The 57,671-nt window shown below is 45.8% G+C and carries 54 protein-coding genes (2 of these 54 cut by a window edge); 23 read left to right on the plus strand and 31 right to left on the minus strand.

Annotated elements, in window-relative coordinates; genetic code table 11:
* On the minus strand, positions 1-939 hold the 5' end (the start) of the coding sequence (locus ACFPFU_RS06860) for a glycoside hydrolase family 31 protein (RefSeq protein ID WP_377062826.1). Its footprint begins 1,215 nt before the window's first position; only the first 939 of its 2,154 coding nucleotides appear in the window; the start codon lies at positions 937-939; its stop codon lies off the left edge, out of view.
* A 146-nt stretch (positions 940-1,085) separates the two neighbouring features.
* On the opposite strand from ACFPFU_RS06860, the gene ACFPFU_RS06865 reads away from it, so the two are divergent.
* Entirely contained in the window at positions 1,086-2,474 is a 1,389-nt protein-coding gene (locus tag ACFPFU_RS06865; RefSeq protein WP_377062828.1) for a DUF3748 domain-containing protein, read from the plus strand.
* A gap of 4 nt (positions 2,475-2,478) precedes the next feature.
* Here the strand turns inward: ACFPFU_RS06865 and ACFPFU_RS06870 are convergent, their stop codons facing one another.
* The 4 genes from ACFPFU_RS06870 to ACFPFU_RS06885 all read right to left on the minus strand — a co-directional run bounded on the left by ACFPFU_RS06870 (position 2,479) and on the right by ACFPFU_RS06885 (position 6,449).
* A complete protein-coding gene (locus tag ACFPFU_RS06870; protein WP_377062830.1) occupies positions 2,479-2,943 on the minus strand; it encodes a hypothetical protein in 465 nt (154 codons plus the stop codon).
* 2 nt (positions 2,944-2,945) lie between these two features.
* The gene (locus tag ACFPFU_RS06875; protein WP_377062832.1) at positions 2,946-4,181 is read right to left on the minus strand and encodes a sulfite oxidase; all 1,236 of its coding nucleotides are present in this window, start codon (positions 4,179-4,181) and stop codon (positions 2,946-2,948) included.
* Between the two features lie 85 nt (positions 4,182-4,266).
* Complete coding sequence (locus ACFPFU_RS06880; RefSeq protein WP_377062834.1) at positions 4,267-4,965, minus strand: ABC transporter ATP-binding protein; 699 nt, start codon at positions 4,963-4,965, stop codon at positions 4,267-4,269.
* A complete protein-coding gene (locus tag ACFPFU_RS06885) occupies positions 4,962-6,449 on the minus strand; it encodes a DUF5687 family protein (RefSeq protein ID WP_377062836.1) in 1,488 nt (495 codons plus the stop codon). The genes ACFPFU_RS06880 and ACFPFU_RS06885 overlap by 4 nt, the downstream gene beginning before the upstream one ends.
* 138 nt (positions 6,450-6,587) lie before the next feature.
* Between ACFPFU_RS06885 and ACFPFU_RS06890 the strand changes: the two genes are divergently transcribed.
* From ACFPFU_RS06890 to ACFPFU_RS06905, 4 genes are all read left to right on the plus strand, one after another.
* Positions 6,588-7,448, plus strand: coding sequence for a GNAT family N-acetyltransferase (locus ACFPFU_RS06890; RefSeq protein WP_377062838.1), 861 nt, complete (start codon positions 6,588-6,590; stop codon positions 7,446-7,448).
* Positions 7,449-7,515: 67 nt separating this feature from the next.
* Complete coding sequence (locus tag ACFPFU_RS06895) at positions 7,516-8,313, plus strand: DUF481 domain-containing protein (protein ID WP_377062840.1); 798 nt, start codon at positions 7,516-7,518, stop codon at positions 8,311-8,313.
* Between the two features lie 90 nt (positions 8,314-8,403).
* The gene (locus tag ACFPFU_RS06900) at positions 8,404-9,549 is read left to right on the plus strand and encodes a DNA polymerase III subunit gamma/tau (protein ID WP_377062842.1); all 1,146 of its coding nucleotides are present in this window, start codon (positions 8,404-8,406) and stop codon (positions 9,547-9,549) included.
* 59 nt (positions 9,550-9,608) lie between these two features.
* On the plus strand, positions 9,609-10,133 hold the full coding sequence (locus tag ACFPFU_RS06905) for a DNA polymerase III subunit gamma/tau (RefSeq protein ID WP_377062844.1): 525 nt from the start codon (positions 9,609-9,611) through the stop codon (positions 10,131-10,133).
* Here ACFPFU_RS06905 and ACFPFU_RS06910 read toward each other — a convergent pair.
* The 4 genes from ACFPFU_RS06910 to ACFPFU_RS06925 all read right to left on the minus strand — a co-directional run bounded on the left by ACFPFU_RS06910 (position 10,130) and on the right by ACFPFU_RS06925 (position 14,651).
* On the minus strand, positions 10,130-11,122 hold the full coding sequence (locus tag ACFPFU_RS06910; RefSeq protein ID WP_377062846.1) for a DUF3078 domain-containing protein: 993 nt from the start codon (positions 11,120-11,122) through the stop codon (positions 10,130-10,132). The two genes, ACFPFU_RS06905 and ACFPFU_RS06910, sit on opposite strands and share 4 nt — an antisense overlap.
* Positions 11,123-11,184: 62 nt before the next feature.
* Entirely contained in the window at positions 11,185-12,768 is a 1,584-nt protein-coding gene (locus tag ACFPFU_RS06915) for a LysM peptidoglycan-binding domain-containing protein (RefSeq protein ID WP_377062848.1), read from the minus strand.
* A gap of 13 nt (positions 12,769-12,781) precedes the next feature.
* A complete protein-coding gene (locus tag ACFPFU_RS06920) occupies positions 12,782-13,420 on the minus strand; it encodes an O-methyltransferase (RefSeq protein WP_377062850.1) in 639 nt (212 codons plus the stop codon).
* A 1-nt stretch (position 13,421) separates the two neighbouring features.
* Positions 13,422-14,651 (minus strand): M16 family metallopeptidase, encoded by a 1,230-nt coding sequence (locus ACFPFU_RS06925; protein ID WP_377062852.1) that lies wholly within the window; start codon positions 14,649-14,651, stop codon positions 13,422-13,424.
* A gap of 244 nt (positions 14,652-14,895) precedes the next feature.
* Between ACFPFU_RS06925 and ACFPFU_RS06930 the strand changes: the two genes are divergently transcribed.
* Positions 14,896-16,194 (plus strand): aminopeptidase P family protein, encoded by a 1,299-nt coding sequence (locus tag ACFPFU_RS06930; protein WP_377062854.1) that lies wholly within the window; start codon positions 14,896-14,898, stop codon positions 16,192-16,194.
* Positions 16,195-16,360: 166 nt separating this feature from the next.
* Positions 16,361-16,792 carry an NUDIX domain-containing protein gene (locus ACFPFU_RS06935; RefSeq protein ID WP_377062856.1) on the plus strand — a complete coding sequence of 144 codons (432 nt, stop codon included), beginning with the start codon at positions 16,361-16,363 and terminating at the stop codon, positions 16,790-16,792.
* Between the two features lie 144 nt (positions 16,793-16,936).
* On the opposite strand, the gene tsf is transcribed toward ACFPFU_RS06935, so the two are convergent.
* The 8 genes from tsf to ACFPFU_RS06975 form a co-directional block, all read right to left on the minus strand.
* Entirely contained in the window at positions 16,937-17,767 is an 831-nt protein-coding gene (gene tsf, locus ACFPFU_RS06940; RefSeq protein WP_377062858.1) for a translation elongation factor Ts, read from the minus strand.
* 118 nt (positions 17,768-17,885) lie between these two features.
* Positions 17,886-18,647 carry a 30S ribosomal protein S2 gene (gene rpsB / locus ACFPFU_RS06945; protein ID WP_377062860.1) on the minus strand — a complete coding sequence of 254 codons (762 nt, stop codon included), beginning with the start codon at positions 18,645-18,647 and terminating at the stop codon, positions 17,886-17,888.
* Positions 18,648-18,688: 41 nt separating this feature from the next.
* Complete coding sequence (gene rpsI / locus ACFPFU_RS06950; RefSeq protein ID WP_377062862.1) at positions 18,689-19,075, minus strand: 30S ribosomal protein S9; 387 nt, start codon at positions 19,073-19,075, stop codon at positions 18,689-18,691.
* Between the two features lie 12 nt (positions 19,076-19,087).
* On the minus strand, positions 19,088-19,531 hold the full coding sequence (gene rplM / locus ACFPFU_RS06955; protein WP_377062864.1) for a 50S ribosomal protein L13: 444 nt from the start codon (positions 19,529-19,531) through the stop codon (positions 19,088-19,090).
* A gap of 208 nt (positions 19,532-19,739) precedes the next feature.
* Positions 19,740-20,450, minus strand: coding sequence for an RluA family pseudouridine synthase (locus ACFPFU_RS06960; RefSeq protein WP_377062866.1), 711 nt, complete (start codon positions 20,448-20,450; stop codon positions 19,740-19,742).
* 102 nt (positions 20,451-20,552) lie between these two features.
* On the minus strand, positions 20,553-21,623 hold the full coding sequence (locus tag ACFPFU_RS06965) for a sensor histidine kinase (RefSeq protein ID WP_377062868.1): 1,071 nt from the start codon (positions 21,621-21,623) through the stop codon (positions 20,553-20,555).
* Between the two features lie 5 nt (positions 21,624-21,628).
* Positions 21,629-22,318 carry a response regulator transcription factor gene (locus ACFPFU_RS06970; protein WP_377062870.1) on the minus strand — a complete coding sequence of 230 codons (690 nt, stop codon included), beginning with the start codon at positions 22,316-22,318 and terminating at the stop codon, positions 21,629-21,631.
* Between the two features lie 156 nt (positions 22,319-22,474).
* Positions 22,475-23,236 carry a DUF3108 domain-containing protein gene (locus ACFPFU_RS06975; RefSeq protein ID WP_377062872.1) on the minus strand — a complete coding sequence of 254 codons (762 nt, stop codon included), beginning with the start codon at positions 23,234-23,236 and terminating at the stop codon, positions 22,475-22,477.
* Between the two features lie 212 nt (positions 23,237-23,448).
* On the opposite strand from ACFPFU_RS06975, the gene recA reads away from it, so the two are divergent.
* Positions 23,449-24,477, plus strand: coding sequence for a recombinase RecA (gene recA, locus ACFPFU_RS06980; RefSeq protein WP_377062874.1), 1,029 nt, complete (start codon positions 23,449-23,451; stop codon positions 24,475-24,477).
* A 99-nt stretch (positions 24,478-24,576) separates the two neighbouring features.
* Here recA and ACFPFU_RS06985 read toward each other — a convergent pair whose 3' ends face one another.
* Positions 24,577-25,824 (minus strand): ABC transporter permease, encoded by a 1,248-nt coding sequence (locus ACFPFU_RS06985; protein ID WP_377062876.1) that lies wholly within the window; start codon positions 25,822-25,824, stop codon positions 24,577-24,579.
* Positions 25,825-25,947: 123 nt separating this feature from the next.
* Here ACFPFU_RS06985 and queA point away from each other — a divergent pair, with 123 nt between their 5' ends.
* From queA to ACFPFU_RS07015, 6 genes are all read left to right on the plus strand, one after another.
* Positions 25,948-26,997 (plus strand): tRNA preQ1(34) S-adenosylmethionine ribosyltransferase-isomerase QueA, encoded by a 1,050-nt coding sequence (queA, locus tag ACFPFU_RS06990; protein WP_377062878.1) that lies wholly within the window; start codon positions 25,948-25,950, stop codon positions 26,995-26,997.
* A 233-nt stretch (positions 26,998-27,230) separates the two neighbouring features.
* Positions 27,231-27,449 (plus strand): FeoA family protein, encoded by a 219-nt coding sequence (locus ACFPFU_RS06995; RefSeq protein WP_377062880.1) that lies wholly within the window; start codon positions 27,231-27,233, stop codon positions 27,447-27,449.
* 6 nt (positions 27,450-27,455) lie between these two features.
* Entirely contained in the window at positions 27,456-29,576 is a 2,121-nt protein-coding gene (feoB, locus tag ACFPFU_RS07000; protein WP_377062882.1) for a ferrous iron transport protein B, read from the plus strand.
* Between the two features lie 322 nt (positions 29,577-29,898).
* The gene (locus tag ACFPFU_RS07005) at positions 29,899-32,352 is read left to right on the plus strand and encodes a TonB-dependent siderophore receptor (protein ID WP_377062884.1); all 2,454 of its coding nucleotides are present in this window, start codon (positions 29,899-29,901) and stop codon (positions 32,350-32,352) included.
* Positions 32,353-32,357: 5 nt separating this feature from the next.
* The gene (locus tag ACFPFU_RS07010) at positions 32,358-33,698 is read left to right on the plus strand and encodes a PepSY-associated TM helix domain-containing protein (protein WP_377062886.1); all 1,341 of its coding nucleotides are present in this window, start codon (positions 32,358-32,360) and stop codon (positions 33,696-33,698) included.
* Positions 33,695-33,940, plus strand: coding sequence for a hypothetical protein (locus tag ACFPFU_RS07015; protein ID WP_377062888.1), 246 nt, complete (start codon positions 33,695-33,697; stop codon positions 33,938-33,940). Before ACFPFU_RS07010 ends, ACFPFU_RS07015 begins: the two co-directional genes overlap by 4 nt.
* A 31-nt stretch (positions 33,941-33,971) precedes the next feature.
* Here the strand turns inward: ACFPFU_RS07015 and ACFPFU_RS07020 are convergent, their stop codons facing one another.
* Positions 33,972-35,441: a pyruvate kinase gene (locus tag ACFPFU_RS07020; RefSeq protein ID WP_377062890.1), complete on the minus strand. Its 1,470-nt coding sequence runs from the start codon at positions 35,439-35,441 to the stop codon at positions 33,972-33,974.
* 205 nt (positions 35,442-35,646) lie between these two features.
* On the opposite strand from ACFPFU_RS07020, the gene ACFPFU_RS07025 reads away from it, so the two are divergent.
* The gene (locus tag ACFPFU_RS07025) at positions 35,647-36,078 is read left to right on the plus strand and encodes an RrF2 family transcriptional regulator (RefSeq protein ID WP_377062892.1); all 432 of its coding nucleotides are present in this window, start codon (positions 35,647-35,649) and stop codon (positions 36,076-36,078) included.
* A gap of 173 nt (positions 36,079-36,251) precedes the next feature.
* Entirely contained in the window at positions 36,252-38,588 is a 2,337-nt protein-coding gene (locus ACFPFU_RS07030) for a nitric-oxide reductase large subunit (RefSeq protein ID WP_377062894.1), read from the plus strand.
* A gap of 139 nt (positions 38,589-38,727) precedes the next feature.
* Here the strand turns inward: ACFPFU_RS07030 and ACFPFU_RS07035 are convergent, their stop codons facing one another.
* The 5 genes from ACFPFU_RS07035 to ACFPFU_RS07055 all read right to left on the minus strand — a co-directional run bounded on the left by ACFPFU_RS07035 (position 38,728) and on the right by ACFPFU_RS07055 (position 42,967).
* Positions 38,728-39,354, minus strand: coding sequence for a class I SAM-dependent methyltransferase (locus ACFPFU_RS07035; protein WP_377062896.1), 627 nt, complete (start codon positions 39,352-39,354; stop codon positions 38,728-38,730).
* An 82-nt stretch (positions 39,355-39,436) separates the two neighbouring features.
* Positions 39,437-39,868 carry an OsmC family protein gene (locus tag ACFPFU_RS07040; RefSeq protein ID WP_377062898.1) on the minus strand — a complete coding sequence of 144 codons (432 nt, stop codon included), beginning with the start codon at positions 39,866-39,868 and terminating at the stop codon, positions 39,437-39,439.
* Between the two features lie 148 nt (positions 39,869-40,016).
* The gene (locus ACFPFU_RS07045; protein ID WP_377062900.1) at positions 40,017-40,736 is read right to left on the minus strand and encodes an anaerobic ribonucleoside-triphosphate reductase activating protein; all 720 of its coding nucleotides are present in this window, start codon (positions 40,734-40,736) and stop codon (positions 40,017-40,019) included.
* Complete coding sequence (gene nrdD / locus ACFPFU_RS07050) at positions 40,687-40,869, minus strand: anaerobic ribonucleoside-triphosphate reductase (RefSeq protein ID WP_377062902.1); 183 nt, start codon at positions 40,867-40,869, stop codon at positions 40,687-40,689. Before nrdD ends, ACFPFU_RS07045 begins: the two co-directional genes overlap by 50 nt.
* A complete protein-coding gene (locus tag ACFPFU_RS07055; RefSeq protein ID WP_377062904.1) occupies positions 40,847-42,967 on the minus strand; it encodes a ribonucleoside triphosphate reductase in 2,121 nt (706 codons plus the stop codon). The genes nrdD and ACFPFU_RS07055 overlap by 23 nt, the downstream gene beginning before the upstream one ends.
* A gap of 337 nt (positions 42,968-43,304) precedes the next feature.
* Between ACFPFU_RS07055 and ACFPFU_RS07060 the strand changes: the two genes are divergently transcribed.
* Positions 43,305-43,907 carry a uracil-DNA glycosylase family protein gene (locus ACFPFU_RS07060; RefSeq protein ID WP_377062906.1) on the plus strand — a complete coding sequence of 201 codons (603 nt, stop codon included), beginning with the start codon at positions 43,305-43,307 and terminating at the stop codon, positions 43,905-43,907.
* A 46-nt stretch (positions 43,908-43,953) separates the two neighbouring features.
* On the opposite strand, the gene ACFPFU_RS07065 is transcribed toward ACFPFU_RS07060, so the two are convergent.
* On the minus strand, positions 43,954-44,634 hold the full coding sequence (locus ACFPFU_RS07065) for a protein-L-isoaspartate(D-aspartate) O-methyltransferase (protein WP_377062908.1): 681 nt from the start codon (positions 44,632-44,634) through the stop codon (positions 43,954-43,956).
* A gap of 209 nt (positions 44,635-44,843) precedes the next feature.
* On the opposite strand from ACFPFU_RS07065, the gene ACFPFU_RS07070 reads away from it, so the two are divergent.
* From ACFPFU_RS07070 to ACFPFU_RS07095, 6 genes are all read left to right on the plus strand, one after another.
* Entirely contained in the window at positions 44,844-46,631 is a 1,788-nt protein-coding gene (locus ACFPFU_RS07070) for a hypothetical protein (RefSeq protein WP_377062910.1), read from the plus strand.
* Positions 46,632-46,723: 92 nt separating this feature from the next.
* On the plus strand, positions 46,724-47,656 hold the full coding sequence (gene nadA / locus ACFPFU_RS07075; RefSeq protein WP_377062912.1) for a quinolinate synthase NadA: 933 nt from the start codon (positions 46,724-46,726) through the stop codon (positions 47,654-47,656).
* Positions 47,563-49,206 (plus strand): L-aspartate oxidase, encoded by a 1,644-nt coding sequence (locus ACFPFU_RS07080; RefSeq protein ID WP_377062913.1) that lies wholly within the window; start codon positions 47,563-47,565, stop codon positions 49,204-49,206. The genes nadA and ACFPFU_RS07080 overlap by 94 nt, the downstream gene beginning before the upstream one ends.
* Positions 49,175-49,591, plus strand: coding sequence for a 6-carboxytetrahydropterin synthase QueD (gene queD / locus ACFPFU_RS07085; protein WP_377062915.1), 417 nt, complete (start codon positions 49,175-49,177; stop codon positions 49,589-49,591). Before ACFPFU_RS07080 ends, queD begins: the two co-directional genes overlap by 32 nt.
* 182 nt (positions 49,592-49,773) lie before the next feature.
* Positions 49,774-50,526, plus strand: a complete 753-nt coding sequence (locus ACFPFU_RS07090; RefSeq protein WP_377062917.1) for a DUF542 domain-containing protein — start codon at positions 49,774-49,776, stop codon at positions 50,524-50,526.
* Between the two features lie 89 nt (positions 50,527-50,615).
* Positions 50,616-51,719 (plus strand): hypothetical protein, encoded by a 1,104-nt coding sequence (locus ACFPFU_RS07095; protein ID WP_377062919.1) that lies wholly within the window; start codon positions 50,616-50,618, stop codon positions 51,717-51,719.
* Between the two features lie 87 nt (positions 51,720-51,806).
* On the opposite strand, the gene ACFPFU_RS07100 is transcribed toward ACFPFU_RS07095, so the two are convergent.
* The 6 genes in view from ACFPFU_RS07100 to ACFPFU_RS07125 are tightly spaced (at most 26 nt apart) and all read right to left on the minus strand, a layout consistent with a single transcriptional unit that may run on beyond the window.
* Entirely contained in the window at positions 51,807-53,306 is a 1,500-nt protein-coding gene (locus tag ACFPFU_RS07100) for an MFS transporter (protein WP_377062921.1), read from the minus strand.
* Between the two features lie 3 nt (positions 53,307-53,309).
* A complete protein-coding gene (locus ACFPFU_RS07105; protein ID WP_377062923.1) occupies positions 53,310-53,570 on the minus strand; it encodes a DUF6755 family protein in 261 nt (86 codons plus the stop codon).
* Positions 53,567-54,091 carry a QcrA and Rieske domain-containing protein gene (locus ACFPFU_RS07110; protein WP_377062925.1) on the minus strand — a complete coding sequence of 175 codons (525 nt, stop codon included), beginning with the start codon at positions 54,089-54,091 and terminating at the stop codon, positions 53,567-53,569. The genes ACFPFU_RS07105 and ACFPFU_RS07110 overlap by 4 nt, the downstream gene beginning before the upstream one ends.
* An 11-nt stretch (positions 54,092-54,102) precedes the next feature.
* Positions 54,103-54,672 carry a 4Fe-4S dicluster domain-containing protein gene (locus ACFPFU_RS07115; protein WP_377062927.1) on the minus strand — a complete coding sequence of 190 codons (570 nt, stop codon included), beginning with the start codon at positions 54,670-54,672 and terminating at the stop codon, positions 54,103-54,105.
* 26 nt (positions 54,673-54,698) lie between these two features.
* Positions 54,699-56,915: a molybdopterin oxidoreductase family protein gene (locus tag ACFPFU_RS07120; RefSeq protein ID WP_377062929.1), complete on the minus strand. Its 2,217-nt coding sequence runs from the start codon at positions 56,913-56,915 to the stop codon at positions 54,699-54,701.
* Between the two features lie 20 nt (positions 56,916-56,935).
* Positions 56,936-57,671, minus strand: partial view of an MFS transporter gene (locus ACFPFU_RS07125; RefSeq protein ID WP_377062930.1) — the 3' portion only. The gene runs 320 nt beyond the window's last position; only the last 736 of its 1,056 coding nucleotides appear in the window; its start codon lies off the right edge, out of view; it ends in the stop codon at positions 56,936-56,938.

Genomic DNA, 57,671 nt, shown 5'->3' on the forward strand with positions numbered 1-57,671 from the left:
GTAAATTCCGGCATCAGGAGACACATACGGGTTAACCCAAAGATTGATCCGGACACCCTTTTCCAAAAGTTCCTTTGTAAACTGCAAAGGATCAGGGAACCTGCCCAGGTCCCATTCAAAGGTATTTGGGTAGGATTTACTTTGCCATCCGGGTTCGAGACCTATGAAGTCCAGAGGAAATCCCCGCTCTTCAAACGCGGCCACCTCGCTCAGAACATCCTCGCTGGTATAGAGCCTGTGGACCCTCTGGGTAAAACCCAATCCCCACCGGGGTGGCAACGGTCCTCCACCCTGAAAAAGGTTATAGCGTCTCACAGCTTCCAATGGCGTGGGACCTGCGAAGAGGTATATTTCCACCCCTTCAGCGGGAACCAGTATTTCAACAGCATCTGAATAGGGGCTGGAAGTCCAGTTTTCATCGGTATTCCGGTCCAGGGCTTCCGGGGCATCGGGACTGTCTTTGCGGGCTGAACTGCCGGCATACACATCAAGATAGCGTGCTGAATTGATCAATACGCCATAACCCAAAGAGGAAAGGTAAAAAGGCACAGGTGCATGAGTCCGCCCGTTGTCGCTGCCTCCATAATGGTCTACATGAAGTCTTTTGATGCTTCCCCTTTGGTACACCGTTTTAAAGTTCAGCCCGAAGCCAAAAAGCTGCTCTCCCCTTTCCAAGGGGAACCGCAGATAAGTCTTGCGGTCATTAAGTATGGCTACGATTTGTTCCTGATCAAGGGGGAAATTTACAGGAGTCATTTTTGCCAGTGCTCCGGATCTGGGCGTAACGTCAGCGGCCTTTAGTAGGTCAAATTCCTCAGGGGTTCCCACTGTGCCCTTCCAGATGCCCGGTTCAACCATTTCCCAGGTGATCTGCTGAGAGTGGCTATAAGTTGTCCAACAAAAAATACATACTAAAAGCAACAGTGGTCTTTTGCCCATTATAATACCATTTTGAATTTCGGATAAAGCTAATAAAATTGTATAATTAAACCGGCAAGCTTTTCTGTAATTGCAATGGATGGCATTTTCTCCGCCATGGCAGTATCATTTACTGAAGAAGGTTTCCACTAAATCAGGAATAGGATATGATACCGGTTTTCTTTTATTTGTTTTGGATATCGATGATGGCAAAATCAGACACAGTGAGGGATGTTTTTTGGGAAGAAAGGCAACTGACTTTTGGTTCCCAAAATCACGAGTTGGACCATAATGAAAATTTTTCCTTTGATGATGAATGGATAGTTTACGATACCCGACCGGATCCAGACGGTATCGCACAAAATGCGAAAATTGAAAAGGTACATGCCAAAACCGGGGAAACCCATGTAATCTATGAAGCGCCAACTCCTTCCGAATTTGGTCCGGGGATAGGTGCTGTGAGCTATCATCCCAGTGAATCTAAAGTTATATTTATCCACGGCTTACCCTACTCGGATGCATCCCGGCCTTACGCAGGCCACAGAAGGACCGGAGTCATTATCGATGAAAGCCGGCCGGATAAAGTCAGTTTTATGGATTCAAGAGACATTTATCCGCCTTTCACGTCTGGGGCACTGAGAGGTGGAACCCATCGTCATCAATGGAGCACTGATGGAGAATGGATAGGATTTACCTATAATGATGCGCTCATGGTGGATTTAGAAAGAAAAACCGGGAGAAAGCATGACCTGAGGACGGTAGGTGTGGCAAAAGAAAAAGGACCGGATGTGAGTATACAACCGGATGAGGAAGCGGAAAACATACAGGGGGAGTGGTTCTCAGCACTGGTGGTAAAAGTGGTGCCAGACCCTGTTCCGGGATCTGATGAAATCAGCAGGGCTTATGGCGACTGGTGGGTGGGAAACCATGGCTACCTCAAAGCACCTGGGAAACACCAGCGGGCCCGGGCCTATATGGGCGATCTGCTTACTTCGGAAGGAAAAGCCATAACCGAGGTATTTGTAGTGGATATTCCCGATGAGCTTCATCAGGAAGGGGATTCGGGACCCTTGGAGGGAACGGCGTCCACCATGCCCATGCCGCCCAAAGGAGCGGTCAGCAGGCGGCTTACTTATACAGAAAACAGGAGGTTTCCCGGCGTGGCCACCACACCCCGCCATTGGCTCAGTTCGGCCTCGGATGGCTCCTTTATCAGTTACCTGGCTAAGGATGACAATGGAACAGTTCAGGTATTTTTGATTTCGCCTCTGGGTGGAGAGCCTATTCAGGCAACTTTTCACTCCTTTCCGGTTCAGAGTATGGTTCGCTGGCATCCCCAAAACCCTGAGTTTACGTATGTGTGTGACAACAGTATCTTTATGGTATCTTTAGCCGGGGAGGATGAAATAAAGGGGCCGGTCAGGCTTACTGCGCGTTCAGATGAGCAGCCTTTTGCCCATTGCTTTTCGAGAAAAGGAGACAAGATAGCTTTTAACAGGTATGTGGAAAAGGAAGGGAAGCGGTTTATTCAGGTGTTTTTAGCGGAAAGCCCCTGAGGTGTTACTTCAGTTCATACCATTCAATGTCAGTAAGCGGAGCCCTCCGTCCCCTTTTTTTAGGGGCATAGTTTTGGGACAGATAATTCAGGATGATTTCTTCATTAGCTCCCAAATCCCAGAGATTTTGGGTTTCCTGCATCCAGCGGATCATCTTTTTCCAGCCGTCTCTGTCTGCCCGGTTTTGGGTGATCAGCATGGCCGAATGACAGGCGGTGCAGTTGGCTATGACGAGATGCAACCCTTCATCAGCCACCAGGCCCGTCTGAACATGGATACCATCTTCAATACGGTCTTCAATCTCATCCAAGGGTATAGGGGATTCCTGTTTTTCTTCTTTATAAAAAGAACTGAAATCAGGGTCTGTCTGAAGATAGATGACAAACCCGATAAGCGCCAATACCAAGACAACGAGCGCTATCAGGATTCCCCAGGAGGTTTTAAGGTTATTTCTTCGAAAAAAAGGCATACTCAAGTAACTTTGATGGCTATTCTATGACAGGCGTTGTTCACGTAACCTTTTGGATTCCAACTGGGGCTTAGCATAGGCTGGCTTACCCCGGTATTGTCTTTTGCCTTTGCCCATACCTCATAGTATCCTTTCTTTGGGAAGTTTATCTTGGCGCTGAACCGCTGCCAGGCATATTTATTTTTCCCTTTTTGCAGGGAACAAGGATGCCAGGTAGCACCGAAGTCGATGGAATATTCCATCATTTCAATATAATCTTCTCCGGTCCAGGCATGCCCACGGATATCCAATACCGTATTTTCCTTGATCATGGCGCCGCTTTTGGGATAGGTGATCAAGGATTTGACGGGCATTTTTTCTATCACACACATGCTTTCATTGGGGACTTCTGCTCCAGGTTCCACCGGATCGCAGGGAATGGAATAAGATGGGGGTGCCATTTTTTCTCCGTCATGGACCTTGTCCCGAACCGAAAGGGCTTTTAGCCATTTGCCCGAGACCGAGGCAGGGAAACCGGATGCAATCATTCTGAGTGGATACCCGTGCTCAAGGGGAATATCCTTGCCATTCATCTGAAATGCAATCAGTGTTTCATCCTCCATTGCCTTTGCTATGGGCACTCCCCTTGAGATGGATTCCTTGTTGGGATCCCGGCTTAGATGAGTATCTGTCGCATGATATCCTACATAGACAGCGTTGTTTTTGATTCCTACGTCATCCAAAATATCTCTCAGTCTCACACCCGTCCATTCAGCACAGGAAACGGCTCCCACCGTCCACTGGTTACCCTCCGCAGGGGGGTAAAACTCACTGCGGCCGTTCCCCCCGCATTCCAGCACCAGGTGATAGGTATGTTTAGGGAATTTGGTCTTCAATTCCTGAAGGGTGTAGGTTTTTTCCGCGGTAACGGACTCTCCCTTAACGGTCAGGGTCCATCCCTCCACATCTGTTTTTTCAGGTATGTGTCCGTTGTTCCGGATAAACATTTTGTCAGCAGGAGTGACATAGTCATCAAGGATGTGGGCCTGAGACTCCACATTCCAGGGCTGGTCGTTTAGAACGACCATGTCCTTGTGTTTTCCGAATAGCCGGTAGGGATCATTGACTTCCTGTAGGGCCAAGGGGATGTATCCTTTTGGCATTGCAAAAACCACTTCTGCGCCCAAAAGCGTGGCGAATGATCCCAAGGCTGTTTTTTTGAGAAATTTTCTTCTGGTTTGGAAAGGTTCTTTGGCCATAATTTTTACCGTAGTATAAAAGGCAAATTATGACATTTTGAAAAAAATACCAATTGAATTGCTATGGAGGGCTGCTTTGTGTGAGCTAAGTCACATTGAAATACTCGTTCAGAATCGCGGACATATCATCCCTTTCCTGTAAATCCTTCACGATCCTTCCCTTTTCAAGAAGAACTATCCGGTCACACAGCTCGGTGACATGGTTCAGGTCGTGGCTTGAAATAAGAAAGGTGACCAAATTGGTCTCCCTTTCATTAAGTATAAGTCTCTTAAGCCGGTTTTGGGAGCTTGGATCCAGATTTTCAAAAGGTTCGTCCAGCAGAACGGCTTCGGGATGTCCGAGCATGGCCGCCGCGATGCCTACTTTTTTGATGTTACCCTTGGACAGGTCCCTGATGTATTTGTTTTTGCCCAAAACCTCATCGTTGAAGAAATCCTTGAATTTTTCAAGATGAAGCATCAGGTCCTGTTCCGAAAGCCGGTAAATCTTTCTCAAGGCCGCAAAATATTCCTCCGGGGTAAGATAAGATAAAAGCATATGCTCGTCCAGAAAAGCCCCCACTTTGGTTTTCCATTGCTCTCCTTTGCTTACATCTTCCTCATCCACCAAGACCCTGCCTTTCGTCGCCCTCACTAAATCCAGCAGAATACGGAACATAGTGGTCTTTCCAGCTCCGTTGTTGCCCACAAGCCCGAAACATTGCGATTTAGGGATGGAAAGTTCGGGAATGTCCAAAGCCGTATTGTCCCGGTATTTCTTTTTCAGTTTTTCGATTCTTATCATAGTTCTTGCCGGAATGAAGATGATATTTCATACCTTTTTTTCGCCACTGCGGTTTGGATTCTTGTTAAAATAAGAGGAAACGCCAGAATACCGAAGAGGCCTGCAATACCCAGTGCCACCAACCCTGCATAGTCGCCGATCCATAGCGCAAATGGAAGAAATATCAAGTAGGGGCCCATTAGCAGTGGAATAATCATCAAAAACTGAGACATGCCCATACCTTCATAATTGAACATGGCGCCTTTATTAAGATCCATAGGCTTGGGTTTCCACAGTGAAAGATAAACGACCAGGTGCATGGTTACTCCCATATTAAACAAAAAAGTGGCGAGGTGTATCCACAAAATTTCCCATCCAAAATAAGCATACGGAAGAGAAAGCAAAAAACAAAGGCACGAAATACCCCCAAATATCAGGTATTTTCCCTTGACCAATGCTTTGAGGCCATTTCTTTGATAAATATAAAAATCAAATGCGGGAGAATTCCAACTCAGAAACAACTGCCCGTATTGTAACATGAAAATCCCGGTGATGAATGTGCCCACGAAAATAAAAATATAGCTGAAACCATGTTCGGAAAGGTAGAGGGGGTTGTTATAAAAGATCAGGCCATATAATAGGAAAATCAGACAGAACGTAAGGTAAGTCCGGCTTTTTTTATGCCTTAAGATCAGCTTCCACTCCAGATTGGCCATCTCTCCGGCCAACCCGAACTTGGAGAGAAAACCGAAGCTGTGATTGGCAAAACTTAAATTTTCCTCTTCACTTAACTCTTCCAAATAGGCGTTTTGCTTGTAAAAGGCAAAGCAGAGAAAGTAGCTGCAAACCAAAATGATAATTAGCAGAAAGATGGGAACAGGGCTTTCAAGGGCAAACGTAAAAACGGGTTCGAAAAACGCACCCAAATCATAATAACCATAGTAACTGGCTCCTATACTCAGCAATAATCCGGTAAAAACAAGAAGCATGGCCGGGATATTGTCTTCAAACCGCTGCTTGAACCATAGCATGAACCAATGTATTGACCAGCTTGTAAGCATGATTGATCCTAGCCAGATGTAAGCAGGGACAGGCCCGAACGTGTATTTGATTTCGGTCATAGCAAAGGGCCCGAACAATAGCAAGCCCACTATGGACAGGGGGGATATAAATGACCCCAGCAACAAAAAATGGATGATTCCCGATTTAGGAATGGGCAGGTGCAGGAAATTTTCGAGGGTGATGACCGGGAGCTGCTGTATGAAATAGCGGTATATCAGTTCCAGAAGAAAAAAATACAATAGACAACTGTTGATGAAAAAAACAGTGTCATCCTGTCCGAGGATATTTTTTACAATATGATTAAGGCTTAAACCAAATAAAAACAAGTAGCTCAGAAGCAAAAAAGCCAAAAAGAAAATGAAAATCCCAATGGTCAGACTTCTCGCAAATGATGTGGACCTGATCCTTTTTAACAATTCAAGTTTTATTAAAGTCGCGACCATTTTGGGTTTTGAATTAGATTTTTTTTGCCACAGAATGGGTATATTGATTGTCTAAAATAGAAAAAAAATCCCAACAGGTGTAAAAAATTTTATGTTAGGGCTTAAACGCCGATCTTTGGGAGGGAAAAACTGATGATTATGGATATTGACTTTGGGATTAAAAATCTGGAATTCAAGGATCTGGAAGTGGCCATGCGTTTAAAAGACGAAGAGGGCTGGAACCAAACGGTTGAGGATTGGAAATTATTTTATGAGCAGAACCCCCATCTGTGTTTGAAAGCAGAGGTGGATGGAGAGACAGTTGCCACCGTCACGGCTATCAACTACCAGAACCGGCTTTCGTGGATAGGAATGATGCTGGTCGATAAGCGCTACCGTGGCAGGGGGATCAGCCAATCCCTGATGGGGGCAATTATTGACCGGCTGCAGGATTGCAGCTCTGTCAAGTTGGATGCTACCCCCGCGGGTTTTCATGTGTATAAGAAACTGGGATTTGAGAAAGAATATTCCCTGAACAGAATGGTCAGGGTTGATCAGAGCAAGATGATTCCGGATGAAGCGATGGTCCACATGCGGCCTATTGAAGAAAAAGACATGACAACTATTTTAAAGCTCGATATCCCGGTTTTTGGAGCCGACCGGCAGGCTGTTCTGAGACATCTGCGCCGTACTTTTCCCGAAGGGGCGATGGGCATCTGGGAGGAAGAAGAATTGAAAGGTTTTCTGTTTTGCCGTAAAGGTTCCCGGTATATACAGCTAGGACCCATGGTGGCATATGAGGATGCGTTTGCCCTCCGCTTGTTAAAAAGCGCCATCCATAAGTTTTCTGGGGAAAGGCTCGTGTTGGACATTGCCATGGACAAAAAAAACCTGATTGAAGGGCTGAAGGAAGCGGGGTTTGAGGTACAGCGGGAACTGATCCGCATGTACCTAAAAAGCAATTTGTACAAAGGAGATCCTCATCGGTATTATCTCATCTGCGGTCCTGAACTTGGCTGAACTGGCATTTTGTTTAATCTTCTCTATTTTTGTAAAAAAATCCCTGAATTAATTAACTACAGAAATTTTGGTTGTTAAACAAATTCTGACGCTTCTTGCGTTTTTGGTGGTCTCCTTTTCAACACACGCCCAAATATTGAACATAGAAAGGCTCCGGATGGAGAAAGACACGGCAAAAACTTTTATGTTCAAGACTACTTTTGGCCTGAATATCTACAATAGAAGTGCTGCGGCAGATGCACCTGTCAACCTGTTTGGGTATAACCTGGACATCAACAGCATGTATTATCCAAAACGCCATGCTTATATTCTGGTATCCAAATTTGATTATCTGCGGATCAATGAGAGTGACTTTCTGAATTTTGGTTTTATCCACGGCAGGGCAAATTTCTTGCGGGAGAACAACATCAATTACGAAACTTATGTGCAATACTCATTTGATAATTTCCGGGGTCTTGATCCAAGATGGCTCGGGGGAGGATCTGTAAGGCTCAGGATGATCAAAAATGAAAAGGTAACCTTTATTTTGGGAGTTGGGGGATTTTATGAATGGGAACGGTGGTTTCATCCCTATACAGAAGAGTTTGTGGAGGTGGATTTTGTAAAAAGCTCCAATTACCTCTCCCTAAGGGCCACGCTCAACCAGTATGTGGACATCAATACCGTCAGCTATTATCAAACGGGATATGATGCGAGCATAAATGACTTTCGTCACCGGATCAGTACTTCGATCGTGCTGAATACCAAATTCACTGACAGGTTGTCGTTTACCAATTCCTTTGATCTGGGATATGAAGACAAGCCGATCGTACCGATTACCAATCTGATATTTTCATTCAAGACGGGGTTGTCATTGGATTTTTAAATGCTTTACGTGGAAGTTATTGAAAAAGTCATGTGTTTAAAATGTCAGGATTTGGAATCTTAAATTCGATTAATTTTATAACTTGCGGTGATGGAAAATTTTGTTGTTTCAGCCAGGAAATATAGACCTTCGGATTTCAAAAGTGTGGTGGGACAAAAGCACATTACGACCACACTGAAGAATGCCATAAAAAACAGCCACCTTGCACAGGCATTTTTGTTTTGTGGGCCAAGGGGGGTAGGGAAAACCACCTGTGCCCGGATTTTGGCTAAAACCATCAACTGTGAAAACCTGAAAGAAGAAGGCGAGGCCTGCAATCAATGTGATTCCTGCCTGGCTTTCAACAGCAACAGTTCTTTCAATGTCCATGAACTGGATGCCGCGTCCAACAATTCGGTGGATGATATACGGAGCCTGGTAGATCAGGTGAGGTATCCCCCCCAAAAAGGTAAATACAAGATATACATCATTGATGAGGTGCACATGCTCTCTAACCAGGCGTTCAATGCCTTTTTGAAAACCCTGGAAGAACCTCCCAAATACGCGATCTTCATCCTTGCCACCACCGAGAAACATAAGATTATCCCCACCATCCTTTCCAGATGTCAGATTTTTGATTTCAATAGGATACAGATCAAAGACATTGCAGATCACCTTGCTTATATTGCCCGTACCGAAGAAATCGATTATGAGGAGGAGGCTTTGAGGCTGATAGCTACCAAGGCAGATGGCGCTTTGCGGGATGCCTTATCCATATTTGATCTCATCGTGACTTTTTCGGCAGGCAAAAAGGTGACCTATCAGGAAACCATCAGCAATCTTCACATACTGGATTACGATTATTATTTTAAAGTGACCGAAGCGTTGTTGGACGAAAGTATTTCATCGGCCTTGCTGGTTTTTGATGAAATTCTAAAAAAGGGGTTTGACGGACATAATTTCCTGGTTGGGTTGAGCGAGCATTTCAGGGAACTGCTGGTTTGTAAAGATCCGGACATGGCCACACTCCTTCAGGTTTCAGAAACGGCAAGATCCAGGTACGTAGAGCAAGCGGGTAAAGCCTCAGTCTCCTTTTTGCTTTCGTCACTGAATATCTGTAACCAAGCTGACCTGAGCTATAAGAGCAGCAAAAACCAGCGGCTGCATGTAGAATTGGTGTTGATGAAGCTGGCCAAATTACCCCATGCCTTGTCGCTGGCTGCCGTTGCCGGGAATGGGGCAAAAAAAAAAGCCTAACGCCTGAACTGACGGATGATAACGCTCCCGTTCAAGGCCCTGCTGTGGGGGCTAAAGACATGGGTGCGGTCAAATCCGAGGTTAAAAAGACGCTGTCCATCCCCTCCAGTATCACGGCTGTAAGGAAACAAATGGCGGCCAAGCCCAAACTGACCGAGGAGGCCCTGCCGGAGGCTCCTGCGGAGGAAACTGAACCTATAAAGGAAAGCAAAACCCTTCCATTGACGGAAGATAGCCTGAAGAATGCTTTGGAAGAGGTGATACTTGCTTTTAAAGCAAATCACAAAAACCTTGAGGTTGCGGTTCTAAAACAGCCCTACGAAATCCATGAATCACAGGTTGTTTTTATCCTTAGCGGGGGACTTCAGGAGGATATTTTTATCAAAGTGAAGCCCGAGTTGACCGGGATGCTGCGGAAAAAACTTCAGCATGCAGCGTTGGAAGTGGCATTTGAAATCCGAGAGGAGGAAGTAGATCCTGCCAAAAACCTGTATACTTCGAGGGAGAAACTCACCTATTTACTGGATAAATCACCTGCGTTGAAAGAGCTCCAAAGAAGATTTGGTCTTGAAACCGATTTTTAAAAATCCACCCCGATACCAAAATTGATAAGGTTCTGTAACTGGATTGCTCTGGAGGAGGTGCCGTCATCCTGTTCTATGAATACGCTTTCGTCATAGATCATGACGGTCTCTATCCGGGTGGTAATATACCTGTTGACCTTCATACTGATCACGGAGTTGAAGTTGATCACCATATTTCCCAGTTTTTCATAGTTGGAGAAGATATTCAGGTCAGCTTTCCACCGTATATTTTCCATCAACTGTGTGTCAATGGATGAAGTCATCGACATCCCCGCTTCCGGCCGGACCTGTTCTCCGGGAATCACACCAAATGCCCCGGCCCGGCTCAGGGAGTCATCCAGCACGATGGTGAACCTTCCCGTAAAGGGAGAGACAATGGTGGAGAACCTGTTGCCATTGTATTCTTTCTGATAGTTCAGACCGGTAGAGGATTGGATATAACCCGGGCTCAGAAAATCTGATATTCGATTGCGGCTTTCCTGTTCCGCTCCTGCAGGTCTAAAATACCGGTAACCGTGCAAGAGTTGGGTTCTTGCATCTAACTGGGTAGAAAGGTAGATTTTGTCACTTAGCTGACGGCCGTATTTGCTGGTGAATATAAAGTTATCATTGGTTTTTCTGGTCGCAAAAGCCCTTCCCGTCTGCCGGTTAAGGCCATAATTGACCGTTAATTTGGTGTCCCAAATGATGTTGTCTTTTTTATAATTAGCAAACAGCTGTAAACCCGAATTGAGAGCAAAAGAACTGGCACCGCCCGCCGCCCAGTTACTGAGACTTACCTGCTGCAAGCCCAAATTGAAGTTACCACCGTGCCTCCAGTAGATTTCTTTGGATTTTGGTGTGAAGATCAGGGAGTCCCCAAGCATGATCAAGGTGTCCCCGCTGATAATCACCGTATCCGCTTTGCTAAGAATGTCAGTGTCCTGTGCTTTAACACCCTGAATTGCAAATAGCAAACAAAATAAAACGGCTAACCTTATGAAATGCATAAATCTGAAAGCTGGGGCTGGATAAAAAGCAAATATAAGTTGATTTTAAGAAATTCTTCGACTTATTTATGAATGATTAACTTCTGTCCGACTTTGATAATGTGATCATCCCCCAGATTGTTCCACGTTTTTAACTGGTCAATGGTAATACCGTGTTTTCTTGAAATCGCATAAAGGGTATCACCCGGCTGCACCAAATATTCTTCGCTGTTTTGCCGGGGAGGGGGCGATGCCGCCGGCCCGGAACTTTGGCTTCCGCTGTTGGTCGATGTGGTAACGGTTGGCGTTTTGTTTTCTGCCACCTCCCTGTTTTGCGGAGGAGCAGGGTTTTGAGCCATCGGCAGCTGTCTGGCCATGGGGATTTCTTCGTTTCTCTTGAGGTATCCCCTCAATTTCAACACCATACCCGGCTGAAGGTCTTTGTCTTTGTAAATCCGGTTTTTGGCCTTTAGCGAATGCAGCCTGATTCCGTATAGCTGTGAGATCTGCCAAAGGGTTTCACCCGGTTGAACGATATGTTCCTCCACTTCAGCCTTTGCCTTTTTTTTCTTTGTGTAGTAATACTGTCCGGCCTGAATCGGATCGGATTTTTTCAGGTCGTTTGCCTTTCTGATTCTTCTTTCGCTGACCCTTGCCTGGTTGGCCAGGTAAGTCTGGCTGCCGTCTTTAAGCGCCAAAATCCCTTTGATGTTGTTTACCCTTATCTCGTTGGGTTGCACCGCCTTGTTTTGGTTGCCGGTAACCCGCGGGAATCCCTGGGCGTTTCTCCGGGCAGGCTGGACACGGGCATCCGGAGTCGGGCTTTGGCTACTGGCAATCGCAGGCCGTACTGGAGCGATGTCTTTTAGGATGTAAGTAACCACGTAGGTTCGGTCTCCAGGTATTTGGCCGTTGGTCCATTTGTTATATTCTTTCAGATGGGATTCACTTACTCCCAGGGTTTTTGCTACAGCCGAAAGGGTTGTCGGCCCTTTGACCGGGTATTCATGTAAAAAATTTCCATTGCTCACAAGCCTGCCCGTCTGCCCGTCAAATGCGATTTTATGAGCGAGGAATTTCTTCAGGTACCAATGGCTGTTCCGGTCAATGTCCATGGTTCTTTTGCCCTTGAACTGGTCCTTGAAATATCCTCTGGCTCCACCCAGGCCCATCTGATAGGAGACCAGGGCACAGGCCCAATTGTCCAAGTGATTTTGATGTTTTTTCAGATATGCGGCGGCGCCTCTCGTAGAAGAAACGATATTTTTGCGTTCATCCACCTGATTGTCTACCCGCATAAAGACCTCTTCGGCAGTACCCTTCTTAAACTGCCAAAAACCCACGGCATTGGACGTGGATACCGCATCGGGGATAAGGCTGCTTTCCTGTATTACCAGGTATTTGAAATCCTCCGGCACACCTTGTTCTCTGAGTACCCTTTCCACAATGGGCATATAGAGATTTACCCGGTCAAGTTTTGTCTGGAAATAGGTGGCGTTTCTATAGAGTGCGTTCACATCCGCCTGGATTTCCCGCCTGGCCTGCTCATTGAGTCTTAAAGACATGTCGGCAAAATAGATTACCTGGGGTACCTGGGGTACCTGGCCCATCACCTGAATGTTTGTCAGAGTAAAGAATAAGAAAACAACAAAAATCTTTCTTTGCATAGATTACCAGCTTTTAAATTTTTTTGGCCATCATGATCCCATCCCTGATGGGCAATATAACATTTTCCACTCTAGGATCATTTAAAACTTTTTCATTGAAATCCAGGATAGCTTTGGTGTCCTTATCCAGTTTCTTCCGGTATTTTGCCAATACTTTCCCTGACCAAAGTATGTTATCAGCCAGAATGATGCCTCCATCATTCATTCTTTCAACGACCATATCGTAATATTCCGCATAATTGGTTTTGTCAGCATCGATAAAGACAAGGTCGAAATTCCCCTCAATTTCAGGGATCAATTCCAAGGCATTGCCTATGCGGTAATCAATACAGTCCTGAAGACCGGATTTCCGGAAAAAGCCGCTGACCATGTTTTCCAGTTCCTCATTGATGTCCAAGGTAACTATTTTCCCTCCTTTTCCCAGTCCCCGGGCCATGCAGATGGTTGCATAACCCGTGTAGGTGCCTATTTCAAGTGCCAGTTGGGGGCGGTGCAGTTTAGAGATCAGTTCCAAAAATTTGCCTTGGACCGGTCCGGAGAGCATGCGAGGCTTTAATACCTTCAAATGGGTTTGCCTGTTGATGTACGCCAGGATATCATCTTCCGGGCTGCTGTAGTCTACGCAGTATTGAAATAAGGCTTCGTCTATCATGTTATTTTGGCAGATAAGTCAGAAAACTGAAACGTTCCGCATCAAAGACCGATTGAGCCAGATCCTGCAGCTCGACGGCAGTAGTGCTTTTGATCGTGTCGAAAATGCTGTCCAGTGGCTCAATATAATCTTTATCCAAAAGGTTTTTGCCGTAGATCATCATCAATCCGGAATAATTCTCTTCAGCCATGGCCAGCTGGCCTATGGTCTGTTCTTTGGCCATGTGTAGTTGCAAAGTTCCCAAGGGCTTTTCCCTCAGCTTTTGTATCTCTTTTAATACGATTTTTCTTGCTCTGGGAGCAGTCTTCTCCTCTGTTCCATAGAAAATCCCTATAAATCCTGTGTCAGTAAAAGCCTGGTAAACCGACTCCACGCTGTACACCAGCCCATGCTTTTCCCTTAACGCAAGATTCAACCTTGAGTTCATGCTGGGACCTCCCAGTACATTGTTCAGAAGAAAAAGCTTGAACCGGTTGGCGTGATGTATGGACAAGGCAGGTTTGCCCATGGCACAATGTGCCTGGGTGATTTCTTTATATATGATGGCTGTTTTAGGTTGGTATGGCGTTATTTTGGAACGAACGTGATCACTCCTTTTGGATGGGATGCTTTCCAAAAAAGGGACGAGTTGTCTCAATATTTTAGTAAAGCTGATGTTACCTACTACCGAAAAGACAATCTTTGAGGTGTCCATTTTGGACGCAATGAAATCCAGGAAATCCTGCTGCTGAAAGCTGGAAACCGTTTTTTCCGTTCCCAAAATATTTCTGCCCAATGCATGATCCGGGAAAAGCAGTTCGTCAAACTCATCCTGGATAGCATCATCCGGGGAATCCCTGTACATGGCCATTTCTTCCAGAATAACCTGCCGCTCCTTTTCGATTTGTTTTTTTGGGAAAATGCTGTTGAAAGTGATGTCACACAGCAATTCGGTGGCTTTCTTCCAATGCTCTTTCAAGACCGTACTATGAAAGCAGATTTTTTCTTTGGTGGTATAGGCGTTCAGTTCCCCCCCGACGGAGTCCAGCCGGTTAAGAATGTGAAAGGCCTTTCTTTTTTTTGTTCCCTTGAAAGCCATGTGTTCCCAAAAGTGGGCCAAACCCTCCTGTTCGGGTTGCTCATCCCTGCTGCCAATATCCAGCACGAATCCGCAATGTACCATCCGTGTATGCGTGATTTCATGATGAACGATTCTGATCCCGTTGGTCAGTTCTTTTATCTGATAAGACATTTATCTATTTCTTCCCTTAAATTATTTACAAAAATAACAGACTTTATTGTGAATCAAGTGCCTAACCTGAAATAAGTCATCCGCGCTTATGATGTTGACGCCATGAACTTACCCATAAGAAGCCCTTGCCGGAGATGTATTCGGAGAAAGCTTTTTAGGAGGGTCATAATCCGCCGGTTAATTGTTACGTTTAGTGTAATAAAGCTTTAACTTTGTATTCTTTTAGATCAAAATATAGTTTTCTATGCGTTACCAACCCATTGATTCATCTTTTTATATCAATAACCGGAAAAAACTGAAGGACAAGCTGTCTTCTAAATCCATCGCGGTATTCCATTCCAATGACATCATGCCCACCAATGCGGATGGGACCATGCGTTTCCGGCAGAACAATGACCTCTTCTATCTCACCGGGATTGACCAGGAGGAAACCATATTGGTTGTTTGTCCGGATTTTCCGGACCCGGCTATGCAGGAGATTTTGTTTGTGAAAAAAACCAATGAGAAAATAGCTACTTGGGAAGGCCATAAGCTGACTCCTGAGGAAGCCACTGCACTGTCAGGGATCAAGAACGTCCAATGGGTGTCATCATTTGACGGCCTGTTCAATACCCTAATGGCTTTAAGCAAGCACGTGTTTCTCAATACCAATGAGCACCTCAGGGCTGATGTCAACGTAGAAACCAGGGATGCCAGGTTTATCAAGCACTGCAGGGAAAGATATCCCCTTCACCAGTACCATAGACTGGCTCCTGTCATGCACAAGCTCCGGTCCGTCAAAGACAAAAAGGAGATCAACCAGATGGCGTTTGCGTGTGGGATAACAGAAAAGGGATTCAGAAGGGTATTGTCTTTTGTTAAACCAGGCGTAAAAGAGTATGAAATTGAGGCGGAATTCATTCATGAATTCCTGCGGAATCAAAGCATGGGCTTTGCTTATCAGCCCATCATCGCTTCCGGCGCCAATGCCTGCGTGCTTCATTACATAGAAAACAATGCTACCTGTGAAAAAGGGGACCTGATTCTTTTTGATGTGGGTGCAGAATATGGGAATTATAACGCAGATATGAGCCGCACCATTCCGGTGAGCGGTAAGTTTACCAAAAGGCAGCGTAAAGTATATGATGCTGTTTTGCGGGTCCAGAGACAGGCCATCACCATGTTGCGGCCGGGTGTCAGCATACAGGAATATCATAAGGAAATAGGTTTGATCATGGAATCGGAATTGAAGAGCTTGGGACTGATCAATGATACGGACATCAGAAACCAGGATCCCAAATGGCCCGCCTTCAAAAAATATTTTATGCATGGTACGTCTCATCACCTGGGATTGGACGTGCATGATGTGGGCACCATGTATGAACCTATCCAGCCGGGAATGGTGTTTACGGTCGAGCCGGGGATTTATATCCGGGAAGAAAACATAGGCATTCGGCTTGAAAACAACATCGTCATTCAAGAAAAAGGCAATCTTGACCTGATGAAAAACATACCGATAGAGGCGGAGGAGATCGAGGAACTGATGAATTCAGATAAAAAATAAACCGGGATTTAAAAGACATGGACGGTTCAGGCTCATGTCGCTTATTAGGTAAACGGCATAAAATCCCCGTTCATAATTTTCGTTTGTACCTGCGCTTTTAGCAGGCCGGGTTGCCGTCCTTTTTCGGCGCAGTTATTGTGAAACTCCAGAGATTAACTTCTAAAATATGGGTTATACCTATTCCTTTCCCCGTCCTGCCTTGACCACTGATGCTGTGGTGGTATGTGAAGACGACCTGACTTTATTGCTCATTGAGCGGAAAGCTGATCCGTTTGAGGGGAAGTGGGCTTTGCCCGGGGGATTTGTGGAGGAAGATGAAGAACCCTTTGAGGCCTGCAAGAGGGAGCTTCGGGAAGAAACGCATCTGGAGATGGGGGATGTAACAGAACAGTTGGTGGGGGTATATGGGAAAAAAGACAGGGACCCACGGGGTTGGACCGTGTCCGTGGCCTATTTCTTTAAAGTCAGCAAAGAGCAAAAAACAAACGTAAAACCAGGATCTGACAGCCGGAATGCCGGATGGTTTCCCCTCGAAGACCTGCCTTCACTGGCCTTTGACCATAAGGAAATTATCGGGGATGGTAAAATGCTGTTATAAGCACCCGGATTGGCGTTGGTTGATGATAATCCTTCAGCATTCCACAGATCCCATGGATTAACACCGATGGGACCCGATGCGAAGAGAATACCAAAACCTGGCCATCAGCCAGGTTTTGGTATTCTATGCAAACAGGTGCATCGATTATCCGATGGACACCCTCTTGAATTCGGAGACAGTAAGTCCTTTGCTTACATCGTCCAGGTATTGGGCGATGGTCTTGCTGCTGTCTTTTACGAAAGCCTGGCTCAGCAAGGTATTGTCTTTATAAAACTTGTTCAATTTGCCTAAAGCAATTTTTTCCAGCATTTGCTCGGGCTTGCCTTCTTGCCTGGCCTGTTCCTTACCTACCTCTATCTCTCTTTCCACCACAGTGGCATCCACACCGTCTTTGTCCACGGCTACCGGATTCATGGCGGCAATCTGCATGGCCACGTCTTTTCCAGCTTCATCCACCTCAGCACCGTTTACGTTTTTAAGCGCCACCAACACGCCCAATTTCCCGTTGGAATGGATATAGGGAACAACCGCTTCGCCTTCTACTTGTTCGTAGTGGGAAACCTCTATTTTTTCACCTATTTTTCCGGTCATTTCTGTGATTTTCTCGCCGATGGTAATGCCTTCGAAAGGCAGGGCCAATATGGCTTCTACGGAAGCAGGTCTGTTTTCCACTGCTGCTTGAAGGATGGCATTGGCAAAGGAGACGAACTCCTCGTTTTTGGCCACGAAATCTGTCTCACAAGTCAAGGAAACAAGTGTACCTACCTTCCCGTCTGCACTTACATGGGTTACCACCACACCTTCTTTAGTTTCTCTGTCGGCTCTGGAAGCAGACACCTTTTGTCCTTTTTTTCTAAGGATGTCAATAGCTTTTTCAAAATCTCCTTCTGCTTCGGTAAGGGCTTTTTTACAGTCCATCATACCGGCTCCGGTCATTTGTCTCAGTTTGTTTACCTCTTGTGCAGTAATAGCCATTGTATTTCTTGTTTTATTAAAATTAAGGTTGATCTATTTTGACTGTAAAAAACAAAAAATTGAACACGTGGCACAGGCCCTGTGTTCAATTTTCCATTAATTATAATGTCATAGTGGATTATTCTTTTGTTTCAGCGTCGGCTGCTTTTTTAGCTTCTTCCTCTTCGGAAAGTTTGGCTTCGTCTTTGTCTTTTTTACGTTCAGCCAATCCTTCTTCGATGGCGGCACCGAAGGCCTTCACCAAAAGAGATATGGATTTATAAGCGTCATCATTGGCAGGGATGGGGAAATCCACCTCATTGGGATTGGAATTCGTATCCACCAATGCAAATACAGGGATACCTAATTTTTTGGCTTCAGAAAGTGCGATGTGTTCCCTTTTGATGTCCACAATGAAAAGGGCAGCAGGCAATCTGGTCAGATCCGAGATGCCACCCAGCACGGTTTCCAACTTCTCACGCTGTCTGCTGATCATGAGCCGCTCTTTTTTCGCCAGGTTCTTATAGGACTCATCCTTTACCAGCTTGTCGATAGAAGACATCTTCTTGAGCGATTTGCGGATGGTGGCAAAGTTAGTCATCATACCACCCAGCCATCTTTCGGTCACATAGGGCATTTTCAGCCTTTTGGCTTCTTCAGCCACCAAATCCTTGGCTTGTTTTTTAGTAGCCACAAACAAAATCTTTTTGCCTGAGCGTACTACCTGCTTGATTGCGTTGGATGCTTCTTCAAGGCAAACAAGCGTTTTATTCAGATCAATGATATGGATACCGTTTTTCTCCATGAAGATGTACGGCGCCATTCTGGGATCCCACTTTCTCGTTAAGTGTCCGAAGTGAACACCAGCATCCAGTAAGTCTTTATATTCTATATTGGCCATTTAATATATAATTGTTTTTATAATCAGTAAGTACTCCGGGATTAACGTTTGGAGAACTGGAATCTTCTTCGGGCTTTTCTGCGTCCCGCTTTCTTACGTTCCACCATTCTGGAATCACGGGTAAGGAATCCTTCTTTTTTCAGCGGACCCCTGAATTCACTGTTTACCTCACACAAGGCCCTGGAGATTGCCATTCGGATGGCCTCTGCCTGTCCTTTGATTCCCCCGCCGTCGACATTGATCTTGATGTCATAGGCGCCGTCCTCGTTGACAAGTACCAGGGGCTGCTTTACCACAATCTGGTGCAGGTCAAAAGGAAAATATGCGTCCAACGTCCTGTTGTTAACAGTGATGTTGCCGTTTCCTGCTTTAAGGTAAATCCTCGCCACAGATGTTTTTCTTCTTCCAATCGTGTTAATTACTTCCATTGACGGCTAGCATTAAAATTTTATTTCTTTTGGTTTCTGGGCACTATGGGGATGCTCCGAACCGGCATATACATACAGGTTGGTGTAAAGTTTTCTTCCCAGACGGGTCTTAGGCAACATGCCCTTTACTGCCTTTTCCACCAAGGTTCTTGGTGATTTCTCCATCAAAATTTTTGGAGTGGCGATCCGTTGACCTCCGGGGTAGCCAGTATGGCGGACATATACCTTCTGGTTCCATTTTCTCCCTGTCAGGCGGACTTTCTCTGCATTGATGACAATCACATTGTCTCCGCAGTCCACATGAGGGGTAAAGTTCGGCTTGTGCTTCCCTCTCAACATTTTCGCCACCTCACTGGCAAATCTGCCCAGTACCTGGGATTGGGCATCCACTATTACCCACTCCTTTTGTACAGTAGCGTCATTTGCCGATTTGGTCTTGTAGCTTAAAGTATCCACTGTGTAATTGTTTAATTATTAGCTTGTTAAATACATTTCACCCTCAAAAAGGGACACAAAGATAGAAGTAATAAAATTCATTTGCAAAAGAATTGGTAGTTTACTGCCTTATTTTCACCAGAATAAGCCACCCAACTGCCGCATTATTTCTTAAATCTTTTTTCTACCGGCCATTTCCATCTACCGGTCTCTCGCTTTTATTAGTATATCAGCTGTTTTTTTCCAGCTGTTTCACCAATACTTCAAAATCCTTTGGATAGGGGGCCTCTACCCGGATGGTGGCGCCATCCAATCCCTCAAAGACGATGGAGGAAGCATGTAAGGCGACCCTTTGCATGATCGGCTTTTCTTCAGAACCTTTTTTGAGGTTGAATTTTTTCTTTAAGGCGGACAGGTAGAGAGGCTTGCCGCCGTACAGCTCGTCTCCACAGATAGGCGCTCCCAAATAGGCCAAATGCACCCGTATCTGATGCAGCCTGCCGGTAATGGGTTTACAGGCAATCAGGCTATGGGTAAAATAGGTCTTTAATGTTTTGAAAAGCGTCTGGGCAGGTTTTCCGTTAATTGAAATTCTTGCTATCCCGTTTTTGCTGGCGGTGAGATTTCTGTCTACCTGCAATCCATCCCAATCATGGATGCCTTCTACTACCGCATGGTAGATTTTTTCTACTGTCCTGTTTTCAAACTGGAGGGCTATGTGCCTGTACGCTTCCGGATGCCTGGCAATGACCAGACAGCCTGACGTTTCCTTGTCAAGCCGATGGCACAGCTGTGCACCTTCCGTATAAAGTTTGGCCAGGTGCAGCATGTTTTCGGCCTCGTGTCTGTCGTCCAAAGAGGAAAGATAAGGAGGTTTGTTCACCACCATGTAGTCCTGGTTTTCAAACAGTATGAGGTCTTTGAAGTTTGCTTTTTTCATGCGGACGGTTTATCCTGACAAGGCTGCGAAATTACGCAAAATTGAAAAAGGATGGAAATTTTGGCGACAACTTCTTTACTATGGGGCAGAGAGGAGCGGATTTCAGGCCTTGTCAGGCACGCTGCCGGCGGGTTTTGCCAAAGGGAGGTCGAAACTGAAAATAGAACCTTTGCTGACAGCGGAGCTGACGGAAATTTTGCTTTTGTGTCCCTCCAAAATATGTTTGACAATGGCCAGGCCCAAGCCTGTTCCGCCCTTCTCCCTGGACCGGCTTTTCTCAACCCTGTAAAACCTTTCGAATATTCTTTTGAGATCTTCGGGCGGTATGCCCATCCCTTCGTCTTTCACTTTGATGGTCACGTGGTTTTTGTGGTTTTTTAAACTGATGTTTACCTCACCGCCTTCTTTATTGTATTTGATGGCATTGGAAACCAGATTTTGGAAAACCCTGTATATTTTGTCCCTATCGGCCAAGGTCCGGTAAGATTGGTCTTTTTGGTATTGGAAATTTATTTTTACACCTCTTTTTTGTGCCTTGTCTTCCAGTTGTTCCATCACTTCCATGATGGGTTCCTTCAGGTCGAAGGGGGCCATGGTGAAACGGATGACACCGCTTTCCATCTGGTTGAGAATGATCAGGTCCTGGACCAGTTTTTCCAGGTTGTTGAGGCTTTTTGCTGCTCTTTTGAGAAACTTATCCCTAACGGCATAATCCTCAATGGCCCCGTCCAACAGGGTATGTATGTAGCCCTGCGCCGCAAAAATGGGGGTCTTCAGTTCGTGGGAAATGTCCGCTATAAATTCCCGCCTAAAGGCTTCGTTTTTCTGAAGCACTTCTATTTCCCGGTTTTTTGCTTCGGCGTAGCTGTTGATGGTGTTTTGTATCTTTTTTAGGGGCGAGATGGAGGCTTTGGAGGACCTGCCGCCCCTGGGGGCGATGGTGGTGTCTTTTTTCTGGATTTTTTCCAGCATGGTGTAGATATTGCTGATTTCACGAAATACCAGAAACTCCAGGGAAAGGGTGATCAACAAGTAGGATATGGCAAAATTCAGTGCCCCAGAGACCACCAGCACCGTGGGGGAAGTCTCTTCCATGAGGGAGAGAAATGCCACCAACAAAACCGTGATCGCAGATGAAAGAATAAAGGCAATACCCCTTGAGGTGGTAAACATATGTACTAGTTCATGTCAAACTTGTATCCGACACCCTTGACGGTGGTAATGTAGTTTTCCCCGATTTTTTCCCTTATCTTCCTGATATGCACATCTACCGTTCTGGCCAGGACAAAAACGTCGGATCCCCAGATGTTTTTCAGGAGTTCATCCCGGCTGAAAACCATATTAGGGTTTTTGGCCAAAAAATACAACAATTCGAATTCTTTTTTCGGGAGGATGATCGTTTTCCCGTCCTGCGTGATCGTATAGCTGCTTCGGTCAATGACCAGATCCTTGATGGCAATTTTTGAAACCTCTTGTTCCTTTTTTATCTCCCTCCGGAAAAGGGCGCCGATTCTGCTGATGAGTGCTCTTGGTTTGATGGGTTTGTGGATGTAATCATCCGCTCCTACATCAAACGCAGCCACTTCAGAATACTCTTCAGCCCTGGCGGTAAGGAAAATAATAAAGGTATTCTGTAATTCGGGGATTTCCCGGAGCTGCCTACAGGTCTCCACACCGTCCTGATGCGGCATCATTATGTCAAGTAAAATGACATCCGGATTGAATTTGATCGCTTTTTTTACAGCTTTGATACCGTCATTTGCCGCCTCGACCTCATACCCTTCTTTTTCAAGGTTGTAGGTCAATATCTCCGTGATGTCCTGTTCGTCATCTACAACAAGTACCTTGGTCTTCTGCTTTTCGCTCATATTTGATGCTTCTCAACAACAATAAATCCAAAAATTATTACAAAGGTAATCAATCCTAAAAATAAATTGTATTTGTATGTGCTTTGATATGAATTTAAAGTATAAAATTTTGTTGAAACAGAAGTTCTGTTGAATTAATCATTAAACTACTGTTAATTAATTGTTGCGAAGCCCTTCTGCTTCCGTAATATCCATATCCAAGGCACCTACAAGAAGATGGGCTTTTATCTTTACAGGAATCCTGTTTTCATCATCCGTGATCCATATTTTTATGGGTTTTTTGCCACGAAACAATTTATTGCTTGGCATGATGGGAGAAAACACAAAAGTTTTAAAGTCTCCGATTTGCGTGGACAGTTTGTCTTTTCCTTCGTATATTAAGTTTAGGTTATGAATTTTTTTGTCAAAGAAACCCGGGATGGTAACGACATCCCCAGACTTCAAATTCCGAAGATCCATGGTCCGCAGATAATAATACCCGCTCACAACATCCTGTATATTGGAGGGGATATTGTATTCATGGATTTCTGTGACTTTTTCATTCTCACGGTCAAAGAGCCTGACATGTGCGGCCTTTTTCTGGTGGTCAAAATCAATGACCTCATGCTTCCGGTAGTTTCCCTCCTCGATGTGTCTATAGGAGCGATAAGGGATGATCCTGGCCGTGTCCACATAGCTGCCCCAGTTGTCCTTCACATAAAAGAGCTTGAATATGCTGAGGGTTCTGCCAAACACATCAATTTTATAGGTGGGCCGGCCATTGATGTGGTGGATTTCGTCGGAGATCATCATTTTGGCCTCCGCGGCACTGAAAAAAAGGTATTTTACCTTAAAAGTGAGTTCTTCTCCTTTGGAGAAGGCCTGGTTTTTCCTCATTGGCTGTGAGTCGGGTACAGCTAAGGACAGAAATGACAGCATAAATAGGGTTTTAATAAGGAGCGTCATGTGTTGTTCTCTCAGGTTATTGGCTCAACTGCTATACCAAATTGAATATCAATACCATATTGGTTTGACTTCCAAAGTTAGTATAACGGAATTGTAAAACAATGGTTATCCAATTGTTGGTAATGAGCTGATGAATGTTTACTTTCACATATCCATTTCAGATACTTTTATTTTTGAAGACTATTATGAGCGCGAATGATGAAAAATTAAAGGCCCTTCAGCTTACCATCGATAAGCTGGAAAAAACCTATGGGAAAGGTACCGTGATGAAGCTGAGTGACAATGTGGTGTTGGATATTCCCGCCATCTCAACGGGGTCGCTGGGGCTGGACATGGCCTTGGGGGTAGGAGGGATCCCCCGGGGCAGGATCATAGAAATATACGGACCTGAATCCTCCGGGAAAACCACGCTTTCCATGCATTGTATAGCAGAAGCCCAAAAAGCCGGCGGGTTAGCAGCCTTTATTGATGCAGAGCATGCTTTTGATAAATCCTATGCCGAGAAGCTGGGCATAGATACAGAGAATCTCCTGATATCCCAGCCGGATAACGGGGAGCAGGCCTTGGAAATAGCGGAACACCTCATCAGGTCAGGCGCTATAGATATCATCGTTATCGACTCTGTGGCGGCTTTGGTGCCCAAAGGGGAATTGGAAGGTGAGATGGGCGAGTCCAAAATGGGGCTGCAGGCCAGGCTGATGTCGCAGGCCTTGAGAAAACTGACAGGGGCCATCAATAAAACAGGATGTGCCTGTATCTTTATCAATCAGCTGAGGGATAAAATCGGTGTGATGTTCGGAAATCCCGAAACCACAACCGGCGGCAACGCTTTGAAATTTTATTCATCGGTGCGGTTGGATATAAGAAGAATCGGTCAGATCAAGGAGGGGGCAGACAATATTCTGGGGAACAGGACCAAGGTTAAAGTGGTGAAGAACAAAGTCTCTCCCCCATTTAAGGTGGTGGAATTCGATATCATGTATGGGGAAGGCATCTCTAAAGTAGGAGAAATCATCGATCTGGGAGTGGAATTTGATATTGTGAAAAAGGCTGGATCCTGGTTTTCTTATGAAGGCAATAAGCTGGGGCAAGGAAGAGATGCGGTAAAGGCTTTGCTCATGGATAACCCCGAATTGATGGAAGAGCTGGAATTGAAGATCAAAGAGAAGGCCGGTATTAAAATCAAAGAGGCCAGTGAGCCGAAAGCCTCTTGACAGGCTGCTCCATCAAGTAATAATAAAGTACGCTTTCATTATACCGGCTTTGCAACTATAGACTTCTGCAAAGCCGGTTTTTTTTGCACAGTCGTGATTTTAAGTGGAACGGATTGCTTCCACAGGGTCCAGCTTGGCCGCCAGGGTGGCCGGGACGATACCGGAAACAATTCCTATCACTGAAGAAAGCCCAAGGCCCAGCAGGATGTTTTTAAAACTTAATATGATTTCCAGGTTCCCCAGGGGAACATATGTTGCCGCATAGACGATCATAAGCCCGGCAAGGCCGCCAATAAGACTCAAAAAGGTGGCTTCAAAAAGAAACTGAAGCAGGATGAAATAGTTTTTAGCACCCAATGATTTTTGTATTCCGATGATGCTGGTCCGTTCCTTGACGGATACAAACATGATGTTGGCGATGCCAAAACCACCTATCAGTATGGAAAACCCGCCAATTACCCATCCCGCTATGGAGATCACTGCAAATATAGACCCCACCGCATTTTGAATGAACTCGGATTTGTTAAGGGCGAAGTTGTCTTCTTCTGTAGGTTTAAGGCCCCTTTTTGCCCTTAATAATCCCGCCATTTCATTTTCCAGCACGACAAGACCTGGATCATCGTCTTTTCCCTTGGCGGCTATAGTGGGTTCCACCCCGAATTGGCCTATATAAAAGATTTTGGAAAAAGCCCCGTATGGAATAAGTAAGGCTTCGTCTTTGGAGGGGGTATCAAACAAGCCTTCCCCTTCTTCTTCGAACACGCCGATGACGATGAATTTTAGGCCTTTGATTTTCAATTCTTTACCTAAGGGGTCCTGACCCGGGAACAGGGCCCTGGCCACTTTCACGCCGATGATGGTGACATTCCTTGCGGCTGTGATTTCCATTTCGGTAAAGAAGCGACCCTGTTCTATTGGCAATTCATATACATCTTTGTGATTGTAGATGACACCATCCAGGTAGGCCCGTTCGTAGGCATTGCTTCCCTGTTTTACCGTCGCTCTCGAAGAGGCGAATATGGTGATGGCCTCTGCATTTTTCAATCGCTCGTTTAAAAAGACAAATTCAGCATAATTGCCCGGCGGACGCCGGAAATATCTCCACCAGGGATATTCCTGATTACCCGAAGAAAAAGGGAAACGGTCCACCCTGATGACATTGTTGCCAAGGAAGGTGAGGCTGCCTTTGATGTTCCTTTCCAGTGAATCAACAAGGGTGAAAACGGCAATAATGGCAAAAATCCCCACCGTAACTCCCAGCAAAGAGAGAATGGTTCTGGTGAGGTTGGACTTCAGCGCCTGCATGGCGAAGCGGAAACTTTCCCAGATGAGCCTAAATACGATCAATTTTGGTATTATCTAAAAACAATTTGACAATATAAGTAGAATTAGGTATAATTCTTATTATCTTTGCATTTTTTACAAAGATTCTGTTTATCACGTAAAGAATTTATTCCTAAATAAATACGCATGAAGTTATCCGATTTCAAATTTGAAATTCCAAAGAAACTCATCTCCCTCTATCCGCCGGAAAACCGCGACGAATCCCGCTTGATGGTAGTTCACCGGGCTACCGGTGAAATTGAACACAAAGTATTCAAAGACATCATTGAGTACTTTGATGAAGGGGATGTGTTTGTTACCAATAATACGAAAGTTTTTCCTGCCCGGTTATATGGGAATAAGGAAAAAACAGGCGCAAAAATCGAGGTTTTTTTATTGAGGGAACTCAACCAGGATCTCAGACTTTGGGATGTGCTGGTGGATCCAGCCAGGAAAATAAGGGTCGGTAACAAGCTGTATTTTGGAGACAGTGATCTGGTAGCTGAAGTGATTGATAACACAACTTCCAGGGGTAGAACCATTCGGTTTCTTTTTGATGGCACCGATGAAGAGTTTTATAAAACCATTGATACCTTGGGCGAAACACCTCTTCTGAAAGAGTATATTGAGAGGGATGTGGAAGCCGCGGACAGAGAACGTTATCAGACGATCTTTGCAGAGCATGTGGGCGCCGTGGCTGCCCCTACAGCTGGCTTGCATTTCACCAAACACCTATTAAAACGGCTGGAAATAAAAGGGGTGGAAGTAAGCCCCATCACCCTGCACATTGGTCTGGGGACCTTCAGACAGGTGGATGTTGAAGACCTGACGAAACACAAAATGGATTCAGAAAATTACGATATACCCCAGCAAACGGTAAACCTTGTCAATGCGGCGTTGGATAACAAGAAAAGGGTCGTCGCAGTGGGAACCACTTCATTAAAGACCATTGAGTCCTCTGTGACCGCAAATGGCAGACTGAAAGCCAGCAGAGGGTGGACGGATAAGTTTATCATCCCACCCTATGAATTCAAAATTGCCAATGCGCTGGTTACCAACTTCCATTTACCCGAATCCACTTTGCTGATGACAGCTGCCGCTTTCGGGGGATATGATCTTATCATGAAAGCTTATAAAACAGCAATTAAAGAAAACTATAAGTTTTTTTCCTATGGCGACGCCATGCTGATCCTGTAGCTTGCCATTTGACCCGAGCAGAAATTTATTTGAACAACCCACGTGAAATCCGACGTGGGTTTTTTTACCTTTCAGGCTTCGATTTTTCTAAAAATCCTCCTCCTTATATTATTAAAATTTTTTATTTATTTGTATTAAATCTAAATAAAGGATAATTTTGGGTCGGGTAATCTCATTCAGTAGCCGTCCGTGCTATCCGGGATCAACCTATTTCATTAACATCAACCGTATACATGACCGCAGACCAGCTTCATTTGGACGAGGAAAAGATCATCGATTCAGTAAATGAATCCCCCATCTCCATCAATTTTTTGGAAATGGGAATATTGCCGGGTAAAACCATAAAACTCATCAGCAAAGCTCCGTTTTCTGGTCCCAAGGCATTCCTGATTGGGGGGAGTATCATCGCCCTGAGAAGAAGTGAAGCTGTTTTAATCCAATTGAAACTTTAAACGGATATGGACGTAGCCACGCTCACAGGAACTAAAACCGTTGCCATTATAGGGAACCCCAATGTGGGTAAATCCAGTGTTTTCAACCATCTGACGGGTCTGAACCAGAAAGTAGGCAACTACCCAGGGGTTACGGTAGATAAGATGATCGGTTCCCTTAAGGCCGGGGGCAGGGTCTATGAATTGGTGGATCTACCGGGGACTTATAGCCTGTATCCCAAATCCGAAGATGAGGTAATTGCCCATAGGGTATTGAATGGGGTAGGAGGTGAGCGACCTGATTTTGTATTGGTAATATTGGATGCCTGCAACCTTGAACGAAGTTTGCTGCTGGCCACGCAGGTGATTGATTTAGGACTTCCGGTGGCTCTGGCCATCAATATGAAGGATATGGCCCTTAAACGTGGTCTTACCATCAAGACATTTGAGCTGTACAAAAGCCTCGGTGTTCCGATTATCATGACCGATGCCCGGCACGCTGACGGCATGGATGCCATCAGAAACCTTATTGCCGGGGAGAAATTCGAATCCCCGAAACCTTTATTGGAAGCAGATTCATATGCACCTCAAGTGCTGCTGGATGAGGTGCTGTTTAAGTTTGGACTGACAACCCCTTATCAGGCATTTCAGCTATTGGTTTTTGGTGAACATGACAGCGCATTGTCCCTTGGCGACAAAAACTGGTTGAAGGAAAAATCGGAAGCCTATGGCTTTGACAAAAAGGGCGGACAGGTAAAGGAAACTGAAACCAGGTATAAGAAAATTAAAGAAATCTTGACTAAAGCTATCGCTCGGGAAGACGGCCCGGGCCGGGATATTACCTTATCTTTGGACACGGTTTTTTTGCACCGGGTATGGGGTTACCTGATTTTTCTGGCCATTATGTTGCTGGTCTTTCAAGCCATTTTTGCCTGGGCTGAGTACCCCATGGACCTGATAGATAGGAGTTTTACGGCATTTGGAAGCTGGGTTTATGATACCTTTCCCCCGGGGGTTTTTACCGATCTGTTGGCAGAAGGTATTATTCCGGGGATAGGAGGGATAGTAATATTTATTCCCCAAATCGCTTTGTTGTTTGGGTTTCTGGCTTTTTTGGAGGATACGGGGTATTTCTCTAGGGTGGTTTTTTTGATGGACAGGATGATGCGCCCCTTCGGACTGCATGGAAAGAGTATCGTTCCCCTGATTTCCGGTATGGCTTGCGCGATTCCCGGTATTATGGCTACCAGAAACATTAGCCATGCAAAAGAAAGGCTGATCACCATATTGGTCACTCCTTGGATGAGCTGTTCGGCCCGGTTGCCGGTATATATTATTTTGATTGGGCTAACGGTGCCCGATGAGCCTTTTCTGGGGATCAATCTTCAGGCCATTGCTTTATTGGCAATGTACCTGCTTGGGGCATCCTTTACCTTACTGGGGGCGTTGGTCCTGAAATATATACTGAAGACAAAAGAACTCAGCTATCTGATTGCCGATCTTCCTGTCTACCGTTTTCCCCGGTGGAAGACCGTCGTTCTCACCATGTTCAATAAATCCAGAATCTTTGTAGTGGAGGCGGGAAAGGTGATTTTGATGATATCCGTCGTGTTATGGGTATTGGCCAGTCATGGCCCTTCAGGTCAAATAGATGCATTGGAAGAAGAAAAAGCGGCCTTACAGGCGGAAGCTTCGAAGGAGGAAAGAGAGGAGATTGAAGAATTATACGCTTCGAGGGAACTCGAGGCCTCCTATATTGGGATTATGGGTAAAGGCATTGAGCCGATCATCCGTCCATTGGGTTATGATTGGAAAATCGGGATCGCCTTGTTGACTTCCTTTGCGGCCCGGGAGGTATTTGTGGCCACAATAGCCACCATTTATAGCATAGGGGGAGACGTAGAAAACGAAATGACCATTCGGGAAAAACTGGCGAGTGAGGTGCATCCGGATACCGGGGAAAAGGTTTTTGACAAAGCGACAGGCTTCTCACTTATGGTTTTTTATGCCTTTGCCATGCAATGCATGAGTACTTTGGCCGTAGTGTACAGGGAAACCAAAACCTGGAAATGGCCCCTGGTACAAACCGTCGCCATGACCGGCGTGGCTTATTTGGCAGCGTTCATTACTTATCAAATATTTTCATAGTTATGTGGCAGGATATCTTAGTATGGAGTTTGTTTCTCGGGGTCATAGGGCTTTGGATTTACCGTTTGGCAAATAAAAAACAGGCCAAGACCAAAACCACCTGTGGGTGCGACAAATGCGGTTAACTAAAAACAGCGAGGCAATTTGCTTTTACGACCCCTACAAAGAACGCAACCGGCAGGTTCTCATGCAGCCTATCTTTTAGTTGTAATATCATTTTCATAATACCATAGAAAAATATTATTAAGATTTAATCTAAATAAATTGACTGGATTAATTTGTTGAGGCATTTTTGCATAATCAATAATTAATCTAAATAAACATGAAAAAAAGATACCTGCTGTTTCTTTTTTGTGCGCTGTTGACGGCTGGGGCCTCAATGGGTCAAAATGAGATAATTACCATAAAGGGGAAAATAAAAGACATTACAGATCAATCCGTTGCAGGGGCTACCATCCAGATAGCAGGAACCACACATGGTACCGCATCTGACCGGGAAGGGAATTTTTCCCTGGATTTTTCCAAACCTGGGAATTATGAATTGATCATCAGCTTCGTAGGTTTTGAAACCCAAAAGTTGTCCATAAACGTGGCTTCCGGTCAGAAATCCCTGATAGAGGTGACATTAAAGGAGGATATCTCCCAGCTACAATTTGTGGAGATTATTGGAAGAAAAGAAGACAGTTACCGCAATACGACGAGTTTTGTGGGAAGCAAGAGCCAAACGCAACTTAAGGACCTGCCCCAATCGGTGTCTTATGTCACCAAAGAGGTGATCATGGACCAAGGGCTGATGAGAAGTGGGGAAACCGTCCGGAATTTTAGCGGGGTCAATCAATTTACCTTTTATGATGATATTACCATCAGGGGATTTAGGGTCAACGGGGGCAGCAATACCCAGCTGGTGAATGGGATGCGAACCACTTCGGGCTTTTGGAAACAGCCTTTGATCAATTTTCTGGAGCGGGTGGAGGTACTGAAGGGACCCTCTTCTGCGTTGTTCGGTAACGCCAGCCCCGGAGGTGTGGTGAACAGGGTGACCAAAAAACCATTGGATTCCCCTTACAATTCCGTTAGTTTTTCAATGGGAAGTTTCAATACCTTTAGGACTTTGGCGGATTTTACAGGCCCGGCCAATGAGAGCAAGACCCTGCTGTACAGGCTGAACCTGGGATATGAAGATGCCCACGGTTTCAGGGATTTGCAGTTCGACAAAAATATCGTCATTGCCCCTTCCCTTTCATTTTTGCCCTCCGATAAGACCAGGGTAAACCTTGATTTTGTCTTTAACAACTCCAACAGCCGTCTGGACCGGGGTCAGTCTGCCTTTGAAGATGACCTCTATTCCACACCTGTGTCCCTTTCACTCAATACGGCAAATGATTATTTGAAGGAGCAGACCTATACCATGACGGCCTCTTTGACTCACCGGTTTTCCAGCCGTTTAAACCTCAACATGTCTTACATGAAAACGGGATACAGTGAGGATTTGACCGAACACCGCTCTTCCAATGTCTATGCGATAGACGGAACAGGAGCGACACTTCCGAACATGGTAGCCAGACAGATATTTATCAGAAAGAGAAGCCGGTTTGTCGACAACCTGACGACCTATTTCAATTATAACATGGAAACGGGAAGCATAAAGCACAAATGGGTTTTTGGATATGATTATGCGAGGGAAATGCTTCCTCCCGGGGGATCCCAACTAACGGCTACGGGCTACAGAAATGCAGCCAACACCGGTGTGATCAACACCTTCGACCCCAATAGACCCGAATTATACTTATTGGACAATAACGGCAATCCGGTACCCAATGTGCCTCATTTTGACCTGACCGATCCGGTGGGTTCACAAAGGATGCAGGACATGAGCAAATATTTTTATGCTACCAGAGGATTTGACCCGACACTGTATCAACTCAACGGCCTCTATGTGCAGGACCAGCTGCAACTCGGAAAATTCCAAGCGATGCTGGGATTGCGCTATGAAAATTATACCGATTTTGAAAATTATAGAAAAGATGGGGAACAAAAGGTAAACCAATATGCTTTGCTTCCGCGATTGGGTCTAGTATATACAGTCACTCCTGCCATCAACCTCTATGGTACTTATGTGGAGGGCTATAATCCCCAGACCGCCGCTGTGATTGCCAACCCCAACGCCGGTGGTCCATTTGACCCGTTGATTTCAGATATGGTTGAATTCGGAGCCAAGTCCGAATGGTTTAATAAAAACCTGGAAGTCACCACCGCCCTTTACCGGATCAGGCAGAAAAACACGTTGTATTCTGTGGTAGGAGAGCAGGACCTGTTGGAACAAATCGGTGAGGAAGTTGCCCAGGGTTTTGAAGTGGACGTGGTGGGCCGTATTCTTACCAACTGGAGTATTCTGGCGTCCTACGCCTTCAATGAGGCCAGTATCACGGAAAGTCCGCATGAACAGGAGTTGGGCATTCAGAAGCCCAATGCGCCCAAACACCAAGGAAACTTCTGGACCAAGTATGATTTTATAAGAGGTGAACTTGATGGCCTCGGATTTGGTTTTGGGACCAACTTTGTTTCTGCCAGAAACGTCTCTCTCAGCGATACCCAAACCTTGCCGGGATATATGGTCATGAACGCGGCGGTTTATTACACCTCTGGCAACATGAGATTGCAACTGAATATGAATAACCTGGCCGACCAGCAGCATTGGGTGGGAGGATATGATTACTTAAGGCTGTTTCCCGGTGCCCCCAGAAACTTTCTGGGAACGCTTACCTACACTTTTTAAAGAAAATGGCTAAAGCAAAGAAATCCAATAAGATACTTTGGCGGATCCATAACTGGACCGGTCTTTACGTGGGGATCGTGATTGGCATTTTGAGCCTCACGGGGGCTTTAGCCGTCTTTATTCCGGAAATAGAATCATGGATTCATCTTAATAATTTACAAGTAACAGCGGTACGGAAAAACAAAGCTCCCGTATCCCCCGTTTTGCACCAACTTAAAAATCAATTTCATGATGACAGGCTGCTGGCTATTTATCCCCCGGCGTCCGAGGGGAAGCCTATGGAATTTGATTTTTATTCCTTTAAATCAAGGACCGATTCGAAACGAACCAAAGTGTTCGTAGATCCTGGTACAGGGAAGATCATTCATCACGTTGACCATCTGAACAGTGTGCCGAATTATCTAAGGCAGGTGCATGTAAGGTTAATGGACGGCTTTTATGGCCGACAGCTGGTGGGTCTGGCGGGAATAGGCCTGGTCGTCATTTCCATCACCGGATTGTTGATATACGGTGACTTTATGAAAAAGCAGTTTTTTGGCGTGATCCGTCACGGGAAAAATATGAGAATCCTATTTGCGGATTGGCATAAACTGGTGGGCATTGTGGCATTGGTTTTTAACCTTATGATAGCTTTCACGGGCGCCTGGCTCGGATTGCAGCCTCGATTGATGAAGTGGACCGGGATGGAAATTCCCAATGCCTACCTCCGCGATGAAAAGCCCTTGACACCGGAAGAGGATGAACGTTTTGAGTTTGATTATTACCTGGCTCTGGAAAAGTCACAGCAAGCCATTGATAACTTTATTCCGGTGATGGTGACACCCTCTTCGGACGGGAGCGCTACTTTGGAAATAAGAGGGGATTTAAAGGGGAATATTTATGAACCGCATATCAACAAAGTAGTGCTTGATAAAGGTTCGCTTGATGTGTTATTCCAATACGACATCAGCAAACAGAATTTTTGGCACAGGTTATATTTTATCCAGGAAGGTTTGCATTTTGGGAGATTTGCAGGAATCGGCGTGAAAATAGCTTACTTTCTACTGGGATTAACCTCCGGTTTTTTGTCAATCTCAGGATTCGTTATTTATCTAAAAAGAAAGGAGAAAAAAAATGGCAGCCGGCTGAACGCGGGGAAAACGGTATTTCTTTATTCCATGGGTACGGTAGCGGTACTTATTCTTTTGGGCCTGGCCACCACCCTGATAGGATACAATTATGTCACCATGATAATCACTCCTTTGGTGTATCTTTTTCTGATCGCGTTCATAGGGTACCAAACCTACCGAAAGGTGATTAAAAATAAACGTGATCGTGATAAAACTAAAAAATGGGAATACGCATGAACGCATTTGACAAGAGAGTGGAGCATTTACTGATACCCTGTAATCTGGCCTTTTTGGTTTTCTATTGCATCGTATGTCTGTACTATATAGACCAGTATTTGGCGGAGGCAATATTAAAAAAAGAGTGTGTGCTCAGCATGATCGTACTGTTCCACTCAGGTTTATGTTTAAAAATCAAATCGTTGGGGTTTCAGGTGGCGGTTGCGCTGTTAGGGGTACTGTCTTTTTTATACCTTTTATAGCGCAAGGAAACCAGGCAGCCTGGATAGGAGCTTAGTCCGCATATTTAAAATATCTTGAGGCAATTTTCAGCGGCCTGAAGGTGAACCTTTTCTTTATCCGGTGAGATGAAGCGCGCTGGATGATGTCTTTTAGGCTGTTCATGACCTCAATGGTGTGCTTTCCCTTATTGATCGCAATGCATTCGGCCATGGCGGCATGTCCGGCATCCGTGATTTCCGACCGGGTGGCCATACCGGATTTATGCAGGTTTTCCAAAACCTGCGTGGCCCAGATTACAGGGATATGGGCGGCTTCACAGATCCATAATATCTCGTCCTGAATTTCTCCCATACGTTCAAATCCGATTTCCACTGCCAAATCACCCCGGGCGATCATGACGCCGAAAGCAGCGTCCTTCATGCCTTCCAAAAGCAGCGATGGGAGGTTTTCCACCGATGGGAGGGTTTCTATCTTTATGATAATATGGGGCCTTTTACCGGCAGTGCCTTCAATGGCAGAACGTAACTGGACCATATCCGCGGGGGTTTTGACAAATGAATAACCTACCAGATCGGCATGTTGACAGATAAATGGCAGGCAGCGTTTGTCAAATTCCGTAAGGGAAGGGATCTGCAGTTTCGTGTCAGGGAAATTGATTCCTTTTTCTGCCTTGATGCGCTGTTTTTTGGAGTAAATCCTTATTATCCTGATACCCGCCTTGTTTTTCTTGATTTTTTCCACCGTGCCGCAGATGATCCCGTCATCGATGAAAACCCTGTCTCCAACATTGAGATGGTTTATGATATCCGGTTCGCTAGGGCTGATCACCACTTCCCTTTTGTTAAATTCCTTACCGGGATCAACAAACCAGATCAATTGACCTTCTTTGATTTTCGCCTTACCGGTGCGTTTTCCCCTTCCAAGTAACCTTGTTCTGATTTTCGGCCCCGCAAGGTCCATATAAATTTTGCACTCCAACCCCGTTTCTGTACAAGCCCCTTTGAGGTTTTGGATCATTTCCGCCCATATGGTTTCATCATCATGTGCACAGTTGATCCGGGCGACATTCATGCCGTTCTGCAGCAGGGATTTGATCAGTTCCCTGTCTGATGCAAAGCCTGAATCGAACGTGACCATGATGGAAGGAATCTGGGTTACCGTTTTGGAACCGAAGAGCAGCTTGCTTTTTTCCTTCATTTTCATTTGCCCAAAAACATAACTGCAAATAGCGATTTCCTTTTTTGGATAGGTGAATCCTAACCGTTGTTTAATGGCCTGCAGTTGATGGTGCACGTGGCTCTCCGAACTTGCCAGGGAAGACAGGCCATGCACATGTAACAATTCCTGGAGGTCCCTTCGGTCTTCGTTTCTCAGCACCAAATAATGGATGAGGTTTTTTGCAGACTGGTATTGATCCTCATGCACCTGGCGAAGAAGGCGTGATTTTCTCTTTTCTTCCGACAGCATTTTACCTTCCAGTAACGAAAGTTGCTCTTTAATGATATCCAGATCTGTGGGCATAAAGAAAAGTCAGTTTAATCAGGGAAGGATTTCCCCAACATTTATGGGAGATAATTTAGGATAAATTTTTGAAAAAGGGAGGGGATATCGGCTTCTATACCGCGTTTGCTGAACGAATATTTTATGGCGCTGATTTTTCCTGGAAATAATTTGCTTGGTTCAGCTTTATTTCTTTATATTTCGGACAATAAAGTCTTAAATAGAAATGAAAGTCCTTTCGCAGACCAGTAAATATGGAATCCGGGCCATGCTTTATATGATCAGCCATCCGGCACCGTCCCAGTTCATAAGCATTGGGGAAATTTCAAAGGAATTGGGTCTCTCCTTTCATTTTCTTACGAAGATATTCAGGGAGCTTACCTCAAAAGGCCTGTTGCATTCTTACCGGGGGCCTGCCGGAGGGGTAGCTTTGGCTAAACCGGCGGATGAGATCAGGCTTTTGGACATTGCACTTGCTTTGGAAGGGGAGGACTATTTTGATCAGTGCTTATTGGGCTTACCTGGATGCGGAGAGGAGAAGCCTTGTCCTGTCCATGCCTATTGGAAAGACCTTAAAGGAGGTTTTTATCATCATCTGGCAGCAACAAGCATCGGGGAGTTGGCAGAGAAGGTAACAAAAGAAGAAGTGAGAATTTAACAGCGAATATTTTTTTGACAATAAATAAGACAAAATACTCTTAAATAGGAAACAATTCTACCGCCCAAAAACCCAACATGACATGAAACCGAGCATGACGGAATCGTCACACGGAGGGATGATTATCTATCATGCGAGATTCCATATGACAATTAAGGAACAGTTATAAACATATGAAACCAGAGACTACATTCCTAAATTATTTGATGAAGCCCAAGAACTGGTGGGTGCCCTTTTTGGTCATTTTTGCCGTCAGCATCACAGGCCTGATATTTATCGCCCACCAGACTTACGAAGAGGCGCCGCCAATGCCGGATTATTTGGACAGCCAAGGCCACACCGTGATCAGTCATGACGAAATCTTACGGGGACAGGAAGTGTTTCACCGGTACGCTTTGATGGAATATGGCAGTATGTTTGGCGACGGCGCTTTGAGGGGGCCCGATTTTACGGCTCAGGCCCTTCACGAAAAGGCGAAGGCAATGACCGGATATTATGCCCAACGTACCGGGGTTACTGGCTCCCATAGTGAATTAGCGCAGGAAGGCATTTTGTCCAAAGTCCAAAAGGAAATCAAGGACAACCGATATCAGGAATCTGATAATTCGGTACTCCTCACAGATGCCCAAGTGCATGCTGTGGAGGCTGTGGGGGATTTTTACCTGCGGATGTTTACCGATCCGGGTTTTGGGGAAGCTTTCAAACCGGCGGGTTACCTTACCGATGAAGAAGAAATCAAGGATTTGAGCAAGTTCTTTTACTGGGGGGCTTGGGTATGTGGGGTGCAGCGGCCCGGAGAAAAATACAGCTACACCCATAATTGGCCATATGATGAGTATGCCGGCAATGTGGCTACGCCATCCACGCTGATTTGGAGTATTATAGGCTTGTTCGGTTTGGTCCTGGGGCTGGGGTTGGTAATGTACTACTATGGCCAGTTTGAGCAGTTAAGCGAGGAATATTATTCAAAAGGAGCTTCCGAGATGGTGACGGAAGAAAAGCTGCAGCGTTTCAGGCCAAGTCCAACCCAGCGGGCCACGTTTAAGTTTTTTTATGCAGCAATCCTGCTTTTTTTGGTTCAGGTACTGGCAGGGATATTGACGGTCCATGACTTTGTGGGCTTCACCCGCTTCTTTGGCTGGGATATACAGGAACTGTTTCCCGTTACCATCTCAAGAAGCTGGCATGTCCAATTGTCTCTTTTTTGGATTTCTGCCTGCTGGGTAGGTATTTCTTTTTTTGTACTGCCTTTGCTGGCCAAAAAAGAACCTGAGGGTCAGCTCTTCCTCATCAATGCGTTGTTTTGGATTTTCTTTGTGATGGTGGCGGGCTCTTTTGTTGGCATTTTCCTGGGACCAAAAGGGTTCTTGGGTGATTATTCCCGCTGGCTTGGGCACCAGGGCTGGGAGTTTGTGGAATTGGGCCGTCTTTACCAGTATTTTCTCTTGGTCATATTTGCCTTATGGGCATGGATAGTCTACAGAGGGGTTAAAAACACCTTTAAAGTAGGAATGCCCTGGGGTCTGCCCAACTGGCTTGTCTATTCCATCGTCTGTATCCTTATTCTTTTGTTGTCCGGTTTTGTCGCAGGCCCGGAAACCAATTTTGTAGTTGCTGATTTCTGGAGATGGATGGTGGTACATATGTGGGTGGAGGCGTTTTTTGAGGTTTTCACTACGATCATAGTAGGATACATGATGGTGATGATGGGGCTGGTCAACAGACAGGCGGTAGTAAAGGTGGTTTATCTGGCAGCCCTGCTCTTTTTAGGATCCGGTTTGCTCGGCATTTCCCATAATTTTTACTGGAATGCCAAGCCTGTGGGAACTTTGGCTCTGGGAAGCGTCTTTTCCACCCTGCAAGTGGTGCCCCTTATCCTTTTGACCCTGGAAGCCTGGAAGATGCAGAAAATGCCCTATTTGCTCCGCGAAAAACAACGGTCAAGGCAGCAATCATCTTTATTTGCCATGCCCGGTGTCTTCCTGTTCATTGTAGGCGTGACATTTTGGAATTTCTTCGGTGCAGGCGTTTTTGGTTTGATTATTAATCTCCCTATTGCCAATTACTACGAACATGGCACTTACCTGACCGTCAACCATGGCCATGCGGCTTTGATGGGGGTGTATGGAAACCTTTCCATTGCCGCTTTGCTCTTCTGCCTGCGGTTTTTGATAAAGCCGGAGGCATGGAATACCCGGTTGGTCAGCGTGGCCTTTTGGTCTATCAATGTGGGCCTGCTGCTGATGGTTACCCTCGATCTGTTTCCAGCAGGTATTCACCAACTGATTACTGTGATGGAAGCAGGATATTGGTATGCCCGTTCACAGGAATTTATCCAGAGTGCGCCGTTCCAGACCATGACCTGGTTGCGGATTGTGGGTGGGGCTGTATTCTGTCTCGGAGGCGTTTTTCCGCTGACATGGTTTGTGATAAAAAGTGCCCGCCATCTGAAAAAACAGAGGCCATTAAAACCTGATGCAAAGAAAGAAGAAAAGCTGGAGGCAGTCTGAAAACAAAACATTTCCGAATTGCCGGTTTAATTGAAGTTGATGTGTTTTTAAATAAAGAAAGGGTGGTGTCGTGTGACGCCACCTTTTTATTTTTTATAAAAGGATTTGCCTGCTGTATAAATGGGGGACAAGATGCCCGCTATTCTGTTTTTTTTCTCAACGTGCAGAAGCTATAAGACTGAACTTTTCCTGAAGGTGTGAAATGGTCAGTATTAAAGCTGTCCATTTCTTGAAAATAGGGTTGGAAAACCTCGGCCAGCTTTTCCTTGGCATACTGTCTGACGGGTAGGCCGCTGCAATGTGCCTGCCCTTTTTCAGAGAATGTTCCAATGAATAGCAGTCCGTCGGTAGAAAGGGCCCTCCGTGTCTGTTCAACATACCGATGGACTAATCCTTCTTCCAATAAAAAATGGAAAGTGGCCCTATCGTGCCATACGTCGTAGGTTTGGGTAGGCTGGTACAGGTTTATGTCCGCATTGATCCACGTTACCCTATCAGCCCATTGCCCTAAACGCTTTTGTGCTTTCTCCAATGCCTTTGAAGCGATGTCCAGCACACTGACGTTTCTATAGCCCGTGGTCAACAGATAATCCACCAGGTAACTGTCACCTCCGCCCACGTCAATGATACGGGCATTTTTGGGAATAGCCATTTTCTGGAAGAAAATCAATGAATCGGTGGGCACTTTTTGGTACCAGCTCATCTGGGCAAACTCTTTGGTGTGATACACATTCTCCCAGTAGCATTTAACGTCAAGCTTTTTCACGACAAGAAGGCAATGAAATTTATCCTTGCCCCACCGGATCTTCCGGCAGGGAGTAGGGCGGCTTCAATTTTCCAAACCGGAATCAAACCCATGTTTCCATTTCAAGGGTAACCTTGGTTTTGATGGAATTGGAGATAAGGCATGCAGTTTCTGCTTTTTGAATAATACGTTCTGCCTTGCTTCTGTCAACTTCGTTTACAAGTTTAACCTTGGGTTTAAGGATGACCTCCGTCATTAAGAATTTCCCGTCTTCTTTGGCCAAAATACCTTCTGCTTTGCAGTCGAAGCATTGGTATTCCAGTTTGGAATATTCTGCTATGGCAAGAAAGGTGGTCATAAAACAGCTGCTTATGGATGCGGTGAAAAGGTGCTCAGGTGACCATATACCGTGGATACCTTTGTCAAATTGAGGCGGCGTGGCTACTTCAAAGCCATGTGACAGCTCGGGAGAGTTCAATTCTCCTTTTCTTCCCTCTTTCCAAGTTAAAGAAATATTATACGTGTGTGAAAGCATAATTTTTGAAAATTTAGTTCATAAAATGGGCCTTTCAGGCCGCTCTAATAAAAGACAAATATATCTTCTATTGTCGTCTGCTTTGGTGACAAAAGTTACGTAGCGGTTTTTTTTCTGATTCACAAATTCCGGCTCTGGTGAAGAGTTTTTAGTTTCTCCAGACTACATCGATTTTTTCAGTTGAATAATTGCCCGAAAGCTTATTTTTTGAGCTGGCGGGTAATTTTTCCAGCGTATCGCTGTCGCCTACAAAATGCTGTAAATAATAATGGCCATAATAACCTCTGGATTCCAGGAACTGGACCATTGCGCTGATGTGGGCTTTAGACATCAACCCGGAATGCACCGTCGTTCTCACCTCAAAGGGAACGCCCTCGCCCAACAAAAGCTTTAAAGTCTCTTCAAAAGTGGCAAACAGTTGGGAATGGGTGATGGCCTCGAAACTTCCAGGGAGGGCCTTAAAATCAAGCGCAATATAGTCCACCAGCTTCTCCTTGATCAGGGTCTTTAGAATCCCTGGTCTGGACCCGTTCGTATCGATTTTCACGGACATATTCAATGATTTGATTTTGTGGGAAAGCCAAAAAATCTCCCGGTGAAGGGTACATTCTCCCCCACTCAGCACCACGCCATCAAGTAAGTTTTTGCGGGAATGGATAAACCGGAGTACGTCGGAAAGCAACAGATTTCCTTTTCCCCTCACAATATCCGGATTATAGCAGTAGACGCAACGCATGTTACAGCCTGCAAACCAAAGGATGCAGGCTGTTTTGTCTGGAAAATCCAGCAGTGTAAAAGGAGTGATATCGTAGACCGGTTTAGCGATGGCCGCTTTGTTCGCAGAAGTGTTGCCTTTGTTTGTGCTCACCTTTCTTTCCAATGTTAAAACTTTCTACCGGCCTGTGGTAACCCATTACACGGGTGTATACAAGGCATTTTGTTCTTTTTTCCTGGTGTTTCTCCAGTAAAATCCGGGGGTCAAGAATGTTCTGCATAGTCATCTGATTTTTGGTTGAATTGATTGATTAGAATTTCATCACAGCTTGGACAATATTCGTGTTCTCCGTTAAGATATCCGTGTACGGGACAGATGCTGAATACGGGCGTTACGGTGATGTAAGGAAGTTTAAAGTTGGACAATACCTTTTTAACCAGGCTGCGGCAGGCTTCGCTGGAACTGATCTTTTCTCTCATATACAGATGGAGTACGGTGCCGCCGGTGTATTTGCATTGCAGATCGTCCTGGAGTATGAGGGCCTCGAAAGGATCGTCTGTATGGTCCACGGGCATTTGGGAACTGTTCGTATAATAAATGTTCTCCTCCATACCTGCCTGGATGATGTCTTCAAACCGTTTTTTGTCTTCCTTGGCAAAACGGTAGGTGGTACCTTCTGCAGGAGTGGCTTCCAGGTTGTAAAGGTTCCCGGTGCTCTCCTGGTATTCCTTCATTTTGTCTCTGATATGATCCAGCAATTCAGAAGCAAAATTTTGGCCTGAATAGCTGGTGATATCATCGTTTCCTCCTGTGAAGTTCAGGATCATTTCATTCATGCCGTTGACGCCTATGGTGGAAAAATGGTTCCGGAAATGGGGGAGGTACCGCTTTGTGTAGGGATAAAGGCCTCTGTCGTACATTTCCTGAATGAACCTGCGTTTTTTTTCCAAAGTGGATTTGGCGATCTCCATCAAGTGGTCCAGCCTTTGGTAAAGCCCCTCCTTATTGCCTTTATAGATATAGCCCAGCCGGGCCATATTGATCGTGACTACCCCTATACTGCCTGTCATCTCGGCACTTCCGAATAGCCCGTTACCCCTTTTAAGAAGTTCGCGGAGATCCAGCTGAAGCCTGCAGCACATGCTACGGACGGCGTTGGGTTTGTAGGCATGGGGATTTTCTACCTTGTTGCCCTCTGCATCGAAAGTATATTGGCTGCCAATAAAGTTTTGGAAATAGGAAGAGCCGATTTTGGCAGTATTTTCAAACAGCAGATCAGTGTTTTCACCATACCAGTCAAAATCTTCAGTAATGTTTACCGTAGGAATGGGAAAGGTAAAAGGTTGGCCATTTGCGTCTCCTTCTGTCATGATGGTATAATAGGCCTTGTTGATCAGGTCCATTTCTTTTTGGAAATGCTTATAACTCAGTGCCTCCAAGTTGTCTACTCCTCTGGATAAAGCTTTTGTCAAAAGGGCCTGATTTTCTATCCCTTTGAAAAGGTGTTCGTTATTTTTGGTGGGAATCTGGTCCTTGAGGTCATTGGGCACCACCCAGTCCAGGGTTATATTGGTAAACGGGGATTGCCCCCAGCGGGCAGGGACATTAAGATTGTAGACAAAAGAACGGATGGCTTTTTCTATTTCCTCATAGACCAACTGGTCTTTGAAGACATAGGGGGCCAGGTAAGTGTCAAATGAACTAAAGGCCTGTGCCCCGGCCCATTCACTTTGCAGGATGCCCAGAAAGTTGGCCATCTGTCCCAATGCTTCCCTAAAATGGGAGGGAGGGCGGCTTTCCACTCTGCCCCTCACACCATTGAACCCGTCATTGAGCAAAACCCTCAGGCTCCATCCTGCGCAGTAGCCGGTCAGACAATCCAAATCGTGAATATGGATGTCGCCGTTGCGGTGGGCATAGCCCTCCTCTCTGCTGTAAACTTTGTCCAGCCAGTAGTTGGCTATGATTTTACCAGCCACATTATTGACCAGACCGGCATTGGAATAGGAAGTGTTGGCATTGGCGTTGATCCGCCAATCGGTTTCTTCCACATATTCTTCGATGGTCTGCGTGCTGTCCACATAAGTGGTGTCTTCATTGAGACCTTCCACGTGCTCCCTTTGCATTTTACGGGTGTGCCGGTAAAGCATAAAAGAACGCATGACATGAAAAAGGCCGGCAGCGAAAAGCTCCTTCTCAATGAGGTCCTGGATCTCCTCTACAGCCCAAGTAGTTCTCTCTTCTAACTGTCTGATGATATTTTTAAAAATCTGTGGCTGATAAGCTTCCTGTACACTCTGGAAGCCCTTTTTTAGGGCATCCTCAATTTTGTAGGGCTCAAAGGCCGCATATTCTCCGTTTCTCTTGATGACAAATTGATCCATAAAGGTGGTGTTTATCCAAGTTTTCACTAAAATTTTGTCTAATGTACAGCTTCAAATTACCAGAGTTCAGGTCAGAAGTCATGTGATCAAATGACATAAATCAGACAATTTTATCTTAAATATAAAAATCAAAATCCAGTCTTCCCAATTAATTTTGGGTTTTTATGACGCCGTTCGTGGAATTGGATTTGGGGTGCATTTTAATTTACTGGTTGTCTGAGGGATACGTTAACATCCCTTGGCATTTATTCTTTTTGAAAAGGTTGACCGTATTAGACGCCATTTCGGCATCCGGTTATCCGGGAATTGTTGGTAATATTTTTTAGATTTATCCCCTATGTTACCCGTTTCAGATCCATTTCATCATTTGATCCAGGAAATCAGGTCTTGTAGGTTATGTGAAGAGCATTTGCCTTTGGGTCCCAACCCGGTATTTTCCGCGGCTTCCGGGAGCAGGATTCTCATCATCGGACAGGCACCCGGTGCCAAGGTCCATGCTTCGGGAATCCCTTGGGATGATTTGAGCGGAGAGCAGCTTCGCAGTTGGTTAAGTGTGGATAGGAACACATTTTATGACACATCGGTTTTCGGAATCGTACCGATGGGATTTTGTTATCCGGGCCGTGGTAAAGGCGGGGACATGCCTCCAAGGCCCGAATGCGCCCCAATCTGGCACGGTAAGTTGTTGACGGCCCTGCCGCATGTGAAATTAACCCTTCTGATCGGCCAATATGCACATGCCTATTATTTAAAGGAGAAAAGGCGAAAGAACCTGACCGAAACCGTAAAGCATTTTAAGGATTACCTGCCGGCTTATTTCCCCCTCGTGCATCCCTCACCCAGAAACAGGATTTGGCAAAAAAGAAATCCCTGGTTTGAGGCGGAGGTCTTACCTGAACTGCGGAAGCGGGTGGGGGAGGTACTGTCAGATAGCTTATAAATTTTCTTGATGTGAATGTTGGGAAAAAGTTGAAAACCTTCAAAAGTCATAAACTATCCCTTGTAAAAGGCACAAAACGTACCGCGCCGAGATTGGTCTCCCTTATTTTCCCCTTTCTTTTTTCCAGCCGGATAAGTTCTTGGGTTTTGCCTCTGGGGCCGATAGGAATGATGATCCTACCGCCCTCTTTGAGCTGGTCTACCAAAGGTGAGGGGACCTCTTCTGCCGCCGCCGTTACCAAAATGGCATCATAAGGGCCATTTTCGGGCCAGCCTTGATAGCCATCTCCTATTTTTACATGGATGTTTTCATACCCCATGCCCTTAAGGTCTTTTTCTGCCCTTTTTCCCAGGGGCTCCACAATTTCCACGGTATAAACCTCTTCAACGATCTCCGCCAGCACGGCTGCCTGATAACCCGAGCCTGTTCCGATTTCGAGAACCTTCATCCCTTTTTTGGGCTGGATCAGCTCGGTCATGTAGGCCACTATATACGGTTGGGAAATGGTTTGTCCATCCCCAATGGGCAAGGGCCTGTCTGCATAGGCATTTCCCCGTTGGGAGTTGGGTACCAGCAGGTGGCGTTCGACTTTCCGCATGGCATCCAATACCAGAGGGTCGGTGATTCCACGGCTAACAATTTGCGTTTTCACCATTTTTTCCCGTGCCTCCTTGTATTGGTTGTTTTGGAAAAGCAATAGGATCAATATGATTGGGAGGGATTTCATCGTCTGACCTGATTAGGTAACGCATTGACAATTTACGCTTTCTCTACCGGGATTACAACTCTACCGGCTTCTGTCCCCTTCGTGCGATTTTCCGGTGCGGCCGGTTTTGACAAAAAACATGATGAAAATCATCTTATAACATGGGACTTTTATTCTTCTTTGTCAGCGATAGCGGATAATTTTGTCTTCTTAACTGATTGAATATTTGTATGACGTCACTTACCCATAATTTTCATATACCTGTTATGGGCTTGGGCTTTACAGTGGATACGCCAATTAAAGTAGCCAGGTTCGGTATTTCTTCCGTGGTTTCCATCATGGACGACCACCTTCTGGAGGATATGCGCCGCCTGTACAGCCGCAAGCTTTTTATTCCTTATGTTCCGATTACCGAAAAAGCCGAAGATTATCGCGCCAAAAGAATCAAAGCTTACCTTAACTTACTGCACCGGTTGGTGGAGCAACAGATAGCTGCCTTGAAAAAACAGGATTTCGGAATTGATGAGGAAATCAATCTTTATTTCGAATTGCTCCCAACTTCCCACCCAGCGCATCAACTGTATAAAAAAATGCTTGCTGCCCAAGATGGGGAAAGGTATGAGATGCAAGATCAGTTGAAACAGATGATTCTGCCAGGAAACATTGATGTCAATATCATGACCAAAGTTGATAAGATCAACTATGATAAAGAGGGGGAAGCATTGCCCAGGGAATTCTCTGATGCCCTTTCTTCTTTGCGGGGATTTGCCCAAAGCGACCTCCACGGTTCCGTTGTGTTTTCCGCTGGGATGAACCCTGCGCTATACAGCTATGCAGAACAGTTTGAGGATTTTTTTCCTGACCGGAATGGCAGGATCCGGAAAGGGATTATACTTAAAGTGTCGGATTATCGTTCAGCGCTTATCCAGGGGAGATTTTTGGCGAAAAAAGGGCTCTGGGTTTCAGAATTCAGAATCGAATCTGGCCTAAACTGTGGCGGACATGCGTTTGCGACGGAGGGTCACCTCATAGGACCCATATTGGAAGAGTTCAAAATGAACCGGGAGCATCTCAGGAATACGCTCTTTACGGCCTGCCAGGAGGTTTTGAAAAATAAGGGAAATTATCCGCTTCCAGCGGACATCAAGCCTAAAATCACGTATCAAGGAGGATTGGGTAATGCCAGGGAAAACCGGTTTTTGATGGAATTTTATGCCTTGGACGGTACCGGATGGGGAAGCCCCTTTCTCCTGGTACCCGAAGCCACCAGTGTGGACGAGGATACCCTACAAAGGTTATTGAGGGCCAAAAAGTCTGATTTTTATCTCAGCCATGCATCACCGCTGGGTGTGCCTTTCAATAATTTGAGAACAAGCAGCGGGGAAGACCAGAGAAAGGCTCGTATAGCCAAAGGAAGGCCCGGAAGTCCATGTTATAAGAAATTCCTGTCTTTCAATACGGAATTTACGGACAAGCCGATTTGCACAGCTTCCAGACAGTATCAAAACCTGAAAATCAAGCAGGCAGCCTCAGGTGAGATTTCTGAAAAAGAGTTGGACCAAGTCCTGGAGAAGGATTGCCTGTGTGAGGGACTGAGTGCTCCGGCCATCCTCAGCAGCGGGGAAATCCCAAGACGGAACCTTGCGGCAGTGACCATCTGTCCCGGCCCCAACCTGGCTTACTTCAGAGGGATTTTCAGCCTTAGAGAAATGGTAGACCACATTTATGGTAAGATTAACCTCAACCTTGATCCGGATAGGCCGCATGTATTTGTGAAAGAATTGCAGCTATATGTGCAACACATCAAGTCCGAAATAGAGAAATCATTTCCTGACAATTCTGCAAAATTTGAGGCTTACCTGGATAAGTTCAGGAATAATCTGTCTGAAGGGATCCAATATTATCAGAAACTGACCGCTTCGGTAAAGTTGGATACAGAGGAAGTCATGGAATCCATAAGACAGCAATTGGCGTCCCTGAAAGAAGAAGTGCAGGGTTTGGTGACAGGCGTGGCATAACCCCAATTTCTTTGAATGGATTTATGTCTTTGGGATAATGCGTTATAACACAAATCATCGCCGGAATCAGGATACCCGGAATTCAGATAGGTATGAAAAAAAATGAATGGGTTGAAAAGATCAATCAACTGAGAAAAGAAATGAACGCTGTCATCCTTGCGCATTATTACCAAGAGGGTGATGTTCAGGATATAGCGGATTATGTCGGTGACAGCCTCGAGCTTTCCAGAAAAGCAGCGGCGATAGATGCGGATGTAATTGTATTCGCAGGGGTACACTTTATGGCGGAGACCGCCAAAATCCTTAACCCAGCTAAAAAAGTATTACTGCCTGATTTACAGGCAGGATGTTCTCTGGCAGATTCTTGCCCGGCTGAGGAATTTAGAAAGTTTCGCCTGCAGTATCCGGATCATGTTGCAGTAACCTATATCAATTGTTCCGCCGAGGTAAAGGCCCTCAGTGACTGGGTATGTACTTCCGCGAATGCGGTTAAGGTCATTCAGTCAATACCAGAGGATAAAAAGATCCTTTTTGCGCCGGACAAAAATCTCGGTGACTATTTGATCAGGCAGACGGGTCGGGAGATGGTCCTATGGGACGGTGTATGTGTCGTGCATGAGGCGTTCTCTCTGGAAAAACTGGTCGAACTGGTAAAGGCCTATCCCTCGGCGCGAATCATAGCCCATCCCGAATCCGACCCTATTCTTTTGAAAATAGCCCATTTTGTAGGTTCTACCTCTGCCATGTTGAAATACGTCCAGGAAGACTCCCGCCAGATTTATATTGTAGGTACCGAGGAAGGGATTCTTCATCAAATGCAGAAATTTGCCCCCGAAAAGACACTGATCCCCGTGCCTGCTGTGGAGGACAACACCTGCGCTTGCAGTCAGTGTGCATACATGAAGTTAAATACGCTGGAAAAACTGTATCAATGTATGATAAAGGGAGGGCCGGAAATCAACTTGGACCCTGCGCTTATAGAGAAGGCACTTATACCCATTCAGAAAATGCTTTCCTTGCCGTAAACATAAAAATGGAGACAGATGTACTGATCGTCGGCAGCGGTATTGCCGGGCTTTCCACCGCTTTGTATTTGGCTGAACTTCAGCCTGACCTTTTTATTACCATCCTGGATAAGTCCCCTACCGAAGAGTCCAACACACGGTATGCGCAAGGGGGAATGGCCGCTGTTTTTGCCCTGGAAACGGACAGCTTTGAAGCGCATATGGAGGATACTTTAGCGGCAGGTAAAAATCATTCCGATCCTTCTGCGGTGAAAAAAGTGGTATGGGGAGCACCCGGCACAATCGGTGATTTGGAAAGATGGGGAGTGGAATTTGATAGAGCACCTGATGGTAGGTATGACCTGGGACTGGAAGGGGGGCATGCTTATCACAGAATCGTCCACCATAAAGACACTACCGGCAACGAGATCCACCTGAAACTCTTAAAAAAAGCAAGACAACATACCTACATCCGAAGAATTACACAGACCATGGGTGAGGATCTGTTGATCACGGAAAGGGAAGGGATCAGGCACTGTTACGGCGTCAGGGTGTTTGATGAAACTGCTCAAGAGAGCTACACCATTACAGCAAAAGTCGTTGTACTGGCTACAGGTGGTTCCGGCCAGCTTTTTTTACAAACAACCAACCCGGAAGTGGCCACCGGAGATGGCCTGGCCATGGCCATACGGGCAGGTGCCGCCGTCAGGGATCTGCAATACATCCAGTTTCACCCGACTGCCATATATGATGACAGCGCCAAAAGAAACCTGCTCATTTCAGAAGCGCTAAGAGGTGCAGGAGCCTACATCTTAAATCGTCAGTTGCAACGGTTTCTTCTTCGGGAAACTCCAAGGGGAGAGCTGGCTACCCGGGATGTGGTGTCTTCCCTGATGCTTGCTGAGATGAAAAAGACCGGGACACCTTACCTTTTTCTGGATGCCAGACATTTAGGGAAAAACAAGCTCTCAAAAAACTTTCCGCAGGTTTTTAATAACTGTAAGATGCGTGGCTACGATTTAAGGAAAGACCTGGTCCCTATAGTACCGGCTGCCCATTACCAATGTGGAGGAATCAGGGTGGATCACCAAGGGAAAAGTACGGTAGAATACCTTTATGCGGTGGGAGAATGTGCGGCCACGGGATTGCACGGTACCAATAGACTCGCTTCCAATTCCCTTACAGAGGCCATGGTCTTCGCCAAGGAAATCGCATGCGACATTGTAAGAAACCTGAATAGGAGCGACAAGGAGGCGCCGGAAATAAAGACAGATGGTCCTGTATCCATAGACAAAACCCCTGTCGGTGATGGAGAATGGACGGATCAGACGTTAAGGAAGTTAAAAACCCTTATGACGGAGTTATTCGTTAATCCGGAGAACGAATCTTTCCGCTCTGGCAAATACCATCACTGGATAACCTCATGCCAAAATGAAGTATCGGGCTTGATCGCCCGGGGATCGGTGAGTGTGGAAACATTAGAACTGCATAACCTGCTTACAGTTGGAGAAGCATTATCAAAAGCTATACAAGAAGAAAATGTTAAGCATTACAAAAATATTCACATTTGAAGCAGCACACCGAATATCCAATCATCCCGCTGCATGTAGTCAGCTTCATGGACATAGTTATAAACTGCATGTGACCATAGGTGCCGAAGAACCCGGGGATGATGACATGTTGATGGATTTTAAGGAGCTGAAAACATTAGTTCAGCACAATGTCATTGATAAACTTGACCATTCTTTGATGCTGAAAAATATACCTTCTCACCTTCAGACATATGCAAATGCGGAAAAAGTGTTTTGGATGGATCATGAACCCACTGCCGAAAGGTTGGTTTTGTGGATAGCACAAGTCATAAAGCCCCTTCTCCCGTCAAAGGTAAACCTTAACGGGTTGAAGATTTACGAGACGGAAACCTGCTACGTCAACTGGGAAAATAATAAAAGATAAATTTGTCTTTTATTATTTTTTTATATAGGTTTGTAAAAGAAACAGGAGGGATCAGCCCTTTTTTTAAAACAAAAATAAAGGATAAAAATATCCTTTTTGTTTTCTGCCCTAAGAGACTGTCGGATGAAGACGCTTCATCTACGGAAAATGGAGAAGAGGTGTACCCTTATAAAAATACTCGGATGAAAAATATTGCCAAACTCAGTATTGGGAAAATTGTGGCGGCTGATTACAGAACCGCGGCGGTGTTCAAGGCATTTGATATTGATTTCTGCTGCAATGGCAAGCAGAGCCTGGAGGAAGCCTGTGAGACCAAACAACTGGATCTTGAGGCCATGGTAGCAAGGCTGAAGGATACTTCAAAAACAGAAAGCCATGGCACGTTCAGCTTTGATTTTTGGCCTGTGGATCTGTTGTCATTTTACATAGAAAACAAACATCATAGATACGTGCGTAGGCGCATTCCGGTGATACTTCGGCTTTTGTCGCGATTATGCAAGTCGGAGGGGGATGTTCATCCTGTGTTGTGGGAGATACGGAAGGAATTTGTAAAAGCAGCCAAGGAACTGTTGGTGCATATGAAGAGAGAAGAATTGATCTTATTTCCTTACATCAGAAAAATGGTAAAAGACGAAAATGGGGTCAGTGTATTTGAAGCAGCGCATTTTGATGCCGTAAGACAGCCCATCCTGCAAATGATCAACGAACATGAAAAGGAAGGGAAGCGGTTCAAAAAAATTGCGGCCTTAACCCGGAATTATTCCCTTCCTGACCACGCAAGTCCGGTTTGTAAAATCACTTATGCTTTTTTAAGAGAGTTTGACAAAGACCTGCAAAAGCATTTTCATTTGGAAAACAACATCCTCTTTGCCAAGGCCCTTGATGCGGAAGGGGACAGTCCTTACGGTTTTTCTGTGATTTTAGGCAAACCATAGCACAAGACCTGTTTTAGGGAAGCTTCTTTGCTTCAAACCAACAGATTGATTTTATGATAACGCGTCTTAGTTAACTTTAAACGGTTCTCATGAAGATATTTAAACCTGTATATATATTTCCCCTGATGGTAATGGCCTTGATCACGGGGATATCGGGTGGATGGATCAGGCTGGGTTTTATGGGCATGCCCCTTCCGGGCACTGCGGGAAGCCATGGTTTATTGATGGTTGGAGGGTTTTTAGGTACACTGATCTCCTTGGAAAGGAGCATGGTGATGAAGAACAAGGTTTGGTTGACGGTTCCCCTGATGAGTGGGGTGTCAGTCCCCTTTGTCATAGGGGGCTGGTCCACTGTAGGGATATCGATGGTGTTGTTGGCAAGTATGGGCTTGGTAGCGATCATGTATTTTCAGACCTTAAGGCATCAGTTGCCACAGGATTATGTAATGGCTTTAGGCGCTGTGACATGGATGTTGGGTAATTTCACCTATATGTATACCGGCTTTATGGCTATGGCCACCGGCTGGTGGATGGCTTTTCTGCTGTTTACTATTTTGGGGGAAAGACTGGAGTTGAGTAAATTTCTTCCCACTCCACAGTGGGCCAAAAAGACGCTTTTTTGGTTGATTGGCTTTTTTTTTATGGGATTGTTGATCCCCTTCCACGGCTGGGGCAGCAGCATCTTGGGAACCACCCTGATTTTAATGGCCCTATGGCTTCTCCACTACGATATGGCCAGGATTGCCTCCAGGAAAGCGGACCAATTTAAATACATTGGAGTCGGCTTAAGGACTGGCTATATATGGCTGGCATTGAACGGTGCGGTATTGGTACTGATGGAGCATCACGCCTTCTACTACGATCTTTATCTTCATACGTTCTTTTTGGGTTTCGTTTTTTCCATGATATGGGCCCATGCACCCGTGATCCTGCCGATGGTGTTGCACCTCAAATTAACGCCTTACCATCCCATACTATGGTTAGGATGGCTGGTGTTTCAGTTGAGCCTCGCGGGAAGGGTAGTGTCAAGTTTTATGGAAGAATATGCCTATAGACAATTGTTTGGAGTAATCAATGGCTGGAGCATTTTGGGAATGTTTGCGCTGATGGCTATCGTGTCATTCATCAAATATTGGCATATTTCCTTTAAGAAGAAGACCGGCCCTCAGCCAAAGCAAATGAGCAGGCTTTGAGCAACCCGGTTTGCCTTCAGCAAGATGGCGAGAAAAGGACGGGGGACGTTGTGCAAAAAAAAATCAGGCTTCCAAAGCCTGATTTTTTTATGGTTTTTCGATCCTTTCAGCGATCTGAGGGGAATGGGATTTGATGATGCTGCGTACCACTTTTTGCAGCCAATAATAACAGGTAATGGAAATGATGAGCATCAGCATCCAACTGCTGGTCCAGAGACCTGTCCAATCCAGCAGGTAGCCAAAAAGGATGGGACAAACGAATCCGCCTAAGCCGCCGATCACCCCTACCATGCCTCCGACTACACCCACTTCGCTGGGGAAGTAATCCGGAATAAAACGGTACACACCTGCTTTTCCTATTCCCCATACTATACCTATGATCAACACCAATATGGCATATACCCACATGTGGGCCTGAAATGAAATAAGTGTGGTTCCCTGGGCCAGTAATTCTTTTCGCCGGACATTATCCCCTTCACTGACCACAGGCTCCTGCCAAGTGTACTTGTAGGGTAAATAGAGAGCAATTCCTTCAGGATTTTCAATTTGCGTCTCTACATGGCTTCGGGGCCTAAACGAATAGGGTACATTGTTGATGGAAATTGACTCATTTTCGATGGAAGTGACCGTACCATCGCTAGCGGCTACTACCCCTTTGCCGGGCGTAAAAATATCCATTTTGGGCACCATCAATAGGGCGGAAAGGGCGATGGACCATTTAAATACCCCAAACATCACCCTTCTGGCTCCCAACTTGTCGCTCATCCATCCCCCCAGCGCCCTGATAAGTCCTGAGGGCAAACTGAAAAGGGAAGCAAATAACCCCGCTACCACCAGACTTGCACCATACACATTGGTAAAATACGGGACCAGCCATTGGGCAAAGGCCACAAAACAGCCAAATACAAGGAAATAATAATATCCGAAACGCCAAACCCTTATGTTGGAAAGCGGGCTGAGCACTTTTTTCAGCGTGCGTGGAGGGGCGTCCGGTTTTTTATTGACGGTAAAGACCAGAAAAACCACTGCCATCAAAACAAGCACCCCTGCATAGATTTGGGGCAATATCCGCCAATTTTCCAGGTTTTCTCCATTGCGGGTGAGCTGATTAAGCAAAGTAGGGGCAAACAGCGTAGTCAAAGCTGCTCCCGCATTGCCTGCACCAAAAATACCTAAAGCCCTGCCTTGCCAATGTTTTGGATACCATACCGACGTGAAAGCTATTCCCACCGCAAAGGCAGCACCTGCCATCCCGAACCCAAAACTCAAAATGGCAAACTGTGCAAATGAAGTGGCAAACGCCATCAGGTACATGGGGATAGCACAGCACAATAGCAGGCCGACAAATACCCGTTTTCCTCCGTACCGATCTGTGAGTATCCCCATCGGCAGTCTCAAAACAGACCCCGTAAGTATGGGAATCCCAAGCAACCAGCCAATTTCCACAGCTCCCCACTGAAAAACATTGTTGTCCACGAGATACGTGACCATCACACCATTGAAAGTCCACACGGCAAAACAAATTGTAAATGCCAGGGTGTTTAAAAACAGTATCCGGTGGGCTATGGGGTTTATTTTTTCCTCCATGGATTATGACTTACTTTTATCCCTGTTTCGCCGTGGGTCGGGAAGATACCTTAGCAACCAAAAAGAAACAGCTGCCAAAGCAGCAGAGCCTATAAATGTGGCGAGGGCAATTCCGAAATTATCGTCCAATGCATTGTTCAGGGCACTGTACAAAAACCAAATTTGAATACTGACCAATAAGATCAATACCAGAATAATGCCCGTCATTAAGGTATTGCTCTTATTAGGATGTGCCTCGTTCTGTGATGTTCTAAAATCGCTCATAGATTGTAGGGTTTCTCTTTATGAAGGGATTTGACGTACACCTTGTCTTCTTCTACTACCACTTCAAGTTGCGGAAGCGGACGAGGGGGCGGGCCTTGGATCACCACGCCGGTCCTGGCATCAAAATAACCTTTATGGCAAGGACATTCTATTTGGTCGAGGTCAGCCCTGTACCTCACGGCACAGGCCAGATGGGTACACTTTTGCTCAAAAGCCCGCCATTCCCCATCCTCCAAATGGATAAGAATATAAGGGATGGTTTTGGTCCCCGCTATTTCAAACTGGGTCATTTCCCCTATGGCTACATCCTGAGTGTTGCATATAAAATGTTGCCCCTCAAGTTCTTTTTCAGGAAAAGCAATGCTTCTCAATACAATGGCGCCATTGCCCAAAGCCAGCGCTCCCGAAAACAACCCCAGGAACTTTGCAAACTCTCTTCTGGACACATGGGTGGCCTCTTCCTGATCAATTGGAAAATCTTCTTTCCAATCCGGCGTCTCTCCTTTTTTTTTATTTGCCATAATGAATCCGTTTAATGTACTTTCAGATGTGTACTGCCTTTTGGCATCATGACGTTGACTTTGGTGTTCACTTCCTGCTCGCCAAAGACGAATTTTTTCACCGGTGTGCTGTTCGGCCTCATTTTTTGGATTTCTTCCCGGGTACCGTAGAAAAGCGCCTGACTGGGACAGACCGTGGCACACATGGGTTTTTTGCCAGCGCTGGTGCGGTCATAGCACATATTGCATTTCATCATCAACTCTGCCTGTTCCGCTTTCTTCGGCACGCCAAAGGGGCAGGCCAGGACGCAATTGGAGCAACCGATGCACCGGGATGAATTCGCGGTATGGACCACCCCGAATTCATCCTTGGTGATGGCATCGGCAGGACAGACATTGGCACATGCAGGATCTTCACAATGCATGCATACCTGTACGGTTGTCTGGACAGACACAGCCCTTTCCACATAATGGATATGGATCATGCTTTCCTGCCCGTTGGTCTCGCATTCCGCGCAAGCCATTTCGCAGGCATGGCAGCCGATGCATCTTTGCATATCGATAAAAAACTCCTTCTGCTGGTCATATTTTGTGGTAGGCATAATGGATGTGTTTTTAGGGTTAATAATTAATGACTTTGATAGGCTTCGGATACTGTGGCCGGAGGGGCCTGCTTACCGGTGGGGGTCAGCTGACAGGCACATACTTTGAATTCGGGGATTTTGGATACTGGGTCTAGAGTGCCTATCGTCAATTGGTTGGCAGATTGTTTGCCTCCCCAATGATAAGGGATGAAGACCGTGTCTTCCCGTATGGTTTCAACGATTTGTGCAGGAAATTCGCCTTCTCCTCTTCTGGTTTTCACTTTAACAAGTTCCCGCTCCCTTATCCCGTAATGAAAGGCCAATTTGGGGTGGATTTCCAGCAAAGGTTCCGAATACTGGTCTACCAGCTTGCCTATCCTTCTGGTTTGGGTGCCGCTGAGGTACTGGCTGACCACCCTGCCGGTAGTCAGAACCACGGGGTATTCACTGTCCACAACCTCTGAGGGGTCCCGGTACGGTACAGCATTAAAATGCGCCTTGCCATCAGGGGTTTTGAATTTTCTGTCTTCCCACAGCCTGGGTGTGCCTGGATGGTCTTCCGACGGGCACGGCCAGAAAATTCCCATATTCTCTTCTATTTTTTTATAGGTGATGCCGAAATAGTCGGCCGTTCCTCCCTTGGAAGCCACCCGGAGCTCGTTGAAAATGGCCTCACTGTTTTGAAAATTGAATTTATCGCCCGCTCCCAGCCGCTGTGCCAGTTCCATGATGATTTCACCATCTCTTCTGGCATTACCGGGAGGAGAGACAGCCGCATTGATCTTCACTACCCTTCCTTCGGCAGTGGTAACGGTGCCTTCTTCCTCTTCATGAAGAGAGCCCGCCATGATAACATCTGCATGACGGGCAGTTTCATTCAGGAAGAAATCAATGGCCACATAGTATTCCAGTTTTTCCAGGGCCTCCCTGACAAAGTTGTTGTTAGGCAGAGAGACCAAAGGGTTAAAACAAATGGTAATCAATCCTTTCACCTCTCCCCGGTGAATGGCTTCAATCATTTCATATGCGGTCAGTCCTTTTCCGGGCAGGTCTTTTTCATCAATGCCCCATACGCCAGAGATATATTTCCGGTGCTCCGGGTTGGTAATGTCCCTGTTGCCGGGGAGCTGATCACATTTATGGCCGTGTTCACGGCCGCCTTGGCCGTTACCCTGGCCGGTAATGGTGCCATAGCCGCAATAAGGTTTGCCGATCCTGCCGGTGGCCAGTACAATGTTGATGCAGCTTAGGACATTGTCCACCCCCTTGGTGTGGTGTTCTATCCCGCGGGCATGAAGCAGAAAACTTGTTTTCGCCTTTCCCCACCAGGTAGCGGCTTCCTTTATTTTTTCCGCGGGAATCCCCGTGGTTTTTTCGGCCCAGTCCAGATCATAGTCTTTGACCGCCTCCAGGGCCTCCTCAAATCCACTGGTATGCTCCTTGATGAAATCACGGTCAAGCCAGTCATTGTCTGCCAGAATTTTAAGAATGGCTCCAAAAAGCGCGCTGTCTGCCCCAGGCTTGACAGGAAGGTGGAGGTCTGCGGTGCGGGCGACAGGGGTCACCCGGGGATCCACCACAATCAACTTGGCGCCATTGTCCCTTGCTTCCCAGATGTAATGGGTCAGGGTCGGGAATGTTTCACTGATGTTGGTTCCGGCGATGATGATGACTTCGGCGTGTTTCAGGTCCGCCCAGCTGTTGGAAATCCGGTCAAGTCCAAAAGCCTTTTTGTTACCCGCTCCCGCACTTACCATGCAAAGCCTGCCGTTGTAGTCAAGGTTGGCTGTTTTTAACGCCACCCTTGCAAATTTCCCGACCATATAACTTTTCTCATTGGTCAGCGACACGCCAGACAACATTCCAAAAGCGTCCCTGCCGTATTTTTCCTGTATCCGCTGGATCTCGTTGACGGTCCTGCTCATGGCGGTTTCCCAGTCGGTGGGTTCAAACCCTTTTCCCTCCACCCGCTGCAGGGGATCAAGGATGCGGTCCGGATGGTTGTTTTGAAGATATCTTTGAACCCCTTTGGGACAGAGCCGGCCTTCATTGAAGGGGAATTCCATCCAGGGTTCAAAGCCTGCGACCTTATTATCCTTGACCTTTAGCTGAATGCCGCACTGCATGCCGCAGAAGCAGCAGTGTGTTTTAACTAATTTATCAGGCTCGTGCGCTCCTTCAAAACCCTCCTTGGGTGTATAGCCCTTGTGGGGACCGTGTTTTTCAATAATTTGGTTAAGAGATACCGGAAGTTTGGCCATGGATCTGTTTTTTAAATGAATTAACCGAAAAATCTGCCATCTTCTTTTCTTGCCTGAAAATGGGCTTTTGCCAAGGCTGATCTTTTCCCTTCCGGAGAAAGGTCAAGATGGCTGCTGCCGTCAGCGAGGGTAAAATCAAACCCCAATTCTTTGGTCACCTTTTTCAAGTCATTGACGTGGGTTTGTGATGCAAACGCTTCTTTGGTATGGGGACAGACAGCCATGCCCCTTTTCATGCCTTCAACCTTATAGAGGTTTGCACCCAGTTGGGCCAGCCTCTGAAAGATGTGGAAAAACTTGCCAAAAGGCATCCAAATAAGGAACAAAATCACCGTAATGGCATGGGTGACGGACATGAACTGGTGCGTTCTTCCCTGAAGGAAAGTATAGTCATAGGAAATGCCCAAGCCTGTTATGGAAATGGCAATCAACAGAAACAAAGGCAGCCAGTCACCTTCAAAAGTCTGGGTGGCTATCAGCCCGCCATTTGTCAACCGTCTTTTCATCATGATCACAGCGCCTATGGTAACCAAAACCGAACACCAAACCAAGCCGTGGAAAGTGATAAAGGCAACTGGGGATCCCAATTCAAATTGGCTCACGGGGAACCCGAAGAAATTGGCCGTGTAAGTGCTCCATGAACCGGGCACCAGCGTGAAATGGATCCAGCCGAAGGTAAGCGGTATGGTTATGGCAAAAGCAATCAGACAGCCTGTGGCCAGCAGAAAGTGTCCCCACCAGCGGACTTTTCCCCTT

It is taken from the genome of Negadavirga shengliensis (genome assembly GCF_042652345.1).
Lineage (GTDB): Bacteria > Bacteroidota > Bacteroidia > Cytophagales > Cyclobacteriaceae > Negadavirga > Negadavirga shengliensis.

Excerpts from the sequence above, each read along its gene's own strand:
- ACFPFU_RS06865 (WP_377062828.1), top strand. The coding sequence starts at position 1,086 with ATGATACCGGTTTTCTTTTATTTGTTTTGGATATCGATGATGGCAAAA.
- ACFPFU_RS06870 (WP_377062830.1), bottom strand. The coding sequence starts at position 2,943 with ATGCCTTTTTTTCGAAGAAATAACCTTAAAACCTCCTGGGGAATCCTG.
- ACFPFU_RS06875 (WP_377062832.1), bottom strand. The coding sequence starts at position 4,181 with ATGGCCAAAGAACCTTTCCAAACCAGAAGAAAATTTCTCAAAAAAACA.
- ACFPFU_RS06880 (WP_377062834.1), bottom strand. The coding sequence starts at position 4,965 with ATGATAAGAATCGAAAAACTGAAAAAGAAATACCGGGACAATACGGCT.
- ACFPFU_RS06885 (WP_377062836.1), bottom strand. The coding sequence starts at position 6,449 with ATGGTCGCGACTTTAATAAAACTTGAATTGTTAAAAAGGATCAGGTCC.
- ACFPFU_RS06890 (WP_377062838.1), top strand. The coding sequence starts at position 6,588 with ATGGATATTGACTTTGGGATTAAAAATCTGGAATTCAAGGATCTGGAA.
- ACFPFU_RS06900 (WP_377062842.1), top strand. The coding sequence starts at position 8,404 with ATGGAAAATTTTGTTGTTTCAGCCAGGAAATATAGACCTTCGGATTTC.
- ACFPFU_RS06905 (WP_377062844.1), top strand. The coding sequence starts at position 9,609 with ATGGGTGCGGTCAAATCCGAGGTTAAAAAGACGCTGTCCATCCCCTCC.
- ACFPFU_RS06910 (WP_377062846.1), bottom strand. The coding sequence starts at position 11,122 with ATGCATTTCATAAGGTTAGCCGTTTTATTTTGTTTGCTATTTGCAATT.
- ACFPFU_RS06915 (WP_377062848.1), bottom strand. The coding sequence starts at position 12,768 with ATGCAAAGAAAGATTTTTGTTGTTTTCTTATTCTTTACTCTGACAAAC.
- ACFPFU_RS06920 (WP_377062850.1), bottom strand. The coding sequence starts at position 13,420 with ATGATAGACGAAGCCTTATTTCAATACTGCGTAGACTACAGCAGCCCG.
- ACFPFU_RS06925 (WP_377062852.1), bottom strand. The coding sequence starts at position 14,651 with ATGTCTTATCAGATAAAAGAACTGACCAACGGGATCAGAATCGTTCAT.
- ACFPFU_RS06930 (WP_377062854.1), top strand. The coding sequence starts at position 14,896 with ATGCGTTACCAACCCATTGATTCATCTTTTTATATCAATAACCGGAAA.
- ACFPFU_RS06935 (WP_377062856.1), top strand. The coding sequence starts at position 16,361 with ATGGGTTATACCTATTCCTTTCCCCGTCCTGCCTTGACCACTGATGCT.
- tsf (WP_377062858.1), bottom strand. The coding sequence starts at position 17,767 with ATGGCTATTACTGCACAAGAGGTAAACAAACTGAGACAAATGACCGGA.
- rpsB (WP_377062860.1), bottom strand. The coding sequence starts at position 18,647 with ATGGCCAATATAGAATATAAAGACTTACTGGATGCTGGTGTTCACTTC.
- rpsI (WP_377062862.1), bottom strand. The coding sequence starts at position 19,075 with ATGGAAGTAATTAACACGATTGGAAGAAGAAAAACATCTGTGGCGAGG.
- ACFPFU_RS06960 (WP_377062866.1), bottom strand. The coding sequence starts at position 20,450 with ATGAAAAAAGCAAACTTCAAAGACCTCATACTGTTTGAAAACCAGGAC.
- ACFPFU_RS06965 (WP_377062868.1), bottom strand. The coding sequence starts at position 21,623 with ATGTTTACCACCTCAAGGGGTATTGCCTTTATTCTTTCATCTGCGATC.
- ACFPFU_RS06970 (WP_377062870.1), bottom strand. The coding sequence starts at position 22,318 with ATGAGCGAAAAGCAGAAGACCAAGGTACTTGTTGTAGATGACGAACAG.
- ACFPFU_RS06975 (WP_377062872.1), bottom strand. The coding sequence starts at position 23,236 with ATGCTGTCATTTCTGTCCTTAGCTGTACCCGACTCACAGCCAATGAGG.
- recA (WP_377062874.1), top strand. The coding sequence starts at position 23,449 with ATGAGCGCGAATGATGAAAAATTAAAGGCCCTTCAGCTTACCATCGAT.
- queA (WP_377062878.1), top strand. The coding sequence starts at position 25,948 with ATGAAGTTATCCGATTTCAAATTTGAAATTCCAAAGAAACTCATCTCC.
- ACFPFU_RS06995 (WP_377062880.1), top strand. The coding sequence starts at position 27,231 with ATGACCGCAGACCAGCTTCATTTGGACGAGGAAAAGATCATCGATTCA.
- feoB (WP_377062882.1), top strand. The coding sequence starts at position 27,456 with ATGGACGTAGCCACGCTCACAGGAACTAAAACCGTTGCCATTATAGGG.
- ACFPFU_RS07005 (WP_377062884.1), top strand. The coding sequence starts at position 29,899 with ATGAAAAAAAGATACCTGCTGTTTCTTTTTTGTGCGCTGTTGACGGCT.
- ACFPFU_RS07010 (WP_377062886.1), top strand. The coding sequence starts at position 32,358 with ATGGCTAAAGCAAAGAAATCCAATAAGATACTTTGGCGGATCCATAAC.
- ACFPFU_RS07015 (WP_377062888.1), top strand. The coding sequence starts at position 33,695 with ATGAACGCATTTGACAAGAGAGTGGAGCATTTACTGATACCCTGTAAT.
- ACFPFU_RS07020 (WP_377062890.1), bottom strand. The coding sequence starts at position 35,441 with ATGCCCACAGATCTGGATATCATTAAAGAGCAACTTTCGTTACTGGAA.
- ACFPFU_RS07025 (WP_377062892.1), top strand. The coding sequence starts at position 35,647 with ATGAAAGTCCTTTCGCAGACCAGTAAATATGGAATCCGGGCCATGCTT.
- ACFPFU_RS07030 (WP_377062894.1), top strand. The coding sequence starts at position 36,252 with ATGAAACCAGAGACTACATTCCTAAATTATTTGATGAAGCCCAAGAAC.
- ACFPFU_RS07040 (WP_377062898.1), bottom strand. The coding sequence starts at position 39,868 with ATGCTTTCACACACGTATAATATTTCTTTAACTTGGAAAGAGGGAAGA.
- nrdD (WP_377062902.1), bottom strand. The coding sequence starts at position 40,869 with ATGACTATGCAGAACATTCTTGACCCCCGGATTTTACTGGAGAAACAC.
- ACFPFU_RS07055 (WP_377062904.1), bottom strand. The coding sequence starts at position 42,967 with ATGGATCAATTTGTCATCAAGAGAAACGGAGAATATGCGGCCTTTGAG.
- ACFPFU_RS07060 (WP_377062906.1), top strand. The coding sequence starts at position 43,305 with ATGTTACCCGTTTCAGATCCATTTCATCATTTGATCCAGGAAATCAGG.
- ACFPFU_RS07065 (WP_377062908.1), bottom strand. The coding sequence starts at position 44,634 with ATGAAATCCCTCCCAATCATATTGATCCTATTGCTTTTCCAAAACAAC.
- ACFPFU_RS07070 (WP_377062910.1), top strand. The coding sequence starts at position 44,844 with ATGACGTCACTTACCCATAATTTTCATATACCTGTTATGGGCTTGGGC.
- nadA (WP_377062912.1), top strand. The coding sequence starts at position 46,724 with ATGAAAAAAAATGAATGGGTTGAAAAGATCAATCAACTGAGAAAAGAA.
- ACFPFU_RS07080 (WP_377062913.1), top strand. The coding sequence starts at position 47,563 with ATGTATGATAAAGGGAGGGCCGGAAATCAACTTGGACCCTGCGCTTAT.
- queD (WP_377062915.1), top strand. The coding sequence starts at position 49,175 with ATGTTAAGCATTACAAAAATATTCACATTTGAAGCAGCACACCGAATA.
- ACFPFU_RS07090 (WP_377062917.1), top strand. The coding sequence starts at position 49,774 with ATGAAAAATATTGCCAAACTCAGTATTGGGAAAATTGTGGCGGCTGAT.
- ACFPFU_RS07095 (WP_377062919.1), top strand. The coding sequence starts at position 50,616 with ATGAAGATATTTAAACCTGTATATATATTTCCCCTGATGGTAATGGCC.
- ACFPFU_RS07100 (WP_377062921.1), bottom strand. The coding sequence starts at position 53,306 with ATGGAGGAAAAAATAAACCCCATAGCCCACCGGATACTGTTTTTAAAC.
- ACFPFU_RS07105 (WP_377062923.1), bottom strand. The coding sequence starts at position 53,570 with ATGAGCGATTTTAGAACATCACAGAACGAGGCACATCCTAATAAGAGC.
- ACFPFU_RS07110 (WP_377062925.1), bottom strand. The coding sequence starts at position 54,091 with ATGGCAAATAAAAAAAAAGGAGAGACGCCGGATTGGAAAGAAGATTTT.
- ACFPFU_RS07115 (WP_377062927.1), bottom strand. The coding sequence starts at position 54,672 with ATGCCTACCACAAAATATGACCAGCAGAAGGAGTTTTTTATCGATATG.
- ACFPFU_RS07120 (WP_377062929.1), bottom strand. The coding sequence starts at position 56,915 with ATGGCCAAACTTCCGGTATCTCTTAACCAAATTATTGAAAAACACGGT.